General features: G+C 63.6%; 36 protein-coding genes and 1 CRISPR repeat array. Of the genes, 18 read left to right on the top strand and 18 right to left on the bottom strand.

The window, feature by feature from the left end:
- Positions 1-136: 136 nt before the first annotated feature.
- Positions 137-973: a hypothetical protein gene (locus F8S13_20275; GenBank protein ID KAB8141144.1), complete on the bottom strand. Its 837-nt coding sequence runs from the start codon at positions 971-973 to the stop codon at positions 137-139.
- Positions 974-1,492: 519 nt separating this feature from the next.
- Positions 1,493-3,076 carry a DUF3459 domain-containing protein gene (locus F8S13_20270; protein KAB8141143.1) on the bottom strand — a complete coding sequence of 528 codons (1,584 nt, stop codon included), beginning with the start codon at positions 3,074-3,076 and terminating at the stop codon, positions 1,493-1,495.
- 264 nt (positions 3,077-3,340) lie between these two features.
- On the opposite strand from F8S13_20270, the gene F8S13_20265 reads away from it, so the two are divergent.
- Positions 3,341-4,231 (top strand): PAS domain S-box protein, encoded by an 891-nt coding sequence (locus tag F8S13_20265; GenBank protein KAB8141142.1) that lies wholly within the window; start codon positions 3,341-3,343, stop codon positions 4,229-4,231.
- 356 nt (positions 4,232-4,587) lie between these two features.
- Here F8S13_20265 and F8S13_20260 read toward each other — a convergent pair whose 3' ends face one another.
- Positions 4,588-7,194 carry a VWA domain-containing protein gene (locus tag F8S13_20260; GenBank protein KAB8141141.1) on the bottom strand — a complete coding sequence of 869 codons (2,607 nt, stop codon included), beginning with the start codon at positions 7,192-7,194 and terminating at the stop codon, positions 4,588-4,590.
- 181 nt (positions 7,195-7,375) lie between these two features.
- Entirely contained in the window at positions 7,376-12,319 is a 4,944-nt protein-coding gene (locus F8S13_20255; GenBank protein KAB8141140.1) for a hypothetical protein, read from the bottom strand.
- Positions 12,320-13,223: 904 nt separating this feature from the next.
- On the opposite strand from F8S13_20255, the gene F8S13_20250 reads away from it, so the two are divergent.
- Positions 13,224-14,240: a hypothetical protein gene (locus F8S13_20250; GenBank protein ID KAB8141139.1), complete on the top strand. Its 1,017-nt coding sequence runs from the start codon at positions 13,224-13,226 to the stop codon at positions 14,238-14,240.
- A gap of 77 nt (positions 14,241-14,317) precedes the next feature.
- Here F8S13_20250 and F8S13_20245 read toward each other — a convergent pair whose 3' ends face one another.
- The 3 genes from F8S13_20245 to F8S13_20235 all read right to left on the bottom strand — a co-directional run bounded on the left by F8S13_20245 (position 14,318) and on the right by F8S13_20235 (position 17,974).
- Entirely contained in the window at positions 14,318-14,755 is a 438-nt protein-coding gene (locus F8S13_20245) for an NADAR family protein (protein ID KAB8141138.1), read from the bottom strand.
- Positions 14,756-14,857: 102 nt separating this feature from the next.
- Entirely contained in the window at positions 14,858-17,188 is a 2,331-nt protein-coding gene (locus F8S13_20240) for a hypothetical protein (GenBank protein ID KAB8141137.1), read from the bottom strand.
- Positions 17,189-17,974 carry a class I SAM-dependent methyltransferase gene (locus F8S13_20235; GenBank protein KAB8141232.1) on the bottom strand — a complete coding sequence of 262 codons (786 nt, stop codon included), beginning with the start codon at positions 17,972-17,974 and terminating at the stop codon, positions 17,189-17,191.
- A gap of 742 nt (positions 17,975-18,716) precedes the next feature.
- Here F8S13_20235 and F8S13_20230 point away from each other — a divergent pair.
- The 12 genes from F8S13_20230 to F8S13_20175 all read left to right on the top strand — a co-directional run bounded on the left by F8S13_20230 (position 18,717) and on the right by F8S13_20175 (position 37,565).
- Positions 18,717-20,354 (top strand): hypothetical protein, encoded by a 1,638-nt coding sequence (locus F8S13_20230; GenBank protein KAB8141136.1) that lies wholly within the window; start codon positions 18,717-18,719, stop codon positions 20,352-20,354.
- Positions 20,355-20,366: 12 nt separating this feature from the next.
- Positions 20,367-21,482, top strand: coding sequence for a glycosyltransferase family 4 protein (locus F8S13_20225; GenBank protein ID KAB8141135.1), 1,116 nt, complete (start codon positions 20,367-20,369; stop codon positions 21,480-21,482).
- A 26-nt stretch (positions 21,483-21,508) separates the two neighbouring features.
- Positions 21,509-22,735: a glycosyltransferase family 4 protein gene (locus tag F8S13_20220; protein ID KAB8141134.1), complete on the top strand. Its 1,227-nt coding sequence runs from the start codon at positions 21,509-21,511 to the stop codon at positions 22,733-22,735.
- A 277-nt stretch (positions 22,736-23,012) separates the two neighbouring features.
- Positions 23,013-24,269, top strand: coding sequence for a glycosyltransferase family 4 protein (locus F8S13_20215; protein KAB8141133.1), 1,257 nt, complete (start codon positions 23,013-23,015; stop codon positions 24,267-24,269).
- A gap of 193 nt (positions 24,270-24,462) precedes the next feature.
- The gene (locus F8S13_20210) at positions 24,463-25,428 is read left to right on the top strand and encodes a hypothetical protein (GenBank protein KAB8141132.1); all 966 of its coding nucleotides are present in this window, start codon (positions 24,463-24,465) and stop codon (positions 25,426-25,428) included.
- A 15-nt stretch (positions 25,429-25,443) separates the two neighbouring features.
- Positions 25,444-27,696, top strand: coding sequence for a hypothetical protein (locus F8S13_20205; GenBank protein ID KAB8141131.1), 2,253 nt, complete (start codon positions 25,444-25,446; stop codon positions 27,694-27,696).
- Positions 27,697-27,992: 296 nt separating this feature from the next.
- The gene (locus F8S13_20200) at positions 27,993-30,266 is read left to right on the top strand and encodes a hypothetical protein (protein ID KAB8141130.1); all 2,274 of its coding nucleotides are present in this window, start codon (positions 27,993-27,995) and stop codon (positions 30,264-30,266) included.
- A 326-nt stretch (positions 30,267-30,592) separates the two neighbouring features.
- Complete coding sequence (locus tag F8S13_20195; GenBank protein KAB8141129.1) at positions 30,593-31,567, top strand: hypothetical protein; 975 nt, start codon at positions 30,593-30,595, stop codon at positions 31,565-31,567.
- Positions 31,568-31,570: 3 nt separating this feature from the next.
- Positions 31,571-33,856, top strand: a complete 2,286-nt coding sequence (locus tag F8S13_20190) for a hypothetical protein (GenBank protein KAB8141128.1) — start codon at positions 31,571-31,573, stop codon at positions 33,854-33,856.
- 184 nt (positions 33,857-34,040) lie between these two features.
- Positions 34,041-35,243 (top strand): glycosyltransferase family 4 protein, encoded by a 1,203-nt coding sequence (locus F8S13_20185; protein KAB8141127.1) that lies wholly within the window; start codon positions 34,041-34,043, stop codon positions 35,241-35,243.
- A gap of 37 nt (positions 35,244-35,280) precedes the next feature.
- On the top strand, positions 35,281-36,057 hold the full coding sequence (locus F8S13_20180; protein ID KAB8141126.1) for a class I SAM-dependent methyltransferase: 777 nt from the start codon (positions 35,281-35,283) through the stop codon (positions 36,055-36,057).
- An 11-nt stretch (positions 36,058-36,068) separates the two neighbouring features.
- Positions 36,069-37,565: a glycosyltransferase family 39 protein gene (locus tag F8S13_20175; GenBank protein KAB8141125.1), complete on the top strand. Its 1,497-nt coding sequence runs from the start codon at positions 36,069-36,071 to the stop codon at positions 37,563-37,565.
- Between the two features lie 214 nt (positions 37,566-37,779).
- Here the strand turns inward: F8S13_20175 and F8S13_20170 are convergent, their stop codons facing one another.
- Positions 37,780-40,611: a DUF4157 domain-containing protein gene (locus F8S13_20170; GenBank protein KAB8141124.1), complete on the bottom strand. Its 2,832-nt coding sequence runs from the start codon at positions 40,609-40,611 to the stop codon at positions 37,780-37,782.
- 156 nt (positions 40,612-40,767) lie between these two features.
- Positions 40,768-41,370 carry a hypothetical protein gene (locus tag F8S13_20165; GenBank protein KAB8141123.1) on the bottom strand — a complete coding sequence of 201 codons (603 nt, stop codon included), beginning with the start codon at positions 41,368-41,370 and terminating at the stop codon, positions 40,768-40,770.
- Positions 41,371-41,818: 448 nt separating this feature from the next.
- On the opposite strand from F8S13_20165, the gene F8S13_20160 reads away from it, so the two are divergent.
- A complete protein-coding gene (locus F8S13_20160) occupies positions 41,819-42,985 on the top strand; it encodes a NarK/NasA family nitrate transporter (GenBank protein ID KAB8141122.1) in 1,167 nt (388 codons plus the stop codon).
- A 359-nt stretch (positions 42,986-43,344) separates the two neighbouring features.
- Positions 43,345-46,269: direct repeats of the CRISPR family, unit length 37 nt; unit sequence GTCTCTGTCCCATCGGCTCACGATTGAGCACTGAAAC.
- 178 nt (positions 46,270-46,447) lie between these two features.
- Here the strand turns inward: F8S13_20160 and F8S13_20155 are convergent.
- The 9 genes from F8S13_20155 to F8S13_20115 all read right to left on the bottom strand — a co-directional run bounded on the left by F8S13_20155 (position 46,448) and on the right by F8S13_20115 (position 55,554).
- Positions 46,448-46,726 carry a hypothetical protein gene (locus F8S13_20155; protein KAB8141121.1) on the bottom strand — a complete coding sequence of 93 codons (279 nt, stop codon included), beginning with the start codon at positions 46,724-46,726 and terminating at the stop codon, positions 46,448-46,450.
- Positions 46,726-47,232 carry a Rieske 2Fe-2S domain-containing protein gene (locus F8S13_20150; GenBank protein ID KAB8141120.1) on the bottom strand — a complete coding sequence of 169 codons (507 nt, stop codon included), beginning with the start codon at positions 47,230-47,232 and terminating at the stop codon, positions 46,726-46,728. Before F8S13_20150 ends, F8S13_20155 begins: the two co-directional genes overlap by 1 nt.
- On the bottom strand, positions 47,229-47,852 hold the full coding sequence (locus F8S13_20145; GenBank protein KAB8141119.1) for a 4Fe-4S dicluster domain-containing protein: 624 nt from the start codon (positions 47,850-47,852) through the stop codon (positions 47,229-47,231). Before F8S13_20145 ends, F8S13_20150 begins: the two co-directional genes overlap by 4 nt.
- A gap of 16 nt (positions 47,853-47,868) precedes the next feature.
- Positions 47,869-50,163, bottom strand: coding sequence for a molybdopterin oxidoreductase family protein (locus tag F8S13_20140; GenBank protein KAB8141118.1), 2,295 nt, complete (start codon positions 50,161-50,163; stop codon positions 47,869-47,871).
- Positions 50,164-50,175: 12 nt separating this feature from the next.
- Positions 50,176-51,234 carry an MFS transporter gene (locus F8S13_20135; protein KAB8141117.1) on the bottom strand — a complete coding sequence of 353 codons (1,059 nt, stop codon included), beginning with the start codon at positions 51,232-51,234 and terminating at the stop codon, positions 50,176-50,178.
- 14 nt (positions 51,235-51,248) lie between these two features.
- Complete coding sequence (locus F8S13_20130; GenBank protein ID KAB8141116.1) at positions 51,249-52,085, bottom strand: ABC transporter; 837 nt, start codon at positions 52,083-52,085, stop codon at positions 51,249-51,251.
- Positions 52,069-53,145, bottom strand: coding sequence for an ATP-binding cassette domain-containing protein (locus F8S13_20125; GenBank protein KAB8141115.1), 1,077 nt, complete (start codon positions 53,143-53,145; stop codon positions 52,069-52,071). Before F8S13_20125 ends, F8S13_20130 begins: the two co-directional genes overlap by 17 nt.
- Before the next feature lie 446 nt (positions 53,146-53,591).
- Positions 53,592-54,860, bottom strand: a complete 1,269-nt coding sequence (locus tag F8S13_20120) for a HAMP domain-containing protein (GenBank protein ID KAB8141114.1) — start codon at positions 54,858-54,860, stop codon at positions 53,592-53,594.
- A 1-nt stretch (position 54,861) separates the two neighbouring features.
- Positions 54,862-55,554: a response regulator transcription factor gene (locus F8S13_20115; protein KAB8141113.1), complete on the bottom strand. Its 693-nt coding sequence runs from the start codon at positions 55,552-55,554 to the stop codon at positions 54,862-54,864.
- A gap of 160 nt (positions 55,555-55,714) precedes the next feature.
- Between F8S13_20115 and F8S13_20110 the strand changes: the two genes are divergently transcribed.
- From F8S13_20110 to F8S13_20100, 3 genes are all read left to right on the top strand, one after another.
- Entirely contained in the window at positions 55,715-56,092 is a 378-nt protein-coding gene (locus F8S13_20110) for a hypothetical protein (protein ID KAB8141112.1), read from the top strand.
- Between the two features lie 28 nt (positions 56,093-56,120).
- Positions 56,121-57,077: a protein-methionine-sulfoxide reductase catalytic subunit MsrP gene (gene msrP / locus F8S13_20105; protein ID KAB8141111.1), complete on the top strand. Its 957-nt coding sequence runs from the start codon at positions 56,121-56,123 to the stop codon at positions 57,075-57,077.
- Positions 57,078-57,079: 2 nt separating this feature from the next.
- The coding region (locus tag F8S13_20100) for a sulfoxide reductase heme-binding subunit YedZ (protein ID KAB8141110.1) at positions 57,080-57,671 on the top strand (592 nt) is incomplete at its 3' end.

Genomic DNA, 57,671 nt, shown 5'->3' with positions numbered 1-57,671 from the left:
AAGCGAGCTAGCAAACAGCGCTATACCATCAGTTAGAACAACATTGTCTCTTGATTATTAGTTAAAAGTGGTAAAATCCTGGGGCAACATAGCCTATCAGCTTTGTTCTATCGACAACTATCTGAGGAGCAGGCCGCTACACCACATGCCCATGGCGCACAAGCCCTACCGCACGCGCAATAAACCCATCGAGCGCGCTCCACTGAGATGATCCGCCAAGCTGTGCATCAAACATGTGCAGTGCGGCATCGCAATCAGCCTGAACAATCCCTCTGGCCGATACCAGATCGAGCACACCGCCCTGCCGCGCAGCCAGCCCCATCAGCACCCCCAGCGCATTTGCCGTGGCGGCAGTGCCCTCGGCCAGCTCGCGATCGTAGGAGTGTAGATCGTTGGCGAGGCTGGTGAAGATCCCGCCCCAGCGGACAAGATTCGCAGTCCGCGCCGTATCAAGCGCCCCTAGCTCACCCTGCAGCAGCGCCGCCAGCGCCGCCAGCGACGGCAGCCCATTCGCGATCACCCGTACATCAAGGTAGTCGAGGTAGCTCTGCGGTGGCGTATGCTCGCGCAGCTGGGCCGATAAAAATACCTCCAGCGCCTGCTGCCAGCGCTCACAGCCTTGCGGCGTGCCCAATGAGCGCACATGCGACCACATGGCTGCAAAAAGCCTATGTTCAGCATCATCTGGGTTGGGCTCCAGCGGGTGCTCCAGCCACCGCCGGAAGCGGGTATCGAGATCAGGGGCAAAGCCATCCACCAGCGCGTCGACCGCATAGACCCACATCGACTGCAGCACCAGCGCAGCTATCGCCTCTGGGCGAACGGTAGGCAGTAACATGGCCATAAGCCGAAGCACTTGAGCTAGGCGTCGCGGCTGATAGCCATATTGCCTCAGCACATCCTGAAGAATGCGATCAACGGCTTCAAGAGCTTCCGACGGTGGAGAATGGAGCGAGGGGAGATTATCAGCCATGGTGCTCTCCTCACCTACATTTGACGGCTTTTAGTAAAATTAAATCCTAACATTACCCTAACAAAGAACTAGATCTAAATGGTTAGAGTCTAGGATTATTCTTGTGTCAAACTGTACGACCGATTGTAGCACAATTACCCCTCTTGTCAATCCACAGATCGGACTAGCAATAGATCCGCCTAAGGGCGAATTATACCGGTCCCAAACCCAGCAAGTGACACGAGAAAGCAGCGCTCTTATGCTATTAAACAATCTAGCGATCAATCTTCATTTTTCGCCGAGTAACCCATGCTAGCTCTCGCTTCAACACGGTACTTTTCATTTATCTCTCATCCATCCTATTCATATCTTTACAGCAATAGCATCATTATGTTCTGATAGCTGCGCGCAAAGATTCTCTACCCCTCAATAGCGCTAGAATACGCATAGATACCGCATTCCAACCTCTTAAAACAATACAAAAAGCAGTGCGCCCTCTCGCTTGAGGAAACGCACTGCTTCTTGTCGAAAAAACCGATCCTACAGCGCTACGATCACGCCCTCGGCAGGGCGCAAGCTGATGGTGCCATCGGTGGCCTCACCCTCGCGATCCAGGTGCGTCGAAAGCAGCACCCGGCCAGCCGCGCCCAGTGGCACCACCTGCGCTTGGTTGCCCAGGTTGAGCGCCACCGCCAGCCGCACGCCATCGGCCTCGCGCACATAGGCCAGCACATCGCCGCTGCCCACCAGCGGCGCATAGCTGCCCACCGACAGGGCCGGGCTCGCCCGCCGCAGCGCGATCAGTCGCCGCACCAGGGTGAGCATGGAGCGCGGGTCGCCCTGCTCGGCGGCCACACTGTGGGCGGCATAGTCGGCGGGCAGAGGCAGCCACGGGGCCACCGCCGAAAAGCCCGCGTTCGGGCTGGCATCCCACTGCATGGGCGAGCGCTCGGGGTCGCGGCTAGTGCCGGGCATGTTGATGCCCTGCGGGTCCTGCACCAGATGCTGCGGGATCTCCACATTGCGCATGCCCAGCTCGTCGCCATAGTACATGGTGGGCGTGCCGCGCAGCGTCAGCAGCAGCATCTGGGCCACCCGCGCCTGGGCATCGCCCACTCGGCTGGCGATGCGCGGCTGATCGTGGTTGCCAAGCACCCAGTTCGGCCAGCCGTGGGCGGGCAGCGCGGCCTCGTAGTCGGCCACCGTACGCCCGATCACCTCTGCATCCCAGGGCAGCTGGATGAGCTGGAAGTTGTAGGGCATGTGGCACCCGCCGCGCGCGCTACCATAGTAGGCCATCAGCCGGTGGATCGGCAGGTAGATCTCGCCCACCAACACCCGCTCGCTATAGCCATCTAGGATGTCGCGGATGTCGCCAACCAGATCGAACACCTCGGGCTGGTCGGATGTGTAGATCTGCAGCTGCGATGCGCTGGATGTCTCCATCCCAGCGGGCACATCCGGGTTGGGCGGGTTGTCGCGGAACTGCGCATCTTTGATCATCAGCCAGATCACATCGACGCGGAAGCCATCCACGCCGCGCTCCATCCAGAACCGCATGGAGTCGTAGATCGCCTGCTTGAGCGCGGGGTTGCGCCAGTTTAGGTCGGGCTGCTTCTTGTGGAACAGATGCAGGTAGTACTGCCCGCTGGCCTCATCGTACTCCCAGGCCGACCCGCCGAAGTAGCTCAGCCAGTTGTTGGGCGCGCTACCATCGGGCTTGGGGTCGCGCCAGATATACCAGTCGCGCTTGGCGCTCGTGCGCGAGGAGCGCGCGTCGAGGAACCAGGGGTGCTCGTCCGAGCTGTGGTTTGGCACAAAATCAAGGATGATCTTCAGGCCGCGCGCATGGGCCTCGGCCAGCAGCCGATCCAGATCGGCCAGCGAGCCAAACAGCGGGTGCACATCGGTGTAGTCGGCCACGTCGTAGCCGAAGTCGGCCATGGGCGAGGGGTAGATCGGCGAGAGCCAGATCGCATCGACCCCCAGCTGCTGCAGGTAGTCGAGCCGTTGGATAATGCCGTTCAGATCGCCCACGCCGTCGCCGTTGCTGTCCTGATAGGATCGCGGGTAGATCTGGTAGATGATGCCTCTTTGCCACCAAAGGTGTGTTTCGTTGCCCATAGCAATCCCTTCCGTATGCTCACAGCCATGCGTCATCGCATCACAAGATCTCGATGCTCATAGTATAGCGCGTTTTTTCAAAATCGTTTCAGAACAACCCACGATCAACCATTGCCCAGCGCAAGCGCGCACACCTTTTGCACAGATACCCCTTGGCAAGTACAATAGCCCCAGTGCGGCATAAAGAAACAACGCTATCGATCGCCCACACCAGAGCCATGGGCTGACGCGCCGCTGCATCACCCGGCAGGAGAAGATGCCACCATGTCCCAACCGAACGATCCCGAACACCAGGCACTCCAGCGCCGCATCCACGAGCTTGAGCAGCAGCTTGCCCACCTTGAGCACGCCCTCCGCGCCGAGCAGACCCACACCGTCGCCCTGCGCACCATCCTGGATGCTATCCCCGCGCCGATTTTCTACAAAGATGCGCAGGGCACCTACCTGGGCTGCAACCGCGCCTTCGAGGACTACCTGGGCAAGGCAAAAAACGAGATCGTGGGCGCTGGGGTCTACGATCTCTCGCCGCCCGATCTGGCCCAGGTCTACCAGAAGGCCGACAACGACCTGATGGAGAGCCGCACCACCCAGCGCTACGAGGCGCTGGTGCGCTACGCCGACGGGTCGAACCACGAGGTGCTGTTCACCAAGTCGGTCTTCTTCAACGAAGATGGCCAGCTGGGCGGCCTGGTGGGCGTGATGCTCGACATCACCGAGCGCAAGAAGGCCGAGCAGGCAATCGAGCAGCAGCGCGAGCAGGCCGAGATCATCCAGGCGCAGGAGATGCTGCTGGAGGAGCTGTCGACCCCGCTCATCCCGATCAGCGATGATGTGGTGATCATGCCGCTGATCGGCAGGCTGGACAGCCGACGAAGCCAGCAGGTGATCAGCACGCTGCTGGAGGGCGTGGGCCAGCACCAGGCGCGGCTGGCGATTATCGACATCACCGGCGTGCTCGTGGTGGACACCCAGGTGGCGCACGCGCTGGTGCAGTCGGCGCAGGCCGTGGGGCTGCTGGGGGCGCGCGTAGTGCTCACTGGCATCCGCCCCGAGGTGGCGCAGACGCTCGTTGGGCTAGGCGTCGATCTGGGCAGCATCATCACCAAGAGCAGCCTGCAGGATGGGATCGGCTATGCGCTCAGCACGGGCGGCTAGCAAAAGCGGGACAACACGCGGGGAAACCAGGGGAGGGCTGTCATGCCAAACCCATGCCAGCAGCGGCAAGAGCGGAAGTACAGCCAGGCCTACCCGGCACTCCATATGCGTACAAAGAGATACAGCAGCCCAAAAAGCGCGATGACGAGCAGCGCGATGTAATGAACAGTCATGCGAGATGGGTCGAACATGCGCCCCCTTTTCTTTCAGCCAGCCCATCCAGCATATGACCTAACCACATCCCGCACAATAGCACCATCCTCCCAATTGCCTGACGATTTGCACAGGTTCAAAAAAGGCGACACGCATGATCACTGCGTATCGCCCAACGCGCTATCGCTCACGCGCAACCCGCCCTACCGAAACCGAGGCCGCGACACCAAAAGCCTGCGCAGCATCACATCGAGCGGCAGCACGCAGAGCGCCAGCAGCACAAGCCAGCGGCTGATCTCCATAGCGCGCGCTGCCCCCTGGCGCGGCGCAAATGCCTGCGCGGGGGCTTCTAGCGCGGCACCGCCGGTGGTAGTGGCCAGCGCGCTGAGCAGCGCGGGGTTGTGCTGGGCCAAGCCATACTCTGCCGAGTAGGGCACCGCCACGCCTGCCGTCGCCGGGGCCAAGGCCCGCCCGCCCTGCTCCGCGCTGATGGTGATCATGTAGGTGCCCTGCTGCGGCAGGGGCTGCGTGGCCTCATAGCGCCCCGGGGAAGACTGGGCCAGCGCCACCTGCTGGCTGCTGCCATCCGGGCCGCTCAGCGTCGCGATGACTGTAGCCGGATCGCCCGCAACGGTCGCGCCGATCTGTAGCGCGCCGCTCTCCACCCGCACATCTGGCGTCACCGCCCCACCCAGCGTCGCGGGGAGAGTCCACCCCACCATCTGCGCCGCAAAGGCGGGAAAGCCAGCCCAGCCCAGCCAGTCCTTGGCCCACTGCCCCTTGGCATCGCTGGTCCACGCCACGGCGCGGCCAAGGCCATACTGCCAGTGGGCCAGCAGCGGCTCATCATTCAGGCCATACAGCGCAACCGTGGCCGTCTGCTTGGGGGTGGTGGCATCATAGCCATAGAGCTGGGGCATGCTCGTGATACCGCTCAGGATCGGACTCTGCGCGCCCAGCTTGGGCACAAAGGGCGTCTCGACCATATAGTTGCCGATCGTCTGGTTGGTCTCACCCACAAACAAGCGCGGGATGTCCTCGGGGTCTGTCGCGGGCAGGTAGCGCCCGCCGCCTGCATCGGCCAGCTGCTGCAGCGCGGGCGAGGAGCCCTGGCCATCGGCCACCACCGAGAGCGTAATCCCCTCGGCGCGCATGCTAGTGGCCACCTGCACCGGATCGATGCCCTCGCCCCAGCCATCAGTCATCAGCACGGCATGCTTGATCTTGGCATCGCTGGCCCGCAGGATGTCTTGGGCCTGCTGCAGCCCGCTGCCGATGTTAGTATCGATACCATCGGGCTGGATCGGCGAGAGGATCTGCAGCACCTTCTCGGCGGTCACGCCGGACTGCGGCTCCATGCGCACCTTGGCCTCACCGTCGAAGGTGACAATCCCAACGCTATCGTTTGGCGAGAGCACCGCAACCGACTGCAGCACCGCATCCTTGCCTATGTCAAGTTTCATCCGGCCCGTCTTAAAGTAGCTGCGGTCGGTATCGGTCTCGCGATTTGGCCCTTTGCAGTGGCAGTTCTGCATGCTGCGCGACTTGTCGAGGATGTAGACAATCGCCACCTTGGGGTGCTCGATCTGGCTGCGCACATCGGTCTCCACCGGCAGCGCATCGGCCAACGGTGTGCCAGCATACCCGCCGATGCCATAGGCCTGATCGCCGCCCACCACCACCAGCCCGCGCCCGAGGTCGCGCACATAGCTGGCGATCTGCTGCTGGCTGCCCGCAGGCAGGGCGCTCGCGGGAACATTCACCAGCACCAGCCCGGCATAGCTTGAGAGACTGGCCAGATCGGCAGGAAAGTGGCTTGGGTCGGCGCGGTCGGTGGCGATACCGCTAGCCGCCAGCGCCGCCTGGATGGGCTTACCCTCATCAAGGCTGCCTTCCACAATCAGCACTTTGGGCGGGCCAGCCAGCTGCACCAGCGCCTCGGCGGCGTTGTTCTTGGGCTGCGTATCCTGCGGCGCAGTCAGCTCGGCGCGCAGCCGCTGGGTGCCCACTGCCCCTGCCGCCACCTCCACGCGGATCACGGTGGTGCCCGCCGCAAGCTGCGCATCCTGCTCAGCCACCACCTGATCGCCATCCAAGATCCGCAGGTGCGCCAGCTGCGCTGCGGTGCTTTCCACCACCACCTGCAGCGGAATACGCTGGCCGGCGCGCGCGGTCGTCGGTGCGGTAACGCCTGCCACCAGCGCCTCGCCCACGCTGGACGCACCCAGATCCACCGTGCTTATCGCCACCCCCCGCGCGCGGGCCAACTGCGATGCCGTCTCAGCATCGCCCTCGTTCTGTCCGCCGTCGGACAGTAGCACTATGCGCTTGTTCATGTCCTCGGGGAACAGCGAAATGCCCATCTCGATCGCCTGGCCGATATTTGTGCGCGCCCCTAGCGGAACCCCACCAAATGGAGCGAGCGCGCTGGCAAGCTCAGCAGGGCGCTCGACCAGCGCGTTCTGGCCAAAGAGCACCACGCCTGCCGCATCATCTGGATGCTTAGCCAGCAGCGCATCGCGCACAAACTGCTCGGCGCGGGCCTGCTGCTCCGGCGTGATCGACTCCGATCGGTCGAGCAAGAAGATGGTCGCAACATCGGACACTGGGCGCTTCAGCTGCATGCCAGCTAGCGCCAGAATCAGCGCCACGAGCGCCGCCGTGCGCAGCCCCAGGCTCGACCAGAATCGCACGCGAGCGAGCCGCTTAGGCAGCTTCCAGGCCAAAAGCCACAGCGGTATCAGTATCACCAGCAGCCACAGCGCGCCCGGCTGCACAAAAGACACCCAGATTGTTGAGGAAAAATCCATACCTCTTGCCACCTACCTTCGCCGAGCGATCTGCAGAAACTTTGTTCGGCAAAATAGATGAAAGGCATTCTATCATGGGTACGCCCTAAGAAACTGGCAGAAAGCTGAGAATACGATGAAAGCGCCCAGACCTTCAAGAAGGCCTGGGCGCTGCCAACATTTCTCGCTGGACAATAGGGTATTACCGCCAGATCATCGGCAGATACAGCTTCCTTGCGCTGACATCGTTATCCGTAATGGTGACGGCAATGCTCCTTGGTGAGACACTGTTATAGAACATATCGGCGCTACTGGTGGTCTGAGAGAGGGTGCCGCTATGGGTGCCCTCCACCACGCTATCGTCCACAGCCCAGATCTTCACGGTCTGCGGTATCGCATAGTTTTGCGGTGTGAAGGTCACCGTCTGCGAACCCGCCGCTGTGCTGTAGCTTGCCCCCACCCGCAGCTGCGAATCAGCCGATACGACGATCGTCACATTTGCCGTAGGCTGGCTGGTCAGCATCAGCGTGTAGCTGCCGCTGCCGCCTTCAGCCACGGTCAGGCCGCTGCTCACGCCGCTGATCTGCACGCCGGCCACGTCATTATCCATGAGAGTCAAGGTCAGCGGGGTGATCGAAAGGCCCTGGTACGCCGGATCCGACGTGGTAATTGTATACGGTATTGTAATGTTTTGTGCTGCCTCCTTGATGGCGTCATTGACCGCCTGAACAGTGACCGTCTGCGGCGTCATATAGTTCGCTGGCGTAAAGGTGATCGACGACGGGGTAACCGTGAACTGGGCGCTTGAGGCAAACGTCAGCGTCACATTCGCCGTCGGGGCCTTCCGAAGGGCTATGGTGAACTGATCATCCGCCCCACCTTCTGACAGCGTCGTCCCAAGGCCACTGATGAGCACCCCTGGCGACACTGAGCCGCCAACCGTAACCGTGATAGTAGAAGGACCGCTCGACTGCCCCGATGGATTCGTCGCAACCACTTGGATAGTATGCGATCCAGGCGCAAGCGGCGTCGTGGGGGTGCAGCTCCAGTTGCCATTGCTGTCGGCAACAGCGGTGCAGAGTGTAACCCCATTCTCGCTCACCGTCACCGTCGCCCCAGGGTCAGCTACGCCACTGAACGTCGGCGTCTCGCTGGTAGTCCCACCGCTCGCAGGGCTTGTAACCACTGGCGTTGTCACAGATGCGGGGTCGATGGTAAACGGAACCTGCACTGAGCTGCTAGTATTACCGGCCGGATCGGTCGTGGTGATAGTAGCAGTATGGCTGCCAGTGGCAAGCGGCACGGTTGATGTGCAGATCCAATTCCCATTGGCATCAGCTACCGCCGTGCAAAGCAGGGTCGTGCCATCGTACACCTCAACTGTGCTCCCCGGCTCAGCCACGCCGGCAAACGTAGGTGTGGTAGAAGGCGTGCTTCCGCCTGCCGCTGGGCTGGTCACCGTCGGCATGGCAGGTGCCACCGTATCAACAATGAGCGTAGCGATGGGCGAGCTGGCACTCGTATTTCCTGCCGTGTCGGTAGCAACAGCGGTCAAGTCATGAGCGCCATCGCTCAGCGGCGTGCTTGGAGCACAGCTCCAGTTGCCCGTTCCGTCCGCCGTGGTAGTGCAGATCTCGGTAGTCCCATCAGAGACCGTCACGCTGCTGCCTGGGTCGGCTGTACCTGCGATGGTCGGACTCGTTGTGCTCGTTACCGTACCAGAAGTCGGGCTTGTAACGCTCGGTATGGACGGGAGGAGTGTATCGACCGTAAACGCTACTGGTGACGAGGAAGGGCCGGTATTACCCGCCGCATCCGCATTAGTAAAGGTCACCGTGTGGCTGCCATCAGCTATCACACTCGATGTGCAGCTCCAGTTTCCGCTCGCATCGACTGACGCAACACAGATGGTCGTGCCGCTCTCCTCAACCACCACCTGCCCACCGATCTCGCCACCAGTACCGCTGAAGGTGACCGTCGGATCGTTGGTCGTGCTTCCATCGGCGGGGCTGTTAGCAGTCGGTGCAAGAAGCGGCGCAGTGGTGTCAACAACAAACGTGCGGCTCGCTGGCGTGCTGGTCGTATTTGCTTGATTTGCGGCAACCACCGTAATAGTATGCGAAGCCTCGGAGAGTGGCGCACTTGGCGTGCAGCTCCAACCGCCACTTGCATCAGCCGTGGTGGCGCAGATGGTTGTGCTACCCTCCTTCACAGTGATCGTAGCATCGGGGTCAGCGCTACCAGCAATAGTCGGCAGCGTGTTAGCGACAGACGCCCCTGATGCCGGTGTCAGGATGCTGGGTGTGCTCACCGCAGACGTGTCGATCGTAAATTGAATGGGAGAGGCCGCGCTAAGGTTACCAGCAGGATCGGTGGCAGTAATCGCCACTGTATGGCCGCCCGCAGACAACGGGCTGCTAGGTATACAGCTCCAGGTTCCATTGCTATCAGCTGTCGCGGTGCAGACCGTGCTACCGCCCTCTTTCACCATCACCGTGCTGCCTGGCTCAGCCGTACCAGCAAACACTGGGCTGGTAGCGTTGATCGTACCGCCATCAGCGGGGCTGCTTACCAGAGGTGCGCTGGGCGCAGAAGTATCTACCGTGAAGCTACGCGGCGAAGATGGTAGGCTGGTATTACCCGCCGCATCGGTCGCTGTTGCAGTAAGCGCATGGCTGCCCTCACCCAGCGCCACGCTCGGCGTGCAGCTCCACACGCCACTCCCGTCGGTGGTGGTGGTGCACACTGTCGTGCTGCCCTCCTTCACCGTCACCGTACTTCCGGCCTCTGCCGTCCCGCTGATTGTCGGCTGATTCGTGCCGCTACTCGCGCCCGCCGCCGGACTACTGATGCTCGGCGCGCTCGGCGTGCTCGTGTCCACCGTGAAGCTCCGGCTGCCTGATGCCGCGCTGGTGTTGCCCGCCGCATCGGTCGCCGTCGCCGTGATCGTGTGGTTACCCTCGCTCAGCGCCACGCTCGGCGTGCAGCTCCACACGCCGCTCCCATCGGCGGTGACGGTACATACCGTCGTACTGCCCTCCTTCACCGTCACCGTGCTTCCGGCCTCCGCCGTCCCGCTGATTGCAGGATATACCGAGCTAGTGCTGCTGTTGGAGGAGGGTGTATCAATAGCTGGTGCGCTAGGAACAGTCGTATCTACCGTGAAGCCACGAGATGGAGAAGCTAGGCTCATATTACCTGCGGGATCTGTGGCTGTGACCGTAATGGTATGAAGAGCTTCGCTCAGAGGACTGCTAGGAACACACATCCACACACCACTTCCATCGGCGGTGGTAGTGCACACCGTCGTGCTGCCCTCCTTCACCGTCACTGTGCTCCCGGGCTCTGCCGTCCCGCCGATCATCGGCAAAGTTGTATTGATACTGCTACCTTCAGCAGGCAAGGTCACAACTGGAATAGGTGGCGCGGTGGTGTCCACCGTGAAGCTCCGGCTGCCTGATGCCGCGCTGGTGTTGCCCGCCGCATCGGTCGCCGTCGCCGTGATCGTGTGGCCACCCTCGCTCAGCGCCACGCTCGGCGTGCAGCTCCACGCGCCGCTCCCATCGGTGGTGGCGGTACACAGCGTCGTGCTACCCTCCTTCACCGTCACCGTGCTCCCGGCCTCCGCCGTCCCGCTGATCGTCGGCTGACCGCCGCTCAGGCTTCCCGCACTTGGGCTGCCGATGTTCGGCGCGCTTGGCGCAGTGGTGTCCACCGTGAAGTTCCGGCTGCCTGATGCCGCGCTGGTGTTGCCCGCCGCATCGGTCGCCGTCGCCGTGATCGTGTGGCCACCCTCGCTCAGCGCCACGCTCGGCGTGCAGCTCCACACGCCGCTCCCATCGGCGGTGGCGGTACACAGCGTCGTGCTGCCCTCCTTTACCGTCACCGTGCTTCCGGCCTCTGCCGTCCCGCTGATCGTCGGCTGGCTGCTGCTGCTACTCACGCCCGCCGCCGGGCTGCCGATGCTCGGCGCGCTCGGCGCGCTCGTGTCCACCGTGAAGCTCCGGCTGCCTGATGCCGCGCTGGTGTTGCCCGCCGCATCGGTCGCCGTCGCCGTGATCGTGTGGCTACCCTCGCTCAGCGCCACGCTCGGCGTGCAGCTCCACACGCCGCTCCCGTTGGTGGTGGCGGTACACAGCGTCGTGCTGCTCTCCTTCACCGTCACCGTACTTCCGGCCTCTGCCGTCCCGCTGATCGTCGGCTGGCTGCTGCTGCTACTCGCGCCCGCACTTGGGCTGCCGATGCTCGGCGCGCTCGGCGCGCTCGTGTCCACCGTGAAGCTCCGACTGCCTGATACGGCGCTGCCTGCCATATTTGTAGCTGTAGCCGTGATCGTGTGGCTACCCTGGCTCAGCGCCACGCTCGGCGTACAGCTCCACAAACCATTGACATCGGAAGTGGTTGTACAGAGGGTTGTGCTGCCTTCCTTCACCGTCACGGTAATACCAGCGGCAGCGCTACCGCTGATTGTCGGCGTGGCGCTGTTGAGCGATGCCCCACTGGCAGGCGTCGTGATTGTCGGCGCAGGAGGAGCCGACTGTACCACAGCATAGTAGACATCTTGGCTCACGAGAGCACCCGCCAGGCTGACAATCGTGATGCGGATCTCATCGAATGACTTGGTGGTCACAAAACCAAGCACACTTTGGCTATTTCCTTGAAACAGGTTGGCGCTAAGCAAACCTGCAGCATTCTGGCTTTCTTGGAAAACGCCATTGTTGTAGGTCGAAATCGTTGTTGCTCCAAGAAGTTGGAGATCCAGGATGCTGGCGCTGCTCACCACAACACCGGCGAAATACCCAGCCGTATAGGTATTTGTACTATCGGCGATAGCCAAAGTACCCGACGACCCCAGACCTACTGTCAAGGAGATGTTAGCAACGTTTGATGTCGAGCTGTCGACTGCATTATTAGGGTTAGAAACGGCGCAGAGCGCACAGATCCCCCCGACAGTACCTGTCGCTGTTACGGAGTAGGTCGGCTGGATGAGCGGGGTCATGACGCCTGCCGTTGGAGTTGCCGCAAACGCGCTGTAAGGAGCGAGCAACCATGATCCCCCAAGGCCCGCTATCATTGCCAAGGCCATAAAGAGGTGCATCAGAGCGCGCATTGATTGTGAGTGATAACCGTTCTTACTGTGTTGCATAGTCGTATCCTTGTTTTTCAAGCGATCCACTACAAATACGGTTCTAACTCCTTATTAAAAGGCTCTTATCCTTCATACAGATAGACATCATAGGCATAGCAGAACAAGCCACTAAAAGCATCTTAGCAGCAACATTCCACATTCTTTTGAGATATACAGCAGCGGTGATCTAGGTCATTCTGAAGAACACACCTCTTTGTTCAATAAGTATATATGGAGTAGATATTATGCTTATTAGATATATCTAAAAATATATAGTTATATAGAGGTAATTATCAAAGGCAGAGAGATAAGAACATCAAACCAGTCTGGCTAATGTATCAGAGCATAACATGTTATATCACATATGTTATCGGAATTCAAGCCACATTGCTTATTCCTTTATAGATTAAACACTTGAAAGGAAATACACCTAAACACAACGTAGTATTTGGGAAAGAATTGCAGAAACCTATGCTCGATCTAACTCGGCAATCAAAGTATAACGACAGTTCTTGGAGCTGGGCCGCTGGTGACGGATCGCGGTTCGTATGGTTGAGACCGAAATGGGAAAGCTCTATCGCTACTTCTCGCTTGGCCTTGTATCGACCAGCGCACAGCTCAGCCTTGATGTGCATTCATCATAGCGCCACTTTTGAAAGGTATTCCTTGCGAAAACATTCAAAATTATAGCAAAAAAGAACACGATTATATCGCTACTCACCCGTAGAAAACTTGATTTCTCCCATTGCAATGCCATATAAGCATCTTGCTGGCAGGCCGATTTATTACAATATCGGTTCTATGCCAATGACTCACTGGGCATGAAAGGAACACCACGTATCGTAGAACTATAAATTTGGTAAAAAGTAGAGTACAATAATGAACCTATTTACGATTATTGAGCTCCATTTATACTGGCATCATGCTTAATCGCTCTGTTAGAATCCTTCTCGCTGGTGTGCCGCTGGGTTTCAGCTTGTTGTTCGCCGCCGAACATACCTACAGCCAGCAGAAGGCTCAATTCACTAGCTACCTGCCACTGATCGCGCTCCCACGTACTGCGGCTATAGTGAACCCGCATAGCCGCGAGGACTCGCGCATGTTCTTCCACCAGATCTACCGCTCCACCGAGGGCATCGCGAGCGGCTGGACGGGCAGCATCGACGGCTGTGTGGCGGGCGAGCTCGCGCCGCGCTACCGCCAGAGCCTACAGGATCGGGTAAACTACTTCCGCGCCATGGCGGGGGTGCCTGCCACCATCAGATTCGACAGCGAGACGAGCGCCCAGGCCCAAGCTGCCGCGCTGATGATGAGCGCGAACGGCGCACTCAGCCACGCGCCGCCCAGCACATGGCGCTGCTACTCGGCGGCGGGGGCCGAAGGCGCGGGCAGATCTAACCTGTTCCTGGGCGTGCACGGTCCAGATGCGATTACTGGCTTCATGCAAGATGTAGGCCACAGCAACGACATAGTCGCCCATCGCCGCTGGATCCTGTACCCGCAGACCCAGCAGATGGGGCTGGGCGATGTGCCTGCGACTGGGGCACACCAGGACGCCCAAGCGCTGCTAGTGCTCGATGCGCACACCTGGGATGCGCGTCCCGCCACCCGCGATGACTTCGTAGCCTGGCCTCCGGCGGGGTATGTGCCCTATCCGGTAGTATTCGCCCGCTGGTCGTTCGCCTACCCTGGGGCCGATTTCAGCGCGGCCACCGTGGGGATGCGCCGTGACCAGGCTGCCATAGCGGTGCAGCAGGCGGCCCCACGCAGCGGCTATGGCGAGAACACACTAGTGTGGATGCCGGTGGGGATGGAATCCGGCGACGCATGGCCTCAGCCCACCGCCGATACGGTCTACACTATCACGATCGAGCATGTGCTGATCGACGGCATGAGCCGAGATTTCACCTACACCGTGACCGTATTCGACCCAGCGTAGCCGCTTCTCCCCGCGCTCATCGGCCCACCACGACAGGCATTGGGCAAATGAGCGCGGGCGACATAGCACAACGCGCCCTACTGCTCGCGCAGCTCGGCGCGCACCTCCATCAGGATCTTGCCCAGCATGTTTTTGCCAGTGCCGTCGGTGCCGCAGCCCCAGTAGTAGTCGCCGGAGGTCTGCTCCACCAGTTCCTCATCGCCGGTGGCCAGCAGCACCGCGCGGATGTCCTCGTGCTCGGTGAACTTCTGCCGCACCGCCGCGCGCATAATGTCGTCCTTCACCGACTCCCAGTCGCGGCGCAGCGGGCGGCTGCGATCGCGGCCCATGTTCGCGGCGTCCTTGGGTGCCTTGGTGCGGCGGATCTCCTCCTCGTGGGGGGTGCCGGGGAACTTCTGGGCCTGAAAGTAGTGCTCGGTGGTGGGCCAGCGCTTGCCCTTGAGGGTGATGGCGTGGGCCGAGAAGTTGGAGAAGCAGCCGTATTCCTCACGGACGCTGTAGAAGTAGATGGTCATAGCGCGCTCCTTTCCTGTGCGTTGCGCGGCACATGGTAGCGCAGGGGGCGGGGGAAAAGATCGGGCGCGGGGCGGTAGTGTGGCCGCCCCGCGCCCACGGGCCTAGCCGAAGGGCGAGCGCTGGATGCGGATGACCCACAGCGCCAGGGCCGAGGCAAAGGTGCCCAGGTAGATAGCCGCGATCAGCACGCGGCCCCACAGCCCCTTGCGCCAGACCCAGTCGGCCACCGGCGCGGCGCACAGGCACATGGCGGGGATGCTGTAGAAGATCTGCTTGTCCACCATCGAGATGCGGTAGCCCACCAGCATGAACAGCAGCGCCACGCCAAACCACGCGGTGAGCGCGGCCCACAGCGGCTGGCGGCGGCGCAGCATCACAAAGCCGGGGATGAGCGCCAGCAGCGGCAGCAGGATGCCGTAGTAAAGATAGCGCCCTGGCAGCATCCAGTAGAGCAGGTGCGGCCCATAGTCGGCCAGGTACGCGCCCAGCGAGGGCCGCTCCACGCCCACCGACTCTGGCCCCTTGGTGAATACCGTGGCCACATACGGCACAGTGGTGGTGAGGATAGGCACGATGTACTGGCCGTAGTAGATCAGCAGCGAGAGCGCCAGCGCCAGGCCGGTGGCCAGGAGCATGGGCTTGAGCGGGCGGGAGTCGAGCTGCTTGCGCATGAGCGCCACCGCCAGCACGAACAGCACGACAAAAGCCATGTGGAAAGCCGCCATCACGGTATAGAACAGCAGGCAGGCCAATGTCACCAGGGTGAGCGCGGCGAAGGGCCAGGGGCGGTGCAGCCGATCCCAGCAGGTGACAACGATGGCTGTGGCCACCAGCGAGAGCCACATGGCGAAGGTGGTGGGGATGTTGCCCCAGGCGTGCAGCAGGAAGGTGGCGGGCGTGATCGCGTAGAGCAGCGCGGCCAGCAGCGCCTCGCGCCTGCTCAGGCCCGCCTTCAGGGCGATCAGGGCGATCAGGAACACGCGGCTGTTGTCGATCACCGCGCTCAGCACATTGGCCGTATGCTCCAGCTTCCACGGGAAGACCGCGAACAGCACCGCGAACAGCTGGAAGAACGGCGAGTAGGGGATGACCGGGCGGCTCGCGCCCCACTCGTCCACCGGCATGGTCAGGTCGTTCAGCGGGCTATCGGTGCTATAGAGCTGGCCGAACGAGACCTCGCCCGAGATCAGCTTGCGCACCCACGCCATGTGCCACTGGATGTCGATGGCCCGCATGTAGGGGAACACCAGGCCGCCCGCCTTCAGCCAGAAGCCGATCAGGAAGACCAGCACCAGCGCGTCGCGCAGCCACGGCGCGATCGGCACGCCCAGCCGCGCAAACAGCCTATCGCAGCCCCAGCTGAACAGCAGGGCCAGCGCGAGGCCCAGCAGCACCACCGCCGCCAGCGGCTGAAGGTAGAAGCCCATGGGGTAGCGGAAGGCCACCATGGCCCACGCGCCCACGGCGACCAGCGCAAGAGCCGCACCCGCCGCCCACCAGCGCCAGATGCCCGCCCGCCGCAGCGAGCCGTACGCGCCCAGCACGATGGCCATCATGGGCAGCAGCACGCCCAGCGGCGGCAGCGGCGAGCCAGACCCCACCGGGGTCAGCCGCACCTGCTCTACCAGCACGCCCAGCTCGCGCGGGTCGGTGTAGGGCGCGGCGTCGATCGAGAGCGTCAGGTCGCCGCCGCCCACCGCGCTGGCCGGGATGATCGCCGAAAACTCCTTGGCCCCGGCGTAGTCGGGCAGGCTGGCCACCAGCGTGCCATTGGCGTAGAGCTTGGCGTCGCTGGGCGTGCCATCAGGGTGGTAGACGATGCCCCGCAGCGTCACCCGCCAGTCGCCGCCGCCCAGGCTGGGGAAAAGCAGCGTGGTGTGGCCAGTGGTCCAGCGGTAGGTGCGCGCGTTGGAGAGCGTGACCTTCTGCACCTGGAGCGGCGGGGTCTTGGTGGTGTTGCGGTCGGGGATGGTGATGGCCCGCAGGGTCAGCCTGCCGCCCGACACCGCCCCGGCGGGCAGCAGCGAGCGGAACTCGCGCGAGCCGCCATCGTCATTAAAGTTGTTGATCTCGTCGCCGTTGGCGTAGAGCGACATCAGGCGGCGCTGGAACTCGCCAGCGGGCTTGAAGCCATCGACGGTGATCGTGGCCATGGTGTAGCCAGGCATGGCGCTGGTGTCGATCACCAGCGTATCGCTGCCCGCGGGCCAGGGGATGTCGACCGTCGGCTCAGATGCGCGGAACTCGCGGGCGTTCACCTGCGCGCCCTCTAAGAAGGGCGCGTCGTAGTTGGTGCCCAGGCTGATGCCCACCGAGGGCCGCCAGGCGTAGGCCAGCACCATGGCCAGCACGGTGCCCAGCACCAGCGCCAGCAGCGGGCGGGCCTCGGCTGCCGTGGCCCAGGCCGGGCGAGAGGTCTGCTGCTGTGCCATCTACGCTCCCCGAACCATCACAAGCTCGTAGGTGCCCTGCACAGCCGCGCGGTAGAGGTAGTAGGCAGGCAGAGCAAGGCCCAGCCGCCGCAGCACGTCGCGCGCGCGGCCCTTGCGGCCCCGCGCCGTGCCCTCGCCGCGCCGCACGCGGTCCTCGCCGATGTCGCCCACGCGGAAGCCGTGGCGCGCGGCCAGCCGCCGGAAGCCGCCCATGGTGTAGTAGTGCATGTCGCTCAGGCGCTGCATGTCGGTGAAGCCCGCGCCGCCCTTGCTGCGGCCCTTGCGGATGATGATCTGCTCGGCCAGCGCGCGCGGCAGCCAGTTGAGCAGGCGCATGTGATAGTGGGGGTCGCGCCAGGCGAAGCGGTTGATCGCGGTGATCAGCACGCGCCCGCCGGGCCGCACCACGCGCGAAAGCTCGGCCAGCAGCCGCTCGGGGTCCTGCACGTGCTCCAGCACATCCCAGCAGATCGCTAGGTCGAAGCTGCCATCGGCGAAGGGCAAGGCCTCGCCGGGGCCGTTGATCACGGGCAGATCGAGATCGTAGCGGGCCGCCCGCAGCTTGGTTATCTCGCAGTACTCGCGCTTGTACTCGTAGGCCAGCGGGTGCGCGCCATCCAGCGCCAGCGCCACGCTGGTGCCGCCCATGCCGCTGCCCAGGTCGAGGATGCGCTGCCCGGCCAGCGTGCCGCCGTAGCGCTCGATCAGGGCGAGCCGCTCGCCCTGGATCTGCTCCTGCCAGATGCGCCCTGCCCGCCAGCGCTCGAAGTCGGGACGCCAGGGCATATGCGCCAGCCAGCGGTCGATTTTGGCCTCAAGCTCGCGCTCTAGCTCAGGGTTCGCGGCGGCGATGTCAACAGAATGTGTCACGGTTGCTCTCGTTCAGGCAAGGTCGGTCAAGCTGCGCGCGTGCGCCTTCTTCGGCAGACATTGCCAATAACAGTGGACATGCTAGCTCGGGGCATTATACCAGATTGGTTTTGCACCCCGGTCGGACGCGGAAAAGGGGCCGTCTGCCGCTGGGTTTTATGAGACCGACGCTTCAAAGTCATAGACCGACGCTTCAAAGTCATAGACCGACGCTTCAAAGTCATAGACCGACGCTTCAAAGTCATAGACCGACGCTTCAAAGTCATAGACCGACACTTCAAAGTATCCACCCGCCTCCTTGGATCATTCACCCGCCTAAAAATGTTTCAAATCTGGTGGTTCCTCTTGATCGCTGGGTGCGTGCCCTGCGCGGGCGGCGGCTAGGGGCCAGCCCCTAGCAACCCCGCGAGGGGGCGATGCCCCCTTCGAACCCCCAATTTTGGGCGTTCCTATGCTTTCGGCAGGCTGCGAGTGTTCGTGCATATGGCCAGTTTGCACCAGCGGCACCTTCGCCGCATGGGCCAGGTGGGTAGGGCTGGCCATTGCCATTTTCTACCATCTTTTCTTCTCTTCGCGCTCTGGTGTCTTGGTGGTAAATCAGTTTGCCCGCCAAAAGATGGTAGAATAGGCACGCTTTCAAGAAGGGTACGTATTTTCTATGACGACTGACTCAAGCACGCCCGCGCCCACGCTCGCCTCGCAGGTCTCGCGGGCGGTGGTCTGGAACACCATCTTCGCCCCCCTCCGCATGCTCTCCGAAGTTGTCGCCACTGTTGTCAAGCTCTGGATGCTGACCGCCGCGCAGTACGGATTCCTGTCGGTGGTGCGCTCGGCCTCCAATGGCTTTGGCACCTACATCGACCTGGGGACCGGGCGCACGCTGCCCAAGTACATCCCCGAGACGCTGATCGCGGGCGGGCCGAAGGCAGTGCGGCGGCTGCTCTACATGGTGCTGGCAGCCCAGGGCGCGCTGCTGGCCCTGATCGGCGCAGGGCTGGCCATCCAGCGCGAGAGCTTCGTGGCTGGGCTGAACCAGAAGATCGCCGCCATCCCAGGGGCCGACACCAGCGATCAGACCGCGCTGATCGGCTACATCGGCGGGCACGGCTGGCTGCTGCTGGCGGCAGTGCTGATGATGCTGCTGTTCGGCATCTTCTACGATGTGCTGATGGCCTACCTGAGCGCCTTCTTCAAGCAGCGGGCCTGGAACAGCATCGACCTGGTGGCCAAGCTGCTGCCGCAGCTGATGACGATCGGCGCGGTGGTGCTGCTGCCGCAGGATCTGCGCATCGCCGGGCTGCTGGCCGTGATGGTGGCGGCCCCGGGCATCGCCACCGCGCTGCTGATCTGGCACGTGCTGCGCCACCAGCGCGAGATCGACCTGCGCCCCCAGCCCGCCGACAGCGGGCCGCTGCTGCCGGTGGGCTTCGTGCGCTACTGCGCGGTCTCGCTGCTGATGACCGGCAGCGACTTCCTGGCCAGCGCCGAGTTCGCGGTATTCTTCGCCCGCAACGTGCTGGACATCGCGCTGCTGACCGCCGGGGTGAGCATTGTGAAGATGGTGCTGGGCTACCTCTACACCCCGATGGTGGGCGTGCAGGTGCCGCTGTTCACCCACGTGCGCGCTGGGACGGGTGGCACAGTCAATGGCGCGTACCGCTCGCTCATCCGACTGCAGGCGCTGCTGCTCATCCCCGGCGGCGTGGGCCTGATGGTGCTCGCGCCGCACATCTTCACGCTGCTGCTGCGCCCCGAGTACGCGCCCGCCGCCGCGCTGGTGTGGGTGCTGGTGCCATGCCTATTCCTTGAATCGCTGCTGACCACCGCCCACAACGCGCTGATCGTCTATGAGCGGCTGCGCGAGATCGTGATCGCCCGCTGCCTGACCCTGCTGGTGGTGCCGCTGGTGATCGTGCTGACGCCGCAGTTCGGCATCGTGGGGGCCTCGCTGGCCTTCGGGCTGGCGCGGCTGGCGGCGGGCGCGTGGGTGACGGCGCGCGGGGCGCAGCTGCTGGGGCTGCGCTGGCCGTGGCGCTTCACGCTGCGGGTGGCTGGGGCCAGCGCGGCCATGGCGGCGGCGGTGTGGCTGCTGGCCAACCTGCTGCCCACGCTGCCCACCGAGCCATCGGCGGTGCAGCGGCTGGCCATGCTGCCCGCGCTGCTGGGGCTGGCCGCCGTGGGCGGCGCGGTGCTGCTGGGCGGGCTGCGGCTGCTGGGCGGGCTAGAGCCAGAGGACCGCGCGCAGCTTGCCAAGATGAAGCTGCCCGCCAAGAAGTGGATTCTCCGCCTGATCTAGAGATAGCAACCCATGAACATCGCGCTCTATAACCTGACCACCACCACCAAGATCGGCGGCGTCGAGAGCTTCGTGTGGGATCTGGCCCGCGAGCTAGCCAGCCGCGCGCACCGCGTAACGATCTTCGGCGGCGTGGGCGCAGTGCGCGAGGCCGCGCCCGGGGTGGATGTGCTGACCTTCCCGTGCGTGCCGCGCGCCTTCTGGCAGGCCATCCCGCCGCTGCGCCGCGCCTACGCCGAGGCCAAGCTGCTGGAGCGGCTGACCATGGCCGTGCCTGCGCTGCCCGCCCTGGTGCGCGGCGGCTACGACATCGTGCACATCCAGAAGCCCTACGACATCGGCCCGGCGCTGCTGGCGCGGCGGCTGGGCGGGCCGAAGGTCATCCTGGGCTGCCACGGCGAGGACTTCTACCGTGGCGACCGGGCCCTGGCCACGCGGGTGGATGGCGCGGTCTCGTGCAGCGCCTTCAACGCCCGCACGGTGGCGGCGCGCTACGGCTTCACGCCTACGGTGGTGTTCAACGGCATCGACACCCGGCTGTTCCGCAGCGCCGCGCCCGACCCGGCGCTGCGCCCGGCTGGCCTGCCCGCTGACGCGCCGCTGCTGCTGTTCGTCGGGCGGCTCCAGCCCTGGAAGGGCGTAGAGTACGCCATCCGCGCCCTGGCGCTGCTGCCCGGCGCGGCCCTACTGATCGCAGGCGACGGCGTGGACCGACCGCGCCTAGAGGCGCTGGCCGCCGAGCTGGGGCTGGCGGGGCGCGTGCACTTCCTGGGCGCAGTGCCGCGCGAGGAGCTGCCGCGCTACTACTCCTCGGTCGATCTGCTGCTGGCCACCAGCTTCGCCAGCGAGACCTTCGGCATCGGCCCCGTCGAGGCCCAGGCCTGCGGGCTGCCGGTGGTGGCCGCCCGCTTCGGCGGCTTCCCCGAGGTGGTGGACGAGGGCCGCACCGGCCTGCTGGTGCCGCCGCAGAACCCCGAGGCCCTGGCCGCCGCCGTGGCCGGGCTGCTGGCCGACCGGGCGCGGCTGGATGCCATGCGCCAGGCCGCGCCCGCGTGGGCCGCGCAGTTCAGCTGGGGGGCCGTGGCCAGCCGCGTCGAGGAGGCCTACCGCGCCGCGCTGGAGGCGTAGCGACGCACACAACGGAAAGAGAGACCATGCGCATTCTGATCATTGGGCTTGGCGGCGTCACCCAGGTGTTCCGCAACTGGCCCGAGCGCACGCTGGGCCAGGCACTGGTGGCCGCCGGGCACGATGTGCACGCGATCGCCTACCACCAGCCGCAGCAGGCCCACCTGGGCCTGAGCGCGCGCGAGGAGACCATCGACGGCATCCACGTGATGCGCGTCAAGCCGCAGTTCTTCCCATCCAACGAGCTGCTCGCCGCACTGCGCTTCATCCCAGGGCGGCTGGATATGGTGCACATCATGCACCCGCGCAACGTGCTGGCCTACCAGGCGGTGCGCTGGCTGCGCTCGCACGGCGTGCCGGTGGTGTGGACATGGCTCGGCCCCTTTCACGACCGCTGGCTGGTGGATGACCGCGAGCGCCCCTATGAGGTGACGCCCCACCCCGACCGACTGATCTACACCATAGGCCAGCTGGCGCGGCGGATCGCGGCCACCCCGCGCGACGCGCGCGAGCTGCTGCGCAACTACGGCATCCACGCGCCCATGCGCCAGGCCGACATGTTCCTGCCCTGCTCGCAGCACGAGGCCGAGACCATGCAGGCTATGGGCTTCGACAACATCCTGCCGGTGGTGCCGCTGTGGCTCGACATGGGCTATATGCGCAGCGAGGTGCCGCCGCTGGAGCACGAGTTCACCCGCCCGATCATCCCCTATATCGGCCAGCTGACCACGCGCAAATGCTACGACATGGTGGTGGACGCCATGCCCGCCGTGGTGGCGCGCTTCCCCCAGGCCTCGTTCGTGTTCGTCACCCACAACCCCGAGCAGCGCGCCACGCTGCAGCAGATGGCCGAACAGCGCGGGGTGGCCGCCAACCTACACTTCCTGGGCACGATCAGCGAGGAGCAGAAGCTGGCGCTGCTGCGTCAGAGCGACGTGCTGCCCTTCCCCTCGCGCTACGAGGGCTTCGGCCTGCCGCTGCTGGAGGGCATGGCCGCCGATACGCCCGTGATCAGCACCGACATCCCGGTGGTGAACGAGATCATCCAGCATGGCGAGAACGGCCTGCTGGTGCCCTACGACGACTATGCGGCGCTCGGGCAGGCGATCATCGCTGTGATCGAGCAGCCCGACCTACGGGCCAGGCTGGTGGCGGGCGGGCAGAAGACCCTGGCCGAGCGCTACGACCCGGCGGCGCTGGCGGCGCGCACCGTCGAGCTGTACCAGCAGGTGATCGCAGCGCAGCGCAGATGAGCCCGCCAACAAAGCGCCGCTGATCCGGGCGATCTAGCTAATAAATGAATGAGAGGATATGCTCATAATTCATGCCTAACCTACTACCTAGGATAGTGCATTTGTATCAGGATATGACGGTTTCAGGAAACAATGCTACTATGGGCCTACAAAGCATCATCAAACACCTATGGCACCAGATGTGGCCAAAACCGCTGCACAGGAGCAGCCACGCAACAGCTATGAATTACCGATCCGATCTACCCGCTCGCCACGCCACCTGGGCATCTGAAACAGAATGGCGGCACCGCTCGTGAAACGTCTGCTCTACGTCATCCCCCGCTACGCCCGCGACCTGATGGGCAACCAGATCCACACCGAGATCATCCACTGCTGGCAGCAGGCCGATATCGACGTCGACGTCCTCAGCTTCGACGCCTCCATCCGCGCCCCCGAGCACGAGATCATCGACGGCATCCCCGTATACCGCCAGCCGCTGGGCGTGGCCAAGTTCGAGAAGGGCGTGAATCGGCTGGCCGCGCCGCTGGCCCACTACCCCTACATGCCCAGCATGATCCACATGTACCGGCAGTTTCTGGAGACCCGCCGCTACGACTTCGCCCATGTGGAGACGGCCTACCCTGTGGCCGCCGCCGCCGCGCTGCTGCCCGAGAGTCTGCACCCGCCCTTTGCCGTCACACTGCCAGGGGCCGATGTGATGGCCGAGCCGGAGTTCGACTACGGCTACGCCCGCTTCCCGCGCGTGCGGGCGCTGCTCAAGCTGGTGTGGCAGAAGGCCGCACTGGCCCGCGCCGACTCACGCAAGATCCAGCGCCAGGCCATCGCGCTGGGCTGCCCGCCCGAGAAGGCCAAAGCCATCCCCTACAATATCACCGACGGCGAGTTCGCCCCCGACAGCGCGCCCCTGCCGATCTTCAAGGCCCAGTCGCGTGCGGCGCTGCTGGCCCGCCACAGCCTGCCCGAGGACGCCAAGATCGTGCTCAGCCTCTCACGGCTGCACCCCTTCAAGGGCGTGGAGTTTTTGGTGCGCGCCGCGCCCGAACTGCTGCGCGATGTGCCAAACGCCGTATTCCTGATCGCAGGCCCCAACCGCACCACCGAGCGCTTCGGTGACTACGGTGCCTACCTGGGGCAGCTGGCCAGCCAGCTGGGCGTCGCCGACCGCGTCATCCAGATCGGGCTGGTGCCCCACGAGCAGGTACGCGAGTACTACGCCGGGTCGGATGCGGTGGTGGTGCCCTCGGTCTCCGAGGCGCTCAACCGCGTGGCCATCGAGGCCGCCGCCGTGGCCACCCCCTCGGTCGTCACCTACACCACCGGCATCAGCGAATACATGGTAGAGCACGGCTACGGCCTCGTGGTCGAGCCGCGCTCGGGCGAGGCGATCGCCTCGGCGCTGCGCATCCTCTTCACCAACGAGCGCCGCTACCAAGCGCTGGCGGCCAGCGGCCCGGCCATGGCCGAGCAGTTTCGATCGGCCAAAATTGCCGCCGAATTGCTGGAACAATATGCGGGGCTTGTACGTCATAGCTAGTGGTATGCCCTTTCGCACAATTTGCACAAGCACATAACGATACTCATCAACGCCGCGTCGCGTGTTTGACAAACTGTGGTATAGTACCTGCCCGTTCAGAGATCACGCACCATTTCAGGAATGGGTAAGAAAGGGAAGCTGCCAAGTGTGCTTTTGTGCGCACCTTGGAGAAACAGTTTCTATGGAGGACTGAATGAAAAAGACAGTGCAGTGGCTCGGCATCAGCATCGTGGCGATCGCCATGGGTGCGAGCCTCAGCGCGTGCGCCACGGCCCCGACGGCCCACAGCCAGAGCGGCTCGGTGGCCGATGAGCGGCCCAACCAGGGCACCAGCCTCGACCAGACCCTGCTCAAGCAGGTGGACACTGCGATCGCCGCCGCCAAGAGTCGCGGCGAGGACACCAGCGCGGCCCAGACCCTGCGCGACTCGGCGGTGGACCTGGCCAGCAAAAACCTGTTCGAGGAGGCCAACGGCAACCTGAAGACCGCCGCCGCGCTGGTGGGCGTGCTCACCACCGCCGCCGGCGAGACGGTGCCGACCGCCGTGCCAACCCCGGCGGTGCCCCAGGCCCCGGTGGCCCGCGCCACCGACACGGTGCTCAGCGCCCCCACCTTCAACTCCAATGCGGATATCAGCGCCTGGACCCTGGTCGGCCCGACCAGCCGCGAGGGCACGCCGCTGTGGGAGGTGCGCGATGGCACCCTGCGCCAGCGCGGCATCGACGGCGTGGTGACCAGCGACGACCAGACCGGCCTAGTCACCGGCGATACCGCCTGGACCGACTACACGGTCTCGGTGCAGGCCCTGGGCAGCGATACCAAAGAGCTGGGCCTGATCGCGCGCCAGCAGAACGGCGAGAACTACTACCGCTTCCGCGCCCGGCTGCTGGGCACCGGCACCAACAGCGGCAACTATATCCTTGAGAAAGTGGTGGATGGCGCGGTCACGCCGATCGCCAGCTTCGACGGGGCCGAGCTGAGCGCAGGCGTGTGGCACACCCTTGGCCTGACGGTGGTGGGCGACACGCTGACCGCGACGGTGGATGGCACCACCCTGGGCAGCGCCACCGACGCCACGTTCAGCGCCGGGCGCGCGGGCGTCAGCTCGCTGGCCATGTCGGGCGCGCAGTTCGCACATCTTCAGGTACTAGGGAGGTAACTTGTGCGCAGGTTTTTGACTTCACAGACCATGCGGCGCTACGGCAGCCTGATCGTCGCCACGGCGATCACTGGTGTGCTGCTCCCGCTGCCGCTGGCCCTTCAGCATACCGCCCTGGCCGATGGCTCACAGCAGGCCAGTCAGAACATCTCTAGCTCAAGCGACCAGTCCGAGGCCCCCTCGATCGCAACCGGCGGTGGCGGCCTGGCCATCACCTGGGGCGAGCGCGAGAACAGCACCGTGAAGGTGGCCGGGGCCAATATCGACGGGAATTTCGGCGAGAGTGGCTCATTCAAGTCGGGCACGAATACCCAGTTTCAATGGGCCGATATCGCTATGGATGGCGGCGGCACCAAACACCTAGCCTACGCATCAGGCGATACCATCTACTATCGCAACAAGACGGCGGGCGGGAGCTGGTCGGGCAGCCGCAAGGTCGCCAGCGACTCCTTCCCCAACCCGGTGCGCATGGCGGTGGCCCCGAACGGCACTATCTGGGTGATCTGGCGCGACACCGACGGCTCGCGCATCCGCTTCCGCTACTCCACCGACGGGGGCAGCAACTGGTCGGGCAGCACGATCGCCAGCGATAGCGGCAACATGTATATGTTTGATATCGCCGTGGGCAGCGACAACATCCCCCACGCCGTGTGGTATGTGCGCTCCAGCGGCAGCTACAAAGGCGAGATCCGCTACGGCGACTGGAACGGCTCGGGCTTCACCACCGGCCGCGTCACCAGCGACGGCTCCACGCTGTATGATGCCGACCCCGTGATCGCGGTGGATGGCAACAACGTTCAGCACCTAAGCTGGCGCAAGCAGCTGAACGACACCGGCACAAAGTGGGCGATCATGTACGCCCGCCGCAACACCGGCAGCGGCTGGTCCGACTTCACCACGTTGGCCACCACCAACGGCGACGCCAAGTATTCGCCGGGCATCGGCACCGACAAAAACGGCTCGATCTACGTCGGCTACTCCGACCCAACCAGCAGCAGCCGACGCCATATCGCACTGCTCTCCAAGCCCTCGAACAGCGCAAACTGGTCGAACCAGGCGGTCTCGGATAGCCGGTGGGACTACCGGCCCGCGATCGTGGGTACCACCGATACCGGCATCGAGGCCCATATCGCCTACCAGAAGGAAGATAAGGCCGACGAGGCCGAGATCCGCTATCTGCGCTACAGCTTCGGTAGCGCAACCCCCACGGCCACGCCGATCCCTCCGGTCAACGCCGATATCACCATCAACAACGGCGCGGAGATCACCAACTCGAACAGCGTGATCGTTACCTTCCAGAACGTGACCGGCAACCCGACCCAGGTGCGCTGGAAGTGGGGCAGCGCCCCCACCGACGCCAGCACCGACTCGGGTGGCTGGGTGGCCTACAACAGCACGATGACCGTCTCGCTGCCGTCGAACGCGAGCACCTGCACCGATCTGATCCTGTATGCGCAGGCCAAGAGCGATGCCTCGACCGACAGCACGCCCGGCGTCGATGCGATCAAGTACGATAACGCGGTGCAGGCCCGCGCCGCCGCCGTGAACCCCAATATGGCCTATGGCACATCCACCTACAACCTGGGTGCGACATCGGGCGATACGGGCTTCACGCGCTCGAACAACATCGCGGTGCGGATCGAGGATGTGGGCGACTGCGCGGGGCTGAAGAGCTACTCGGTGAACGGCAACGCCGCAACTAACTGGACCACCGGAGCGACGCAGGCCACCACCACGGTCAATGTCGACACCACCGCCGAGGGCCAGAAGAGCGTGCCTATCGTGGTTACTGACAACCAAGGTAACAACTTGAGCAACACGCCCAGCTACTACTACGACAAGACCGCCCCGGCGGTCCGCTCGCTCGGTACCCTGGCCCTGCCTAGCGGCGATGGCATCCTCCAGCGGCTGAACTTCAGCGGCGTGGATGTGACCGATACGCTCTACAGCAGCGCGACGGGCAAGCCGTTCTGGGGCGTGTGGGTGGCCTCAAGCAAGGTATACCACAGCACCGACACGGCGATCAACGCCAGCGACATGCAGTGGACAGTGGTGCGGGTGCCCAACCCCGGCGCGACATTCAGCGTCGAGTATAGCCTCGCAAGTGGCCGATCGATCGCCGACCTCGCAGGCCCTAACCCTAACTACATCTATGTCAAGTTCCTGGATGGCGCTGGTAATCCCTCGGCGGAGACCCTGGTCTCCGAGCCGCTCACGATCACCAACACCGCGCTGCTTGAGACTTCGCTGCCGAACATCTCGAAGTAGCATCCATCCATAACTGGATAGTACGGCGCTCCAAGGGAAATCCTTGGAGCGCCATTTCTTTTTTGTTGGGCAATATAATAATCACCCTTTTGTGTGGCTTGCTCTTTTAGATATTTGTGCTATATTTTTACCGCATGGGCTATGATTTAAAAGAGCATAGCGCCCTATGTCATCAATATACCTTTTTCAACTGCACATAACGGTCGATATTCATTCTTAAAACGGCACGTATTGCACTAAATATCCACATGGCAGCATGGATGCTGTATGCCACCATACCAACACATAGGATCCCTATGAAGCGACCATTGCCACGCCGCGCCCACGCTGGGCGGCAGCTCATCATCGCCACCGCCCTCGCGTGCTTTCTGCCCGCCGCAGCCCACACCGCCACCGCCGACAGCAAGCTTGAGACCTCGCTGATTATCTCCAACTCTGGCGACCAGTCAGAATCGCCCGCCATCACCTATGCGGGCAACACCATCGGCATCACCTGGGGCGAGCGCGAAGACCAGAAGATCAGCACCGCCATCGGCTCGCCCGATACCCCGCCCGCCCGCGACAGCAGCACCAAGACCGGCAGCAACACCAAGACCCAGACGCCCGATATCGCCGCCGACGCTGCAGGCAACCTCCACCTCACCTACACTACCGATAATAACATCTACTATCAGTACAAACCCGCCGGAGCAGGCTGGCAGGGCGCAGTGAGGGTTGGAAGCGACGATTATCCCAACCCATCGCGCATCGCGGTGGCCCCCAATGGCCGGATCTGGATCATCTGGCGCGAGACCAGCGGGCACCGTATCGGCTTCAGGTACTCCGACACCCACGGGGCATCGTGGAGCAGCGGCAGCGCCGATGGCGTGGTGGCCAAATATCCCGCCAACATGATCGGCATTGATATAGCGATCGGAAGCGACGGCATCCCCCACGTCGTCTGGTATGTGATCGAGGCTAATAGCCAGAAAGGCGACATCTTCGTGGCCGACTGGAATGGATCATCGTTCCAGACCAGCAAGATCACGACAAACAACAATAAGCTCTTTGATCAAGACCCCACGATCGCTATCGACAAAGACAACGTGCAGCATGTGGTGTTCCGCAGAAGGCTCAGCGAGTCGCCGCAGCAGTGGGCGGTGTTCTACGCCTCGCGCAGGCCCGACGCAGGCTGGGAAAACTACACCCCGCTGGAGATAATGAACGGCGACATGCAGTATTCGCCCAGCATCGGCCTAGATGAAGCTGGGTCGCTCTACGCGGGGTACTCCAAGCCGATCACTGGCAACGAGCGCCGTATTATCCTGCTGAGCAAACTGCCAGCCCAGAGCGTCTGGGTAAGCCAGGCGATCTCTAGCGGGCGGCGCGACTACCGCCCGGTCATCGTAGGCACGGCGCAGGGCAACCTGAAAGCCCATATCGCCTATCAGCAGGGCATCATCGGGGCCAATGACGAAGATGAGATCGTCTACGCCCGCTACCATTTTGGCCCCCTCCCGCAGGCGATCAACGCCGACCCGGTGTTCGGCGCGGGCAGCACCAGCGCCCCCAGCGTGAGCGTGAGCTTCGCCAATCTGGCTGGCAACCCCACCCAGGTGCGCTGGAAATGGGGCGCGGCCCCCAGCGACACCAGCAGCGACTCGGGCGGCTGGCAGCCCTACACCAGCCCGCTCAGCATCGCGCTGCCCAGCAGTGCCGCCAGCTGCAGCACGCTGGCGCTGTATGCCCAGGTGCGCAATAGCGACGCCATCGATACGAGCGTGGCCAGCGCCAGCATCACCTACGACGGTGCGGTGCAGGCCAGCGCCACGCTCGCCAACCCCCATGGGTCGGCTGGGCTGGCCCGCTATGTGCAAGGCGCACAGGGCGGCGATAGCGCTTTCACGCGTGAGTCGGTGATCAATGTGCAGATCAGCGACAGCGGCGACTGCTCGGCACTGCAGAGCTTCAGCATCGGCGGCAGGCAGGAAAGCTGGCCAGCAGATGCCGCTGCGGTGGCGCGCACCGCCTTAGTCGACCTCACTACACTTGGGCAGCAGCAGATCCCCATCCAGATAAGAGATTCGCTGCAGAACACTATCAGCCAGACCATGAGCTTCACCTATGATCCTCGTAGCCCTAACGACAGCGAAGGCGCTGGCGCGCCGCAGTACCGGTCAGGCAGCCTCAGCATCGACGGCAGCAACAATATCATCCAACACCTGCAGTTTCACAATGTGGATGTGCTCGATACGATCTACCAAGCGGCTACCGGCAAGCCCTTTTGGGGTGTCTGGGCCACGGTCAGCCCGCAGCTCTATAGCGAGGATCAGATCAATAGCCAAGATAGCCCGCTGCAGTGGGCTGCTATCGCGGTGCCACAGCCCTCCGCCAGCTTCGACCTCGATCTGAGCCTAGCAACCGGGCAGGATGGGGGAGATCTTACGCACTACGAGGGTACATATTATGTCTATATAAAATTCCTCGACGGGGCAGGGAACCCTTCAAGCAAAACGCTGATATCCGAGCCAGTTACGCTTGACACTGGCTACCAGATCCCCAAAAACTTCCTGCCCAGCATCAGCAAATAGCCATCCCACGGCATGCAGGGGGCACAGCTTGTGCCCCCTGCGGCTTTTTTTGGCGGTGGGGTGCCCCATAGCATCCCACTGCCAAGGAGCTTTGGGCCAAAGCCCACCCACCAGAATAGTTCCAAAGTCCTAGAAATACAGCACCTACGACCATTCACCTCACTCCCAGCCCCGCATCCAGATGCCCAATACCTCGCCAAAGCAGCAAAATTGGCCGCTGTTTGCTGCTATTTAGTAAAGAGTATGTAAAAAGATATGTGCTATGCTATACCTCGATCGCTAAATCGATTATGATAGATTCCATCATGGATAGAGCGGAGGTTGGAATGGCAAGGTTATGGCAACCAAGCATCGCAGTAGGCATTCTTATCGCCAGCAGCATCGCCCTAAGCAGCTGCGCATCCGCCCCTGTCGCACAAAGCCAGAGCGGCTCGGTGGCGGATGAACGACCTAACCAAGGAACCGCGCTCGACCCATCGCTCCTGGCCAATGTTGATTCAGCGCTGGCCGCCGCAAAAAACCAGGGTAAAGATACCACCGTCGCCCAGAAGCTCCGCGACTCGGCGGTCGAACTGGCCAACAAGGGCCTCTACGAAGAGGCCAACGGCAACCTGAAGATGGCCGCAGGCCAGCTCGGCATCCTCGTGGGGGCCGACGGCCACGCGATCACGCCCGCCGCTGGCCAGCCCTACGCACCCAGCCAGCAGGCCCCCGCTGCCGCGCCGCGTGCCAACGAGCGCACCCTGCTCACGGCCAACTTCAGCCAGCTCTCCTCGCTCGACGGGTGGGAGATCGTAGGCCCGAAGAACCCCAACGGCACGGCGCTCTGGCAGATCCGCGAGGGCAACCTGGTGCAGCTGGGGCTGGATGGGATGGACGACACCGGCGACCCGACCGGCCTTGTCACCGGCGACCCGGCCTGGGCCGATGTCAGCGTCACCGCCAGCGCCATGCCGCACCAGACCCGCGAGGTAGGCGTGATCGCGCGCTACGCGGACCACAGCTACTATCGGCTGCGCGCCATCACCCCCGAAAAAGACAGCGCTACCAGCACCTACATCATCGAGAAGGTCATCGACGAAAAAGCAACCGCTCTGGCCCGATTCGAGGGGCCACCGCTCAGCCAAGATACATGGCATACCATCACGCTTTCCACCCAAGGTAGCACCCTCACCGCCCTTGTCGACGGCGTGACGCTAGGCACCACCAGCGACACCACGCTCGCCGCTGGGCGCGCTGGCCTCGCCACACGCACCGAGAGCGGTGCCTACTTCGCAAACATACTGGTGACAGGGAGGTAATCTGTGCGCACCCTTTCTTCGCATCTTCTCCAGCACCGCCGACTCGCCCTGTCGCTGCTGCTGCTTGGCACACTGGTCAGCATCCCGATCCAGAGCCGCGCCGCGCTCACCCGCGCGGCTGGTGCGATCGAGGTCTCGCAGAACCTCTCTAACTCCAGCGACATGTCCGAGGCCCCCGAGATCGCCACCGGAAATGGGCACCTGGGAGTGGTCTGGGGCGAGCGCAACGACCAAAAATACCAGGTGAGCGAGGCCACCGTGGGTGGCAACTTCGGCGGCAAGATCGATATCGGCAGCGCCGACAACCCCAAAGTGCAGTTTGCCGATGTGGCTGTGGGGTCGGATGGCACCACCCACATGGTCTATGCCAACAGCAACACCATCTACTACAAAAACAAGCCGCTCAACGGCAGCTGGTCCTCGGACAAAACCGTGGCCAGCGACAACTACCCCAACCCGGTGCGCATGGCCGTCGCGCCAAACGGCACGATTTGGGTGGTATGGCGCGATGCAGACGGCACCGCCGTCTCCTTCCGCTTCTCCGACAACAACGGCACAGGATGGAGCGGTGGCAGCGTCGGCGGCATTGTCTTTAAAGAGACTGGCAACATGTTCTGGCCTGATGTCACCGTGGATCAGAGCAACGTACCCCACATTGTGTGGTACATGCGCAGCGGCGGCGACGACAAGGGCGAGATCAAATACGCCGACTGGAACGGCTCGGGGTTCACCGTGGGCAAGCTGACCAACGACGGCAGCACGCTGGCCGATCAAGACCCGGTGATCACCACCGATGGCACTGGCGTGCTGCACATAGCCTGGCGCAAGAGCCTAGGCACCGACTGGGCGATCATGCACGCGCGACGCGCGCCTGGCGCAGGCTGGACCGACATCACCCAGATCGCGCAGACAGCGGGCAACGCAGGCTACGCGCCCGCGATCACCGCCGATGCGACCGGCGCGATCTACGTCAGCTACTCGACCTTCTACAATGGCAGCAACCGCCGGATTGTGATGGTCTCGAAGCTGCCAAACGAGGCATCCTGGACATCGCAAAACATCACCAGCGGCGACTGGGACACCCGCACCGCGCTCACATCAACTGCGAGCGGCACACGGTTCGCCCACCTCGCATTCCAGCAGGAGCACCGCAGCCAGGATGATGGCGAGATCGTCTACAATCGGCTGAACTTCGGCTCCGCCGCTGGGATCAGCGCCGACCCTGTGATCGAGAACGACGCGGCTTCGACCAAGAACACCAGCCTGTCGGTCTCGTTCAGCAATGTCACCGGCGACCCGACCCAGGTGCGCTGGAAGTGGGATGCCGCACCTACCGACTCCAGCAGCGACTCGAACGGCTGGCAGACCTTCGCCAACCCGCTCACCGTATCGCTGCCCAGCAGTGCCGCTAGCACATGCCGCACCTTCACGCTGTTCACCCAGGTAAAAAATGACACGATGACAGAGGCGAGCGCCAAGAGCGATCACATCATCTACGACGGGGCTATCCAGGCCACGGTAAACGTGATCAACCCACACCTCGATCAGCTGACCTCGCGGTTCCAGCAGGGCGCGATGAACGGCGACAGCCAATTCACCCGTGAGACCACGGTGAAGGTGGCGATCAACAACGCTGGCGACTGCGCAGGGCTCAGCACCTTCCGCATTGGCAGCAACGCCCAGGAAAGCTGGCCAGCATCCACCACCGCGGTGCAGCGCCTACAGATTGTCGACCCGCTCATCCTGGGGCGGCAGAGCAGCGTGGTGACGATCACCGATGCGCTGGCCAACAGCAGCAACGTCGACATCAGCTACTACTACGACCCGCGCACAATAGACGAGCAGCTCAATGCTGGTGGGCCAGCCTATACGGCGGGCAGCTTGACGCTCAGCGGCGAGAACGCGATCAATCAGACTCTTAGCTTCAGCGGCGTGGATGTGAGCGACGCGATCTACCAGAGCATCACCAACAAGCCGTTCTGGGGCGTGTGGGTGGCCGCCAGCAAGACGCAGTACACCGAGGAAGAGACCAACACCGACAGCTCGCCGCTGCGCTGGACGCCCATCCAGGTGGCAAGCCCAGGCGCGAGCTTCAGCGTCGACTTCAGTCTCGCTAGCGGCCAGGGCGGCACCAGCCTCACCGACTATGCGGGCACCTACTATGTCTATGTCAAGTTCCTGGATGGCGCGGGCAACCCATCCACCAAAACGCTGATCTCTGATCCTGTGACCCTCACTTCGGGCTACAGTGTCTACAAGACCTTCACACCGGTCACAGCAAAAAAATAGGCTCAGACCAGCCACAGACCGCAGCACCAACGCCTGGGGAGCCTCGGCCCCAGGCGTCGCTGCGCCACACCGCAATGGCGCAGCCAAGATGCGGTACAATACGCAGGTTCAACACTGGTGAAGCAGCCGCTGCGCGCCGCCACGCCGCCCGCGCAGACGCCACGGAAATGAGTTCGCGAAAGCTATGCGCCTTGCCTATATCGCCTACCCGACCAGTCTCCTGCTACGATCGGCCAACGCCATCCAGACCCACACCACTCTGCGCGAGCTGCGGCGCATCGCGCCCGACACGCTGGCGCTCATCCCGCGCTGGCTGGGCGAGCCGAGCCGCTTCACCGCGCTGGGCGCGCACCACCTGCTGCGCCCGGCCATCGGCAAGCTCTCGCGGCTGCGGCGCTCGACCCTGTGGTACTACGCCGAGCGCTCGCTGTTCGCGGCCATGACAGCGGCGGTGGTGGCCCAGGAGCGGCGGCGCGGCAGCCCGGTGGATGTGGTCTACATCCGCGAGGTGATCGGCGCGGCATGGTGGGCCGGGGTGTGGGGCCCACTGCTGGGCATCCCCGTGATCTACGAGGCCCACGACCTGGAGAGCTGGAACCCCTCGCGCGCAAAGGAGCGCGTGGCCCAGCCGCTGCTGCACCTAGTGGACCGCGTGGCGCTGACCCGCAGCGCGGCGGTGGCCTCGCTCACCGAGGACTTCCGCAGGCTGCTGGCCCGCATCGGCTGGCGCAACCCCGCCGAGGTGGCCGTCATCCCCGATGCCTTCGACGACGAGGCCATCACCCCCGGCAGCCGGGCCGCCGCCCGCCGCGAGCTAGGCATCAGCGAGGCCGCCCCGCTGATCGTCTACGCCGGCATGACCTTTTCGTACCGCAGCCTGGACAAGCTGCTGATCGCCCTGGCCGCCCTGCGCGAGCAGCTGCCGGGTGCGACGCTAGCCCTGGTGGGCGGGCGCGACGCCGAGGTGGCCACGCTGCAGCGCCAGCAGGCCGATCTGCTGCTGGATGACGCGATCATCTGGGCCGGGCAGCAGCCCCAGGATGTGGTGGCCGCCTACCTGCGCGCCGCCGACGTGCTGATCATCCCCGACACCGTCACCGATGTGACGGCCTCGCCGCTGAAGCTGTTCGAGTACCTGGCGGCTGGCCGCGCCGTGGCTCTGCCCGATATCCCTGCCCTGGAGGAGATCCTGCCGCCCGCCGTCGGCTACTACTTCCGCCGTGGCGATAGCACCGCGATGGCCGAGGCCCTGGCCGAGGCGCTGACCGACCCGGCCCGCCCCGAGCGCGAGGCCGCTGGCCGCGCGGCGGTGGCCGACCACACCTACGCCCGCCGCGCCGAGCGGATCGTGGCCCTGGCCCAGCAGGTGGCGCAGGCCGCAAAATAGCAGATAACCTCGCTTCTAAACAGATAGATAGAGATATATGATGAACCCAGTAACTGTTGTCAATGAGTATGGCAAGACGCTCACCCCCAACGATAAACCGGCCTACTTCCGGCTGCACCGCCACCGCTTCGTCGACCTGCTGCGCGCGCTGCCGCCCGCCCCGGCCCACGTGCTGGAGATCGGCACCACGCCAGGGCAGTTCACCAGCATCCTGCGGCGGGCGGGCTACCAGGTCACGGGCATCGACCTGTTCCCCGAGCAGCGCGCCGAGCTGTGGAAGTCGCTGGGCGTGGAGGTGCACTTCTGCAACATCGACGAGAGCCCGCTGCCCTTCGCCGATGGCAGTTTCGACGCCGTGGTGCTCTCCGAGGTGATCGAGCACCTGAGCAGCTCGCCCCTGCCCGCGCTGGCCGAGATCGCCCGCGTGCTGCGCCCCGGCGGGCTATTCGTGCTCTCCACACCCAACCAGTTCTACCTCAAGAGCCGCCTGAAGACGCTGTTCGATGTGGTGCTGGCCCGGCCCTTCGAGTCGTTTGGCGAGTTCACCCGCGCCATGCGCCTAAAAGGCTCGCAGCGCTACTACAACCACAGCCGCCTCTACACCATGCAGGAGCTGCGCTGGCTGGTGGAGCAGGCCGGGATGGATGTGGCGGTGTCGCGCTACGGCGACGCCTGGGAGCGCGTGGGCATCGAGGCGGGCCGCCTGCTCAAGGCCCCGCACCGCGTGGCCACCAAGGCCGCGATCTGGCTGCTGACCAGCGCCTTCCCCAGCACCCGCTCCATGCTCATGGTCGTCGGGCGCAAGCGCGGGTAGCGAGAGGCACCATGGCACAGCAACAACCCGCAGGCCGCCGCAGCGGCTGGGCGCGGCGCTTCCCCTGGTTCGATCGGGGCGTGCTGACGCTGCTCATCCTGTTCCTGCCGCTACTGGTGGTGAGCAACCCGCGCATCGCCGCCACCGACGAGGCCCAGTACTACGCCTACCTCACCTCGCTGCGCTTCGACGGCGACATGAACTTCGCCAACGACTACGCCGCGCTGGCCAAGATGAACCCGCAGTCGGGGATCGAGAACCTGCTGAGCGAGAGCCGCATCCGCCCGCAGACCGGGCTGGTGGGCAACATCGCGCCGGTTGGCTCGGCCATCCTGTGGGCACCATTTTTTCTGCTGGCCGATCTGCTGGTGCACATGGCCAACGCGCTGGGCGCGAAGATCCCCGCCGATGGCTTCTCGAAGCCCTATATCGTGGCGGTGTGCTACGGCTCGGCCATCTACGCGGGCGCGGGCCTCATCCTCTGCTACCACATGGCGCGGCGCTACGCCTCGCAGTTCGCCAGCGCCCTGGCCACGGCCAGCATCTGGCTGGCCACGCCGCTGGTGTTCTACATGTTCGTGCAGATGGCCTTCTCGCACGCCAACGGATTCTTCCTGGTGTCACTGTTCATGTACGTGTGGCTGACCACACGCGGTCGGCGCGGCTGGAAGGCATGGGCAGCGCTGGGCCTGCTGGGCGGCCTGATGACCATGACCCGCGAGCAGCTGGGCCTGTTCATGCTGCTGCCCGCGATCGAGGCGCTGGTGGCCTACGCCGCGCTGCTGCGGGCGAGGGCCTGGCCGCAGGCGCTGGGCCTGCTGGCGCGCCACGCGCTGTTCCTAGCGCTGGTGGTGGTGGCGCTACTGCCTCAGCTAGCCACGTACACTGTGCTGAACGGCGAGCCGAAGCCCGCCAGCGAGGTGGGCGGCAAGTTCAACCTGTGCAGCCCGCACATGATCGATACGCTGATCGACTACAACCCCGCGCCCAGCCCGTGGTGCAAGGTGGCCGACGACCCCGCCGTGGGCTTCCCGCCCTTCGCGCACGGGGCCTTCGTGTGGGCACCCGTGCTGCCGCTGGCGCTGCTGGGCCTGGCCCTGCTGTGGCGGCGCGGCGAGCGGCTGCTGGCCGGGCTGCTGCTCCTAGCCTTTTTGGTGCAGGTCTACCTCAATGGGGCCTTCGGCACCACTTGGCACCTCACCGGCTCGTTCGGGTTCCGCCGCCTGATCGAGTGCTCGCCGATCTTTATCGTGGGGCTGGCTATGGGCATCGACTGGGCCGCCCGCCGCGTGGACTGGCGGGTGCTGCTGGGGCTGGCAGTGGCGCTGGTGGCCTGGAACTTCGGGCTAATGGCCAACTGGACCGTGCTGCAGCCGCAGCTGCGCCGGGGCCTGGTGTGGCCGGATGTGTGGGGCTGGCAGCTAGATGTGCCCCGCCGCTTGATCGATACCGTGGCCAAGCTGCTGTTCGACCGCTGCGCGCTGATGCACAACAGCTGCGGTCGCTAGCGCGGCGCGGCAGGCCAGAAGATAGCGAGGCAGCCCTCCGGGGCTGCTTTTTTGCTGGGTGTAGCACAGCGCGCTACGGGGCAAGCAACATCACGTGCGCTCGCGTGCCCCAGCAGTATAGCGGCCAGCACGCTCTTGGGGGATGTGGCCGCACACCGCAGCATCGCGCAGGCCTTCCAGCGGCCAGCACGACGTGGGGCAAAGGGTCGCCACCTTATTTGGAAGGAAGTTCCCCTCTAACCATATCTGAAACATTTTCTAACAGATAAGCCTCAACTGCGGAAAGAAGATGATCCTTATTTTCTATCGATGATTTCTTAACTAACTTATAATTATCCTCAATATCATTCATATTAGGTTTAATCCAATTCATAAAAAGATCAACATCACGATTTATCATTTTTATGGCGTATCTCCAATTAGAAGATTTCTTCTGTTTTTTATCCTTGGCTGTGTTCTCAGCAGGTACATTTTCAGTAGGCATGTATTCACCCCACTGATCTTCCGTCAAGCCTAACCCTGATCCATCTATTTGATCAGCATCTCGAAGATATATATCTATTGTTTTACTAGCTATAATAGCCTTTTCCATAGACATAGAAACCAAACCACCTGAATTGTCATCATTTGGTGTAATGCTTGAAGCAAAAGCATCTTCAATCGACATATTATTTTGTTTAATCATTTTTGAAGCCATATAAAGCGAAACCCAATGACCTGGATTACGAGCAGGTTCGATCATAAATAAAAGAATTGCTAGCTCTTTCATTGTCCTGATTGTTTCGCGATTTAAACCCTTTTGCTGAATTAACCCATTACTATGAAGATCTTCTATACATATCATAATTTGGCTATCGGTTAGAGATACTGAACCTTTCCCAATATTTTCTCTTAGTGTCTTCAAAACATTCTTATAATCCCCCCTTCCTTTATCTGTATACAAATAATCTTGTTTAATATATCCAGGACGCCTAGTAAACTGAGCAAACAAAGCATAATCAAAATCCACAACACCATTATTAACATAAAACATGCTTGTTATATGAGATAAGTCCACATCATCTTTATGACTATGATCTTTTGATAAAAAACCCGACTCTCTTATATTAACAACGCCATCCATAAAAGATTTCTTACCATCAATATATACCTTCCTAGAGTCTAGAGCCTTATACAGCTCTATAGCTTTTATCGCTGTATCTATAATACGATTAACCTCTTCATTAAAAATTTTCGCAATGTCTCTACCCCTCATCGAATCTAATTCGCCGATGAAATGATTAACATCACGCAAACTCTTACCACTCTTTTTATCTATAGATGAATTCATAACTTTAGATATACACATATTTACATCATGTAATAGCTTATCTATGTCTTTTTTATTATCATCTATATCGCTCTTTTTTAGGTTTTTATCACCATAAAAATCATCACCGATTTCAATAGCTTTATTCATATGTTTCATGATGTATTCATTTACAGATTTATCTAGGTTCTTATCCCCCTTAAGCAGTGTCTCATCCTTATCTTTACGGGCATCGTCTTCAAGATCTTCACTTGGAGCAAAATCTTCCGTATTTTTATACACCTTTGAAGACAAAACATCATTATCATCTAATTTAGTTTGAAAAGGCGTATTATTACTTGAAATAGGTTTATTTTTCGCATTATTATATATTTTCCATCCAATCTTTCGCATTAGTGCAACGATATCTTTCTTTGTCAATATAACACTCAACCTATCATTGACTAACACCTCGACATTCTGATTCATAGCCTCTTCAAAATTACCCCTTTTTATAGGGTCCTTCCTTTTCTTCCCCGCCCGCGCCACCATCGCATCGCCCTGGGTGAGGCTGGCGGCGATGGGCGCGGCAGCCGCATCGGCGGCGGGCGCAGCGGCGAGCGATGCGATGCCGTTGGCGGCAGGGGCATCGGCGGGCGGCGGGGCGGCAGGCGGCGCGGCATCGCCGGGGGCGGCGATGGGCGCGGCAGCCGACGGCATGGCAAGGCCCTGCTGCTCCTCGGCGCGCTCCTCCAGCTCCTCGGGCTGCGGCTCGGCGGCGGGCAGCGGTGCGGGCAGCGGTGCGGGCAGCGCGGGGACGGGCGCGGGCGTTGGCCTTGGCGCGGGGGCAGTCGCGGGCTTAGGCGCAGGCGCGACCACAGCGGCGGGCTTGGGCGCGGGCTTAGGCGCAGGCGCGACCACAGCGGCGGGCTTGGCCTGCTCGTCTTTCGCGGTGGGCAGCGGGGCAAGCGCATCGGCGTCGGGCTGGCGCGGCCCCACGCGCACGGCGGCGCGGCCCTGCTGCACCACATGGGCCAGCTCGTGGGCCAGCAGCTCGCGGCCCGCGCTGGTGCCGGGGCGGTACTCGCCATGGTCAAAGGCGATATCGCCGCCCACCGTGAAGGCGCGGGCGCTCAGCTGGCGGGCGGCCAGCGCCGCGGCGTCGCCGGTGTGGATGCGCACCTGGCTGAAATCCGCCCCCATACGCTGCTCGAAGAAGCGCAGATCGCCCGCGGGCAGCGGCAGACCGCCGCCGCGCAGGCTGGCGATCTGGCGCATCAGGTCGGGCGGCGTGGCCACGCCAGCGCGCTCGTCGTCGGCGGCCTGGCCAGGGGTGCCCACGCTCGCCGTGGGCGAAACCGAGCGCATCACCTGCGCGGCCACCGCCTCGGCCTCCTGCTCGTAGCGGTCGCCGGGGCGGCTGACGCGCAGTGAGGGCTGCACCGTGGGCATAACGCTGCCAAACGAGAAGGGCACTGCGGGCAGCGGCGGGGCGTTGGGCGCGGGGGCGGCGGGCGTGCCGCGCCCTGGGGTGCGCGGCGCTGGCGGGCGGGCACCGCGCGATGCCTGCTCGGCGGTGGGGGCGATATTGCCAAACGAGAACGACTCGTTCAGCGCCTGGGGCTGGGCAGTTTCCTGTGCCGGGGGCGCAAATGGGCGATCAGCAAACGTCGATGCCTCGGTGTAGGGTGCCACCTCGGCGCGCATCGGCTCGGTGGCGCGTAGCTGTGCATCATCGTGCCGTGTGCGTCGTGGCATCTGCCTGCCTCACCTCTATATGCTACGATCTCCGTTAGGGAAGCACGCTTATACTATACTAATTCTTTACTATTTGTCCAGCATAGGATTTTCACCACCAACAGATTCTCATTTATTATTTCTCTAAGCTTGTTTTAGGTGAAAGAGGCACGACAGCTAGATCGCTAGGCTGCGCTGAAGGATAGCATGCACCTTTGCTGGCAGCCGGTGCCTAGCCTGTGGGCTAGCCCAGCTGACGAGCGGCCCGCCGGAGCCACGCACAAGAATGATGCTCAGCCGCTGATGGTGCCGGAAGAAGTCGGCTCGGTCGCGAAAGCGGTGTCGTCGCAAGAACGGCTCGTCGTTCGCCTCGGCCCGCTGCTGGATATGGAGCATGGCCGCCTGAAGATCGCCCGCGGTAAGCGCCAGGCCAGCGGCCCCGATCAGCAGCGCGTTGCTGTGGTTGGGCAGCAGCTGCACGAGCTTGCTGGCAATCGACTGCCCCACGCGCTCAATCAGCACCGGTCGGGAAGATCCAGAATCGGCACGCAGCCTAGTCACCTCAAGCATAAAGGTAAGGCTTGTGGTATAGGTGACGGCAAAATCAGGCCCGCGCGCGTGCACCGGCGGCTGCGGCTCGTAGACCAGGCCCAGCGCTCGCTCGCGCAGCAGCAGAAAGGCCGTCTCCAGCTCAAGCCGCAGGTCAAGGCTGCCCTCATGCCCCTGCGCCGCACGGAGCTTCTTGCGGATCTTGTCGCGGTAGGTCGTCGCGAACGCCATAAACGGTCGCGATGCGGCCAGCCACATTGCCACCGGCTCGGCAAGCATGTGCGGCCGCCCATCAAAAAGATAAGATGCTAGCTCATCTCGCAGCATCGCGCTCCTCTTTCTAAAGTAGCCTATCCCCCGAACACCGACCAGTAGATGGTCTTACACCAGCGTTCTCTGGGAAAATCACAGCTGCAGCTTTGGCCAAGAACAGACACCAGGCCAAGTGCCACTCATTGATAATAGCTACATTAGTATAATCAAAGAACACAACACCGCTCTAGGCAAGATGACGTAGCAAGAGAAGGCACATGAGCAACGGGTAGCAATTCTCATGAGATTGCATCTCTTCTGGCCACATAGATATGATATGGTATAGAAGCGCGTGCCTCACGCGGCGAGCATGAGCGCACCTGATATCACCCCAGAGTTCGCCCAGGTATGGTATAAGGAGGACCCTATGACCCTTCGGCATGGATCTCCAGCCCTGGCCCTGACAATGGCAACGCTGGCCTTTGCGGTCGCCTTTGCCGGGTGGTCGCTCCTCTCCCCCTTGGCATCGCGGATCCAGGGCCAGCTCGCGCTCAGCGAGATCCAGACCAGCCTGCTGATCGCGGTGCCGGTTATCCTTGGCTCCCTGCTGCGCATCCCGCTTGGGATCTTGACCGACCGCTATGGCGGGCGCAGGATCTTCACCATGCTGCTGCTGGGCATGGTGCCGGTGCTGCTGCTCACCAGCATCAGCACTAGCTACCCGCTGCTGCTGCTGGACGCCTTGTTTTTGGGCCTCGGGGGCGCGAGCTTCGCGGTAGGCGTGCCGTTTGTCTCGCGGCACTACCCGCCCGAGCGCCAGGGCTTTGCGCTCGGCGTGTACGGCGCGGGCAATATCGGCACCGCGCTGGCGGCCCGCGCGGCACCGCAGATCGCCCAGAGCCTGGGCATGCCTGCGGTGTTCCTCGCCTTCGCCGCGCTCCATGTGGCCATGGCCGGGGTGTTCTGGCTGCTGGCCCGCGACGCGCCCAGGGGCGCTGGGCCGCCGCCCACCCTAGCGCAGAGCCTCAATATCATGCGCACCGAGCGCGGCACCTGGCTGCTCAGCCTATTCTACTTCCTCACCTTCGGCGGCTTTGTGGCCTTCTCGCTGTACCTGCCAAAGATGCTGGTAGACCTCTACCAGATCACCCCGCTGGAGGCAGGGAACCGCGTGTTTCTGTTCGTGCTGGTGGCAACCGCCGGTCGTCCGCTGGGCGGCTGGCTCGCCGACCGCTTTGGCGGCGGGCAGGTGCTGCGCGTGGTCTTCCTAGTGGTGACTCTGGTGGCGCTGGCGCTGGCGATCAGCACGGCGCTCATCCCGCTGACGATCGCCTGCCTGACCGCGTCGCTGTTCTTCGGCCTTGGCAACGGGGCGGTATTTAAGCTGGTGCCACAGTGGTTCCCTGGGCGCACCGGCGTGGTGACCGGCCTGGTGGGGGCGGCTGGCGGGCTGGGCGGCTTCTTCCCGCCGCTGGTGATGGGCACAGTCCGGCAGAGCCTCGGCGGGTATAGCTTGGGCTTTGTGCTGCTGGGCGTGGTCGCCGTCGTCTGCCTCGTGCTCAACGAGCGGCAGCTGCGCGCCGCGTCCACCTAACACGCCAGCGGTACCAGCTACAGAGGATGGGCGCAATATGCGCCCATCCTCTGTTCATGCGAGCGCGCCCGCCACAAAAATGCCCCGGCTGGCGCACGCGCTCGCAAATCATGCCAGCAATGGGGCAAACCGATGCGGTAGGCCAGACAGTGTCGGCATTTCCATCCTGCTTCAGGGCATGGAGATGCCCACGGCAATGTTTCGCAACTTGACACGGTTCTGGAACAGAAAACAAGTTTCGAAAGCGGTGAGGAAACACCCTATTGATCGTTTGGAATCGACCTGCTAGAATAGGCCAGGAGGGCCGATTCACCCCTTTTCCGACACCACCTCTGGCTAAAGCCTTATGCAGTATGTGGGTCTCTGTCCCATCGGCTCACGATTGAGCACTGAAACATCGCCAGAGGAAAAACACAGGCACAATCGCGAGGTCTCTGTCCCATCGGCTCACGATTGAGCACTGAAACGCGCACGCTGGCGGCCTGCGACCTGGTCGTGGATGGTCTCTGTCCCATCGGCTCACGATTGAGCACTGAAACAGGTTGCCCCGACTGTTCCGACTGTGAGCGAGGCGTCTCTGTCCCATCGGCTCACGATTGAGCACTGAAACAGCTGCTGCGCCGGGGATACCCTGGCTACAGCTCGATGTCTCTGTCCCATCGGCTCACGATTGAGCACTGAAACTCGGTGCTCGGCCAGCTGCCGGGCGCGGACAAGCTGGTCTCTGTCCCATCGGCTCACGATTGAGCACTGAAACTGGCGATGACCACGATGCGGCGGTGTTCCGCCTCGGGTCTCTGTCCCATCGGCTCACGATTGAGCACTGAAACATCTTGATACTTTGCTGCCGCCAGCTTTCTTTGATGTCTCTGTCCCATCGGCTCACGATTGAGCACTGAAACAGCGAGGGCGATCATGCAAACCATGCAAACCCTACGTCTCTGTCCCATCGGCTCACGATTGAGCACTGAAACCGTTCGCCCAGGCGACACCAGCGCTGTCTACGAATCGTCTCTGTCCCATCGGCTCACGATTGAGCACTGAAACAGTAAGACACACTCGCAGCGGGGCGCTACTCTCAGGTCTCTGTCCCATCGGCTCACGATTGAGCACTGAAACAGCTGGGCATCAGCCGGGGGATGTTTTATAAGCTGAGTCTCTGTCCCATCGGCTCACGATTGAGCACTGAAACGCCACCAGTGCGGGCGACGCGGCGGCAGCGATGAGTCTCTGTCCCATCGGCTCACGATTGAGCACTGAAACACCGAGATCTCACACCGAGTGTTGGTGCTCTCCAGGTCTCTGTCCCATCGGCTCACGATTGAGCACTGAAACAGCAAGATCAGCCGGTCAAGCGCGGGAAGCCGCGGTCTCTGTCCCATCGGCTCACGATTGAGCACTGAAACACCGCCGCCTGCCGCTCGGCATCATTGCCCGCAGCGGTCTCTGTCCCATCGGCTCACGATTGAGCACTGAAACGTACTGGACCGGCAAGGTCAAGATGCTGCCGCTTGTCTCTGTCCCATCGGCTCACGATTGAGCACTGAAACGCCGCGTCCTGGGCTTGCTCAGGCGTTCCGAACGAAGTCTCTGTCCCATCGGCTCACGATTGAGCACTGAAACAGCATGGTGACGGCGAGGTTGAGCAGGTTCTGCAGGTCTCTGTCCCATCGGCTCACGATTGAGCACTGAAACATGGTCCGATCATCTTGCTGTGCATGTGCCGCGAGTCTCTGTCCCATCGGCTCACGATTGAGCACTGAAACAGCATGGTGACGGCGAGGTTGAGCAGGTTCTGCAGGTCTCTGTCCCATCGGCTCACGATTGAGCACTGAAACTCCCCCAGGCCGCCCCCATCGCGAGCGTCACGCTCGAGTCTCTGTCCCATCGGCTCACGATTGAGCACTGAAACAGCGCAACCAAAATGCGGAATGCGTCAGCATCGCTGGTCTCTGTCCCATCGGCTCACGATTGAGCACTGAAACAGGGCGAGGAGGGCAGCTATGAGTTTTTCGTCCGGGGTCTCTGTCCCATCGGCTCACGATTGAGCACTGAAACTGGCTTGCGCGATCTGCTCAGATGTGGCGCTCGTGTCTCTGTCCCATCGGCTCACGATTGAGCACTGAAACGCAAGAGGTACTAGCAAACGTCTTACAGGACATCAAGTCTCTGTCCCATCGGCTCACGATTGAGCACTGAAACGCCGAGTCCAGTGCAGCGCACGAGGTTGACGGCGGTCTCTGTCCCATCGGCTCACGATTGAGCACTGAAACTTTGCGCTCTATCGGCTCTCTCCGTGGTTCCTGCTGCGTCTCTGTCCCATCGGCTCACGATTGAGCACTGAAACATCGTGTCCGCTCCTACAGCTGCGCCGCGATGCCGAGTCTCTGTCCCATCGGCTCACGATTGAGCACTGAAACACATGGGCTACGATGACGAGAAGCGAAGCCTGCGGGTCTCTGTCCCATCGGCTCACGATTGAGCACTGAAACAATTGCGAAGATGTTGCGAGAGCTCGTAGCATTGGTCTCTGTCCCATCGGCTCACGATTGAGCACTGAAACTAGTAAGGAGCGAGACATGCCTACATTCAAGGTTAGTCTCTGTCCCATCGGCTCACGATTGAGCACTGAAACGCCTCTCCGGTCGTGGCCGGGGCCTGCTGGGCCAGTCTCTGTCCCATCGGCTCACGATTGAGCACTGAAACAGCATGGAAGCCGCGTAAATCCGGAAAGAAAGTCGCGTCTCTGTCCCATCGGCTCACGATTGAGCACTGAAACTCACGATTCCGCTCGTGTGAACCGGCCAGGTCGTGGGTCTCTGTCCCATCGGCTCACGATTGAGCACTGAAACTCGTGATCAAGAACGGCCAGCGGCGCATCAATAGCGTCTCTGTCCCATCGGCTCACGATTGAGCACTGAAACACCGAACTTGTTAGCCAGGTACAACTGGTACCCGGGTCTCTGTCCCATCGGCTCACGATTGAGCACTGAAACAATTGCGAAGATGTTGCGAGAGCTCGTAGCATTGGTCTCTGTCCCATCGGCTCACGATTGAGCACTGAAACTCCGGTCAAACGCCGCGTGCCGCGCTACGAGGTGGTCTCTGTCCCATCGGCTCACGATTGAGCACTGAAACAGCGAATGAGATCGCGCATGATAGTGCGGCAACCACGTCTCTGTCCCATCGGCTCACGATTGAGCACTGAAATACGACGGTGATGATGCCGCTGATGGATGGCCGACCGGTCTTTGTCCCATCGACTCACGATTGAACACTCAAACTATCGTGGCTGCATGACAGCGATCGACTAGGGCGGATTCCTGTTCAACGGGCGGCGTGGGTATCATCTCTGCCGAACATGCACCAATTCACACCATAATGCAGCAGAGTATGGGCGCGATACGCGCCCATACTCTGCTGTGGAAGCTATAAGTTAGGATTTCTACCTTCCGCCCGCCGCTAGCGCGGCCAGTCCTGGCGCTCCAGCAGCCGCATCACCAGCAGGCCGCCCAGGAAGATCAGCCCGGAGCACAGGCAGGTCAGCCAGACCGACTCGCCCCTGCCCGCGAGGTAGAGGTCGAGCGCGATGGTGAGCAGCCACAGCTGGATGGCCAGCAGCAGAATCCCTATCGCCAGCATCATCATCACCACCGCCTGACGCCCTGGGGTAATCGGCTCGTCGCGCGGGGGCTGCGGGCGGGGGTCGCGATACTTCGGGGGCGGCTCGGCGGCGCGCATCAGGGCACCTCCTCGACGGCGATCAGCTGGTCGCCCTCCTGGCGGAGCACGATCTGCGACAGGCGGCGCTGCGGCGGCCCGGCGACCGGCTCGCCGGTGGTGGGGTCGAACACGCCCTCGTGGCACGGGCAGTACAGCCGCTCGTGCTCGGGCTGGTAGTAGACCGCGCACGAGAGGTGCGTGCACTTCTGGCTGTAGGCCACAAAGCGCCCGTCGGGCAGGTGGATGAGCATGGCCTGATCGTCGGCATCGGGGTAGGCGAAGTAGTGCGCCGTACCCTGGGGCACCTCGCTGGCCCGCGCGATCGGCGTGGGCGCGCCGCGCACGCGGCGCGTGATGGCGCTGAGCACCGTCAGCACCGCCGTGCCAGAGAACAGCGCGGCGGAGGCGTAGACGGCAAAGCGCAGCAGCGTCCGCCGCGAGACAAAGGCATCCTCATCCAGCCGGTAGGGGAACTCGCGCCGCCAGGCGCGCTGGTCGGGCTTGGGGTCATCGGTCGTGCTCATACGATCCACGGCTCCTCGGTGCGCGCGGCACCATCACCAAGCTCCGCCGCGATGCTGCGGAGCTTCTCGGCCACATCGATCTGCTGGATCTCCTCGGGCATCACAAAAAACACGCGGGTGCGCACATCCTGCTGGCCGAAGCCGAAGTCGCGAACCGGGTGGCCCTTGCGCTTGGCGACAAACTCCTCGTAGTCGCCATACCACAGCGCCTGGGTCGGGCAGGCCTGGGCGCACCAGGGCTGCTGGTTGCGCACGGTGCGGTCGTAGCAGAGGTTGCACTTCTTCATCAGCCGCGCCGAGATATCGAACTTGGGAACGCCAAACGGGCAGGCGTAGACACAGTTCTGGCAGCCGATGCAGCGCGACGGGTCGGCGCTCTGCACCACCGCCTCCTCGGTGATCAGGATTGCCTGCGCCGGGCAGACCTGGGCGCACGGCGCGACGGGGTCGGCGCAGTGCATGCAGACGGTCGGCTGGGTGGCCACGCTCGCCCCACGATCGACAAAGTCGACCATCACCATGCTCTCGCCCTTGTGGCTATCGCACTCGCGGCAGGCCGCCTCGCAGGCCCGGCAGCCGATGCAGCGCGACGGGTCGATAAATAGCGTCTTGATCGCCATACCTGCTCCTCTCCGCTCAGAAAGCCTTTCCATCCTTGGAAGGTCGGTCCTGCACCTCGCCCACCGCGTAGGGGAACATCTTCGGCGTGGTGGAGGGCGTGAAGTTCTCGCGGGCGACCCCGCCCTCGGCTGCGGCGGGGGCGTCCAGCTTCTCGATGCGGGCGGCGCAGGCCTTGTACTCGGGGATCTTCACCGTGGGGTCGACCGCCGGGCTGGTGAGCAGGTTGGCGGCGGCGCGGTGGCCGTAGTGGTAGGGGATGAACAGCGTGTCGGGGCGGATGGTGGGCACCACCAGCGCCTTCAGCTCCATGGCCCCGCGCGGCGAGACCACCCGCACCCGCTCGTGGTTGGCGATGCCCAGCCGCTCGGCGGCCTGCGGGTGGATCTCGACCCACGGCTCGGGGGCTTTATCGTTCAGGAAGCCCAGCCGCCGCGTCTGGTTGCCGCTCAGGTAGTGGTAGACCACGCGCCCGGTGGTCAGGCGGAAGGGGAAATCGGCGCTCGGCTCCTCGGCGGGCGGCTGGTACTCGACCACGAACATGCGCGCTTTGCCATCGGGGTGGGCAAAACGCTCGGTAAATAGGCGGGGCGTGCCGGGGTGGTCCTCGCTGGGGCAGGGCCAGAACATGCCCTGCTCCTGGTCGATCCGCTCCCAGGTGATGCCCGAGTAATCGGCGACGCCGCCCTTGGATGCGAGCCGCAGCTCATCCCAGATTGCGCGCGCTGAGTCGTAGGGGAAGTACTGCCCGCGGCCCATGCGCTCGGCCAGCTGGCTGAGGATCTCCCAGTCGCGGCGGGCCTCGCCGGGCGGGTCGGCGGCGCGGTTGATCTTGACCACCCGCCCCTCAAGATTGGTGGTGGTGCCCTCATCCTCGCACCACACGCTGCACGGCAGCACCACATCGGCCAGCTCGGCGGTCTCCGACATGAAGAAATCGATCACCACCAGCAGATCCAGGTTGCGCAGCGCGCGCTCGACGGTGTGGATGTCGGGCAGCGAGACCATCAGGTTGGAGCAGAGGATCAGGCAGCTCTTGATCGCGCCCGAATCCATCAGGTGGATCATCTCGGTCGCCGCCGCGCCCGCCTGGGGGATCTCGGCGGCGGGGATGCCCCAGATCGCCGCGACCTCCTCGCGCTCGGCCTCCACGTCGATATGGCGGTAGCCAGGCAGCTGGTTGGCCTTCTGCCCGTGCTCGCGCCCGCCCTGGCCGTTGCCCTGGCCGGTCAGCGTCATCGCCCCGCCGCCGGGCCTGCCGAACATGCCACGCGCCAGGGCCATATTCAGCAGCGAGAGCACGCTGTTCACCCCGTGGCTGCTATGCTCCAGCCCACGGGCGTGCAGGATGAGCGAGGGGTCGGCCTCGCCATACATGCGGGCCGCCAGCACGATGCGCTGGGCCGGCACGCCCGCGATCTCCTGCGCGCGCTCGGGGGTGTAGGCCATCACCGACTCGCGCACCGTCTCCCAGCCGTTGGCGCGCGCGGCCAGGTAGGCCTCATCCACGAAGCCATCTACGATCAGCTGGCGCAGCATGGCGTTGGTGACGGCCAGGTCGGTGCCGGGCCGCACCGGCAGCCACAGGTCGGCGGTGCGCGCGGTCGCCGTCTCGCGCGGGTCGAGCACGATCAGCCGCGCGCCGTTGTCGCGGGCCTTCCAGACCCAGTTGGTCGCGATCGGGAAGCACTCGGCGATGTTCGCGCCCACAACCAGGATGCACTTGGCGAGGGCGATATCGGGCATGGGCATGGTGCCCCGATCCAGGCCGAAGGCCTTGGCGTAGGCCACCGCCGCCGACGACATGCACAGCCGCCCGTTGTAGTCCACGTGGCGCGTGCCCAGGCCGACGCGGGCAAACTTCCCCACCAGGTAGCACTTCTCGTTCGTCATGGACGAGCCGCCGTAGACCGCGACCGAGTCCTTGCCGTGCTCGGCCTGCAGCGCCTGCCAGCGCTGGGTGATAAACGCCAGCGCCTCTTCCCAGGTGGCCTGCTCCAGCGGCGCGCCCTTGCCGCCGCGCCGGATCAGCGGGTGCAGCAGCCGGTCGGGGTGGCCAACCTGCTGGTAGGCCACGATACCCTTGGGGCAGAGGTTGCCCTGGTTGTGCGGGAAGTAGCGCGGCTCCACGCCGATCACGCGGTCGTCAGCCACGCGCAGATTCATGCCGCACTGCACGCCGCAGAAGCAGCAGTGGGTGGGCACCAGCCGCTCGGCGATGCGGTCGTTGGTCTCCCAGGGCACCGGCCCGACCGACTGGAGATCGTAGGTGCTATCTGCGCCTTTGCGGAAGAAATCGTTGTTGATACTCATCGCACCATCCTCCTAGAGAAAGCGCCTGCCAACATACTGGTAGTAGGCCTGGCCGCGCAGGGCGCGCTTGCAGGCCGGGCAGTAGTCGTGGAGCGAGCCATGGGCCTCGCCCAGCGTGTAGTCCTGCCCTAGATCGCGCAGGGTAGCCTTGAGGTCGGCGACAAACTGGGCCGAGGGCAGCGCGTCGCCGCAGCGGGCGCAGGCGGTGCGCCCGCCCATCCCCTGCTGGTAGTGGTCGATATCGTGGCTGACGTTCTGATACAGCTTCACGCCGATCGTCGCCGGGCGCTGCACGATATGGAAGAACTTGCCGAAGGGCAGCGAGAGCAGCCACACCACCACGATCACCTGGTGGGCCAGCGAGATAAACCAGTAGTAGTGCCCCTCCCACAGCATGCTCGACGCCGTCAGCGCCAGGCCAGTGAGCGAGATGGCCAGCAGCATGAACAGCGGCAGCATGTCGAAGGAGAACAGCTGCGTGGTCAGCAGGCCTGCGTCGGTGTTGCGCCGCCACAGGAACAGCACCACCCCGATGATCACGAGGATGGATGTGAAGTTAAGCGCGTGGAACAGCACAAAGCCCACCAGCGCCTCGGGCGGAAACTGCACCAGCGGCAGGCCGAACACCCACACCTGGTACATGCGCTCGGGCGGCACCTGGGTGAAGCGCAGCCAGCCGAAGGTCAGCGGGATGGTGATCGCCAGCGAGAGCATCACCCCCCAGAACAGGCAGAGGTGGGCAAACCAGCGCAGCTTGCCGCGCGGCAGGATGTAGGTCTGCGCCAGAATGTCGGTGAAGAGTGCCTTGGGCAGCATGGCCAGCACCCGCCAGCGGGTCCGGCCCGCCAGCAGCGTGCCCCAGCCGCCCTTGAAGTAGCGCCAGGTCGAGGGCCGCTGCACCCAGAGCGTGTAGCGGTACACCAGCGCCGCGACGGCGACCAGCGTCCCCACGGCGTAGCCGATCAGGGCCGAGTCAAAATCTTTCAGCCCGCGCGAGCCAAGGTAGATCAGCACCATCAGGATGCTGGTCACCAACATGGATAGGACGACCGCAAGCCGATGTCCTCGCATCCAGGTCGCTCCTTTCAGGTCGTCAGCTGTCGCACCGTGCGTGCGAAGCGCCGTCGGCTATACACCATGCCCAGGGTTGCAAAGGCCAGCAGCGCGCCGCTGTCGGGCAGCAGGCCGATGGCGGCGGGCGCGCCAAACAGCAGGTGCCGCAGCGCATCGATGGCGTAGGTGGTGGGGTTGAAGTAGGCCAGCGTGCGGATGACGGGCGGCATCGCATCCAGGGGGTAGAGCGCGTTCGAGATAAACAGCATGGGCAGGTTCAGCAGCATGATCAGGCCGTGGTAGCCCTCCATCGTGCGCACGCGGCCCGCGAATGCGGCGGCCAGCCCGGCGAACCCGGCGGTGAAGGCGCACAGCAGCGCCAGCGCCAGCAGCAGGTCGGGCGCGGCGGTGGCCAGCCGCGCGCCTAGCAGCAGGCCCATCAGCAGCACCAGCGCGCCCTGGCCCACCGCCTTGGTGAGCGCGCTGGACAGCAGCCCGGCCAGCACAGCGGCGTGCGGGATGGGGGCGATCAGGTAGAGCTTGAGCGCGCCGCTCAGCCGGTCGAGCAGCAGCGTGGCCCCGGCCATGGCCGCCGCAGTGAGCGCCGACAGCAGCATGACGCCCGGCGTGATGAAGGCGATGTAGCCGATCCCGCCGGTGCGCGCCGGGTCGGTGACGGTCTGGCCCATGCAGAGGCCGAACAGCACCATCCAGAGAATGGGCATGGCCAGCGCCCCGCCAAGCTCGGATGGGCTGCTGAGCATGCCGCGCAGCTGCCTGCGCCAGAGCACCGCCACGCCACGGGCAAACGCCTGCCAGGCATTGGCGGCTAGTGCGGCGCGCGCAGGGGACTCAAGGCTGGTATCCATCGTCCTCCCTTCCTGTATAGGCAGCGAACACGTCGGCCAGCTGGGTGCGGTAGAGCTGAATATCGCCGATCAGGAAGCCATGGCGCTCGCCAAGCTCGATGATGGGCTTCAGCGCTTGGCCCGCAGGCTGAGCGAGGCGAATAGTGATGGCGGCGGTCGCGCCCTGCGCCGCCGCATGCGTGGGCAGGTGCGCGCGCATGCGGCGCTCGCCAGCGGCGCTGCCCACATCCGCCGAGCGCACCCACGGGCAGTCGGCCAGCGCCGCCACGAAGCCGCCGTGCTCGCCCGCCCCGCTCACCGTCACGACCTCCCCGCCCACCGACGCGATCAGCTCCTCAGGGGCACCTTCAGCAACAATCCTGCCGCCATCTAGAATGCCCACCCGGTCGGCCATTGCCTCGGCCTCGTCGATCAGGTGCGTGGTCAGGAACACCGTCAGGCCCGTGTGCGCGCGCAGCTGCCGGATATACTGCCAGAGCTGGGCGCGGCTCGCGGCATCGAGGCCTGCGGTCGGTTCATCCAGAAACAGCACCTGCGGACGGATCATCAGGCTGCGCGCCAGATCGAGCCGACGGGCCTGGCCGCCCGAGTAGGTCTTGACCGGGCGATCCAGCATGCCGGCGATGGCGAGGATCTCGCCCAGCTCGGCGATCCGCCGTCGCCGCTCGGCGGCGGGCAGCTGGTACAGCTGGCCCTGCAGATCCAGCACATCGCGCCCGCGCAGCAGCCGCTCGCAGAACGGCTCCTGGAAGGTCACGCCGATGCGCTGGCGCACCTCCAGCGCGGCGGTGGCCACATCAAAGCCAGCCACACGGGCGCTGCCCGCATCCGCCTGGGCCAGGGTGATCAAGATATTGAGCAGGGTGGTCTTGCCCGCGCCATTGCGCCCGAGCAGGGCGTAGATCTCGCCCTGGGGCACGGCGAGGCTGATATCGCTCAGCACATGGGTGGGGCCATAGGATTTCGCAAGGTGGGCTGTGGCGATCATGAAGCCTCCTTGGTTCATGAGATAGCAGTGCCCATAGTCAAAAGATCTTACCGCTATTTGTGCGGCATCCATGCTCGATAGGGCCTAAATGCTATGACTATTAATACCACAGATTATTCACAGCTGTCTACTGCGTTTCTTTCCCTCACCGCTATACCGCATAGGTTGTACCATATCATCTGCAAAAAATACATCATTTTCTATGATCATTACCGGCATTACCAGCAAGCATCTATTCTGGCCAATACCCTGATACATATTGATGAGCCGATCCTCATATTGAAAGATCGGTCTTTGTGCACATATTTTTCTGTAAGTTACTATTGGTTTTGCATACGCTCAAAGATGCTTATAGAGTGCTATACCCTATGAACGAGGCAGCACGGTGGGCTTACAAACGCCCAACGCGGCTTCAGCGAAGAGCATATGCCGCATCCTCAATTCCCGGGCTGCACAATCCTGAACGTACGGGAAGCCCTCGCCGAGCGCCAGCAACATCTCGGGCCCCTGCCTCCCGCTCATTCAGTGCTCGCGTGGTCGAGGGCGGCGGGCAGCCTGATGTAGAAGGTGCTCCCCTCGCCGATTTGGCTCTCGGCCCAGATCGCGCCCGCGTGCGCCCGCACAATCCGCTGCGCGATCGCCAGGCCCAGCCCCGCGCCGCCGGTGTGGCGCGATCGCGACTTCTCGCCGCGATAGAACGGCTCGAAGATATGCGGCATATCATCCGCCGCGATGCCCTCGCCCGTGTCGGCCACCTCGAAGCGCACATCGGGCGGCGCAGCCACCGCCCGCAGGCGCACGCTGCCGCCAGCCGGGGTGTGGCGCAGCGCGTTGGCCACTAGGTTGGCCAGCACGCGCTCCATGTGCTGCGGCGCGGCCAGCACCGGCGGCAGGTGGGCGGGCGACTCGACCAGCAGCGCCACGCCCTTGGCCTCGGCGGATGCGCGCAGCCCCTCGGTGGCGTCGCTCAGCAGCTCGGCGGTCGCCACGCGGCGCAGCTGGAACTCCAGCGCGCCAGCGTCGATCTGGGCGATGTCAAAAAGATCGTCGATCAGGTGGCTCAGCTGGCCGATCTGGCCGCACATCGCATCGTGGTAGCGCGCCACCGCCGCAGGCTCGGCCACCACCCCGTCGCTCAGGGCCTCGGCCATGGCGCGCAGCGAGGCCAGCGGCGTCCGCAGGTCGTGCGAGATCGCGGCCACCAGATCGCGGCGGGCCTGCTCGGCCTGGGCGCGCTCGGCGGCGCTGGCCGCGATCTGGTCGGCCATCGCGTTAAACGCCTCTGCCAGCTGGGCCAGCTCATCGCTGCCGGGGGCTGGCACACGGGCCTGCAGGTCGCCCTCGGCCAGGCGCTGCGCCCCACGCGCCAGCGCCGTCACCCGCCGCGCCAGCGACTGGGCCAGCGTATAGGCCAGCCCCACCGAGATGATGGCCGCAAACAGCAGCAGCAGCACCAGCAGCGGCAGATCGTGCGACGAGAGGAACATCAGGTTTGCCGTGAGGAAGATATTGAGCATGGCGATGCCGACCCCCAGCAGAAAGGTGCAGGCCAGCTGAAGCCACAGCCGCACATGGCCGCGCTGGAGCCACCAGATCGCCGCCAGACCCAGCAGGGTCGAGATACCGCCCGAGCCAAACAGGTACCACAGCAGGCTCACGCGGTCGGCGGTGGGTGCGCCCAGCCACGCGCTGGCCAGCAGCGCGGCCATAGCCAGCGCCGCCGCTAGCGCCGCGCCCAGCGCCACCAGCATCTGGCGCATAAATAATCTGCGGTCGTGTGTCAGCATATCACCTCTGCCCCCGCAGCTTGTAGCCCACGCCCCAAACCGTCTGCAGCAGCGCGGGGCTAGCTGGGTCGCGCTCGATCTTCTCGCGTAGCCGCCGCACGTGCACCGTCACCGTGCTCAGGTCGCTGGCGAAGGTGTAGCCCCACACCTGGTCGAGCAGCTGCTCGCGGGTGAACACCTGCTCGGGGTGGGCCATCAGGAAGGCCAGCAGATCGAACTCGCGGGCCGTAAGGTTAACCGGAGCGCCCTGCAGCAGCACGCTGCGCGTGGCGGGGTAGAGCCGCAGCGCGCCGACCGCCAGCATGTCCTCGCTGGGCGCGGCGGTAGCCTGGGTGCGCCGTAGCACCGCTTTCACCCTGGCCACCAGCTCGCGCGGGCTAAACGGCTTGCTCACGTAGTCGTCGGCCCCCAGCTCCAGCCCCACCACGCGGTCGGCCTCCTCGGTACGCGCGGTGAGCATAATGATCGGGATGGCGTCGTGCTCGCGCAGCCGCCGGGTTAGATCAAGCCCGCTAATGCCCGGCAGCATCAGGTCGAGCACCACTAGATCGGGGCGCTCGCGCGCCACCATCGCCAGCGCGGTATCGCCATCGCCAGCCGTGGCGGTGCGGTAGCCCTCGCGCCCCAGGTAGAGCGAGACCACCTCCACGATGGTCGGCTCATCGTCAACGATTAAAATCAGTTCATTTGCCATAGATGTTTCCATACTCATTTTGGAGCATACCATAGCATAGATATGATGACGTGGCGATAACGGAGATCTTACAGAGATCTTACGCGATACGGTTATGACCATGTTGGTTTTGCCGAGTACGCTTTGCGCTATCAGTTGGAAGAGAGTATAGGAGATTGTCATGCACAAACGCTACATGCTCACCATTGCTACCGCCCTCCTGCTGGCCGCCTGCGGCACTACCGGCACCCAGACCACCCCGCCCAGCGCAGCCACGGCAGCGCCGATGATGGACAAGACCGCCGAGCCCATGATGGACAAGACCGCTGAGCCCATGATGGACAAGACCGCCGAACCCATGATGGACAAGACCACCGAACCCATGATGGACAAGACCGCTGAGCCCATGATGGACGAGACCACCGAACCCATGATGGACAAGACCGCTGAGCCCATGATGGACAAAACCGCTGAGCCCATGATGGACAAGACCGCTGAGCCCATGATGGACAAGACCGCCGAGCCCATGATGGACGAGACCGCCGAACCAAAGATGTAATTCGGCCTGCTAACGAATCGGGGTAGCTATGAAGATACCAAGCTCGGAGATCACGCCGGAGGCGGTGTACCGCACGCGGCGGCAGTTCATGCGGGGTGCGGCGGCGCTGGCGGGCGGGGCGGGGCTGCTGGCCGCCTGCGGCCCGACGGCCAGCCCCAGCCAGCCCAATGCCGCCATCCCCGGCGTGGCGACCCACACCACCCGCTCGGGCGCAACCAAAGACGAGCGGGGCGATGCGCTCAACACCTACGCGCAGATCACCACCTACAACAACTACTACGAGTTCACCACCGACAAAGAGCGCGTCGCCGCGCTCGCCCAGGGCTTCCCCACCACCCCCTGGGCCGTCGAGGTCGGCGGCCTGGTGCGCAACCCCACGACCTACGCGGTCGAGGACCTCGCGAAGCAGTTTGGCGAGGAGGAGCGCATCTACCGCCACCGCTGCGTCGAGGGCTGGTCGATGGTCATCCCCTGGCTGGGCGTGCCGCTGCGCAAGCTGCTGGCCGCCGCCGAGCCGACTAGCGAGGCCCGCTACGTCCGCTTCCAGGCCGTGATGGCCCCCGAGCAGATGCCCGGGCAGCAGGACGCCTACTTCGCCTGGCCCTACGTCGAGGGCCTGCGTCTCGACGAGGCCATGCACGACCTGGCGCTGCTGGGCACCGGGCTGTACGGCCAGTCGCTGCCGGTGCAGAACGGCGCGCCCATCCGGCTGCATGTGCCCTGGAAGTACGGCTTCAAGAGCATCAAGGCCATCACCAAGATCGAGCTGGTGGCCGACCAGCCCACCTCGCTGTGGATGCGGTCCTCGCCCAACGAGTACGGGTTCTACGCCAACGTGAACCCCGATGTGCCGCACCCGCGCTGGTCGCAGCGCAGCGAGCGGCGGATCGGCGAGCTGTCGCGGCGCGAGACGCTGCCGTTCAACGGCTACGCCGAGCAGGTGGCGGCGCTGTACGCGGGCATGGATCTGCGGGCCAATTTCTAGCGATGAACGAGAGGCGAGGCACTGTGAAGCCAAAACTCACTTGGCTGGTTCACCCGCTGGCGCTGCTGCCGCTGGCGTGGCTGCTGTGGGACGCGGCCAGCGGGCAGCTGTCGGTGAACCCGATCCAAGATATCACGGCGCGCACGGGCAAGCCCGCGCTGGTGCTGCTCATCCTGTCGCTGGCCTGCACGCCGGTGGTGGCGCTGACGGGCTGGAAGCTGGCGGGGGCGCTGCGCAAGCCGCTGGGGCTGTACGCCTTCCTGTACGTGTGTCTGCACCTGCTGACCTTCGCCGGGCTGGACTACGGGCTGCACTGGGGGCTGATCGTGGACGGGGCGCTGGAGAAGCCCTATGTGCTGGCGGGGCTGGCGGCCTTCGGGCTGCTGGTGCCGCTGGCGGCCACCTCGACCCGCTGGGCCATGCGCCGCCTGGGCAAGCGCTGGAAGCCGCTGCATCGGCTGGTGTACGCGGCGGCGGCGCTGGCGGTGCTGCACTTCCTTTGGCTCTCGAAGGATCCGCGCCAGGCCCTGCTGTTCGGCGCGGCCCTCGCCCTGCTGCTGCTGCTGCGCCTGCCCCTGGTGCGCCGCACCGTGG

It is taken from the genome of Chloroflexia bacterium SDU3-3 (genome assembly GCA_009268125.1).
In the GTDB taxonomy this organism is placed as follows: domain Bacteria; phylum Chloroflexota; class Chloroflexia; order Chloroflexales; family Roseiflexaceae; genus SDU3-3.
Note: the sequence above shows the minus strand (reverse complement) of the source record. Positions and strands in the feature narration are given on the sequence as shown.

What these genes read in the sequence shown, in the direction of transcription:
- F8S13_20160 (KAB8141122.1), top strand. Translation starts at nt 41,819, where the DNA reads ATGACCCTTCGGCATGGATCTCCAGCCCTGGCCCTGACAATGGCAACG.
- F8S13_20140 (KAB8141118.1), bottom strand. Translation starts at nt 50,163, where the DNA reads ATGAGTATCAACAACGATTTCTTCCGCAAAGGCGCAGATAGCACCTAC.
- F8S13_20220 (KAB8141134.1), top strand. Translation starts at nt 21,509, where the DNA reads ATGCGCATTCTGATCATTGGGCTTGGCGGCGTCACCCAGGTGTTCCGC.
- F8S13_20275 (KAB8141144.1), bottom strand. Translation starts at nt 973, where the DNA reads ATGGCTGATAATCTCCCCTCGCTCCATTCTCCACCGTCGGAAGCTCTT.
- F8S13_20230 (KAB8141136.1), top strand. Translation starts at nt 18,717, where the DNA reads ATGACGACTGACTCAAGCACGCCCGCGCCCACGCTCGCCTCGCAGGTC.
- F8S13_20250 (KAB8141139.1), top strand. Translation starts at nt 13,224, where the DNA reads ATGCTTAATCGCTCTGTTAGAATCCTTCTCGCTGGTGTGCCGCTGGGT.
- F8S13_20215 (KAB8141133.1), top strand. Translation starts at nt 23,013, where the DNA reads ATGGCGGCACCGCTCGTGAAACGTCTGCTCTACGTCATCCCCCGCTAC.
- F8S13_20115 (KAB8141113.1), bottom strand. Translation starts at nt 55,554, where the DNA reads ATGGCAAATGAACTGATTTTAATCGTTGACGATGAGCCGACCATCGTG.
- F8S13_20245 (KAB8141138.1), bottom strand. Translation starts at nt 14,755, where the DNA reads ATGACCATCTACTTCTACAGCGTCCGTGAGGAATACGGCTGCTTCTCC.
- F8S13_20225 (KAB8141135.1), top strand. Translation starts at nt 20,367, where the DNA reads ATGAACATCGCGCTCTATAACCTGACCACCACCACCAAGATCGGCGGC.
- F8S13_20265 (KAB8141142.1), top strand. Translation starts at nt 3,341, where the DNA reads ATGTCCCAACCGAACGATCCCGAACACCAGGCACTCCAGCGCCGCATC.
- F8S13_20125 (KAB8141115.1), bottom strand. Translation starts at nt 53,145, where the DNA reads ATGGATGCCGCACAAATAGCGGTAAGATCTTTTGACTATGGGCACTGC.
- F8S13_20235 (KAB8141232.1), bottom strand. Translation starts at nt 17,974, where the DNA reads ATGCCCTGGCGTCCCGACTTCGAGCGCTGGCGGGCAGGGCGCATCTGG.
- F8S13_20150 (KAB8141120.1), bottom strand. Translation starts at nt 47,232, where the DNA reads ATGAGCACGACCGATGACCCCAAGCCCGACCAGCGCGCCTGGCGGCGC.
- F8S13_20195 (KAB8141129.1), top strand. Translation starts at nt 30,593, where the DNA reads ATGGCAAGGTTATGGCAACCAAGCATCGCAGTAGGCATTCTTATCGCC.
- F8S13_20185 (KAB8141127.1), top strand. Translation starts at nt 34,041, where the DNA reads ATGCGCCTTGCCTATATCGCCTACCCGACCAGTCTCCTGCTACGATCG.
- F8S13_20210 (KAB8141132.1), top strand. Translation starts at nt 24,463, where the DNA reads ATGAAAAAGACAGTGCAGTGGCTCGGCATCAGCATCGTGGCGATCGCC.
- F8S13_20135 (KAB8141117.1), bottom strand. Translation starts at nt 51,234, where the DNA reads ATGCGAGGACATCGGCTTGCGGTCGTCCTATCCATGTTGGTGACCAGC.
- F8S13_20260 (KAB8141141.1), bottom strand. Translation starts at nt 7,194, where the DNA reads ATGGATTTTTCCTCAACAATCTGGGTGTCTTTTGTGCAGCCGGGCGCG.
- F8S13_20170 (KAB8141124.1), bottom strand. Translation starts at nt 40,611, where the DNA reads ATGCCACGACGCACACGGCACGATGATGCACAGCTACGCGCCACCGAG.
- F8S13_20110 (KAB8141112.1), top strand. Translation starts at nt 55,715, where the DNA reads ATGCACAAACGCTACATGCTCACCATTGCTACCGCCCTCCTGCTGGCC.
- F8S13_20120 (KAB8141114.1), bottom strand. Translation starts at nt 54,860, where the DNA reads ATGCTGACACACGACCGCAGATTATTTATGCGCCAGATGCTGGTGGCG.
- F8S13_20240 (KAB8141137.1), bottom strand. Translation starts at nt 17,188, where the DNA reads ATGGCACAGCAGCAGACCTCTCGCCCGGCCTGGGCCACGGCAGCCGAG.
- F8S13_20130 (KAB8141116.1), bottom strand. Translation starts at nt 52,085, where the DNA reads ATGGATACCAGCCTTGAGTCCCCTGCGCGCGCCGCACTAGCCGCCAAT.
- F8S13_20180 (KAB8141126.1), top strand. Translation starts at nt 35,281, where the DNA reads ATGATGAACCCAGTAACTGTTGTCAATGAGTATGGCAAGACGCTCACC.
- F8S13_20270 (KAB8141143.1), bottom strand. Translation starts at nt 3,076, where the DNA reads ATGGGCAACGAAACACACCTTTGGTGGCAAAGAGGCATCATCTACCAG.
- F8S13_20255 (KAB8141140.1), bottom strand. Translation starts at nt 12,319, where the DNA reads ATGCAACACAGTAAGAACGGTTATCACTCACAATCAATGCGCGCTCTG.
- F8S13_20165 (KAB8141123.1), bottom strand. Translation starts at nt 41,370, where the DNA reads ATGGCGTTCGCGACGACCTACCGCGACAAGATCCGCAAGAAGCTCCGT.
- F8S13_20175 (KAB8141125.1), top strand. Translation starts at nt 36,069, where the DNA reads ATGGCACAGCAACAACCCGCAGGCCGCCGCAGCGGCTGGGCGCGGCGC.
- F8S13_20200 (KAB8141130.1), top strand. Translation starts at nt 27,993, where the DNA reads ATGAAGCGACCATTGCCACGCCGCGCCCACGCTGGGCGGCAGCTCATC.
- msrP (KAB8141111.1), top strand. Translation starts at nt 56,121, where the DNA reads ATGAAGATACCAAGCTCGGAGATCACGCCGGAGGCGGTGTACCGCACG.
- F8S13_20145 (KAB8141119.1), bottom strand. Translation starts at nt 47,852, where the DNA reads ATGGCGATCAAGACGCTATTTATCGACCCGTCGCGCTGCATCGGCTGC.
- F8S13_20155 (KAB8141121.1), bottom strand. Translation starts at nt 46,726, where the DNA reads ATGCGCGCCGCCGAGCCGCCCCCGAAGTATCGCGACCCCCGCCCGCAG.